A 57,101-nucleotide genomic window follows, 5' to 3' on the forward strand; every position below is an offset into this window, starting at 1 on the left:
CCCGAAGCCCGAAGCCCGAAGCCCGAAGCCCGAAGCCCGAAGCCCGAAGCCCGAAGCCCGAAGCCCGAAGCCCGAAGCCCGAAGCCCGAAGCCCGAAGCCCTAAGCCCTAAGCCCGAAGTCCTAAGCCCGAAGCCCTAAGCCTCAGCGCAGGCTCGCCGCCGATCGCTAATCGCGGCGGTGCACTACCGCCCGCGCGCCGCCTCACACCGTCTGGTTCCCCGCCGCGAACACGGGCCCTTGCACGAACCGCACGTCGTATTGCAGCAGCTGCTCGAACTGCGCGGCATCGGCGACGCGGTTGAAAATGAGCGGAATACGCAGCCGCGCCGCGTAGCTCACGAGCGGCTTGACCACCGAATCGCGCAGCGCCGCGGTTGCGTCCATCTTCACGAAATCGAGCCGCGCCATATCGGAGATCGACAGGATCTGTCCGGCGTTCGGCAGGTTACCCGCCACCTTGAACCCATAGCGCTGATAGCTTTTCGTCAGGTAGCCGACGAAGGTCCGGTGCGCGACCGCCGCAGCCGGCAACTCGATCACGATGCGCCCGGGGTTGAGCCCGAACGACACCAGCACGTTCGAAAAGTGGTGTCCGTGGTCGTATTTCACGCTCTTCAACAACCGTTCGTGGACGCGCAGGAACAACAGCCCGTGCTGCTGCGCGCCGAGGAAGTTGATCGCGTGCAGCGCGCGCACCATGCGGTCGAGCGCGACGAGCTCCTGGTCGTCGCGCGAGTCCTCGAACGGATTGAACGGCACCGTGCCGCCGTTCTGCTCGCGCAGCGTCACCGCCTGGAAGCCCAGTTCGTCGCCGAAGCGCGATGCGTTGGCGAGATCGGCCGTCAGCGATTGCACGCCGCTATGGACGGAAATGTCGTAGATCGGCTCGTAGGCCGAGAGCAGTTCGATGCCGTGGCATGTCGCGATGGCCTGGGCCGCGTGCGGGCCTGTTCCCATCGCGAGATGGTCGGCAAGAAACGGGTATTCGGTCGCGAGGGCGACAAGCTCGGAAATGGTCGGAGCAATCATGGTGGCGTCAATGGCGGCGCTGGCCCCCAGGCGCAGGAGCGGGGCCGCATGACTGGATGTTAGCAAGTCGGCGCGCTCGCGGCTTCTACTTCCTCGGCATATCGATATGGTTGCCGCGTGCGGGCGCGGTCTTTGGAGGGCGGTTCAGAGCCGCACAAGGCCGGAGCGACGGCACGACCGTTCGGCCTTTGGGAGAGTTTCGCTGCGGAGCAGGTATCCTGCGGCGCTTTTCAAGGCTCGGCGGGATGCGGTGCCGGATAATCGCGCGCCACGTCAATGGGTGCCGTATGCGGCGAATTCCACCACACCTGGTGCAGTTCGCGTACGCGCTGCGCCATCTTCGGATCGCGCATCACGACTTCGAGGTTTCGCGAGTTGTCGAGATAACCGCCGCTCCAGTTGCTCGTCCCCACCCAGGCGATTTCGTCGTCGATCGACATGATCTTGCTGTGGACCACGCGCGCATACGGAATGAAACCGCTCGCCGCTGGCGGTACGGTCACGACCCGCATCTCGACATTCGGCACAAGCGCGAGACTCTGCAGATAACTGACGTCGGGCTTTTTCAGATTCCAGTTTGCAACCAGGAGTTGTACGCGGACGCCGCGTGTGGCTGCGGCTCGCAACGCGGTGTCGATCACGGGGTAGTACACGCGCTTGTGCGTCTCGCTGAATTCAAGCGGCGCATAGGTCATCACCTGCACCTGGATCGAGCGCTTTGCCGAGCCGATGAGTTGCGGCAGGACCTTCCCGGAATCCGCCACGCACGCAGGGTTGTAGGCAGCCGGACTCGCCGCGAGGAACGATGCGCGGCTCTCGCACGCACCGCTGCGGGCGGCTGTCGGGCGCGGCGGAACACGTCCTGCAGCGAGCGCCTCCTGTGCCTTCCAGTCCTGCTCGAAGATCGCCGATATCTGGCGCACCGTCACGGGATCGCCGATTCGCAAGCCCGTTTCGTCGATGTGTTCCAGCGCACGCCAATCGAAGTTCTGGCTGCCGAGGAACGCCGTACGCCGGTCAACCACGAAATACTTCGCGTGGATGATCCCGCCGCTCAGCCTGCCGAAGTCCATGGTGCGGAATGCCAGGTTCGGAATGCTCCGGATCCGCGCGAGCGTCGGCGCATCGGATAACTTCAAGCCCTTCTGGTCCATCAGGAAGCGAATCTTCACACCGCGCCTGCCGGCGGCTTCGAGACTGTCGAGCACCTTGTCCAGCTGGCTGCCCGGCTGGCCCGCCACGTAGAACTGCCCGACGTCGATTGTCTTGCCGGCCTCGTCGAACATCCGGGTCCACACGGTGACGGGGTCGCGCAAATCCGGACTGTCCGCGTTGCTGTTCGTTGGCGCGTTGTGGACCAGTTCGAAACCGGGGATCGTGAACGGATCGAGCTGTGCGCAGTGGGCCGCAGCGCTGCATAGCAGCAGGGCGAGGCAGGACAGGTGTTTGCGCATGCGGCGTTTTCTCCAAGGCTTTCCATGGCATCGCATTCTGCATTCGTTTCTATTTCATTAAGCAATGAAACGATGACGAATTCGTTCAATTCTGAAATCTTCGTGCTCGCCTTCGAAACGCGCGCCAGTAAGTGCCGGGCGCATAGGAATCGTCCCGTCGCTGCTGCTTGCCTTTCACGATCCTTTCATTTGTGCTTCATGGATATTTCGTTTAGCTAACGAATAATGCGGACTGCATCTAATCCGGAGCAGTCATGATCCACTTCGAAGAGCCTCAACAGCGTCACGCCCGCATAGAAATTATCCCGATGATCGACGTGATGATGTTCCTGCTGGTGTTTTTTGTACTGCTTAGCATCAACGTGATTTCCGCGCGCGGCGTGCAGACCAACCTGCCGCAGTCGTCGACATCTACCTCCATCGATCCCGGGAAGCCCCTGGTCGTCACGGTGACCCGCGAAGGTCCGCTGCAGGTCAACGGCGCCGACACGACACTCGCCGCGCTCGCCGAGGCTGTGCGTGGCGAAGCCCGGGACAACCCTGTGCCGACCGTGACGCTCAGGACGGACGAGGCTGCCACGATGCAGCGCGTCATTGACGTGATGGACGTGCTCAAGCGCGCGTCCATCACCAAGGTCGCGATTGCCACGCGCAGCAAGCCGGAGTAATGCGCGATGTCGACGCACCGTCTCATGTACGCGCGGCGCGAATCAGTCGCGGCCGGGCTGACCGTCATTCTCGCGCTGCTGTTTCAGGCCGGACTGTCCAGCTGGACGCCGAAGCCGCTCGAAGCCGGACAAAAGGCGGAGGAGAGGCTCGAGCTTTCGCTTGTCGAACTGCCGGAGCCGGAGCCGGAGCCAACGCCGAAGCCGCCCGCGCCTGAAGTTCCGTTACGCGTCACTCGCCCGCCCGAGCCGGTCGAGCCGCCCCCACCGAAACCGCAGATTCAGAAGCCGCAACCGCAACCGCAACCGCAGACGCAGACGCAGACGCAGACGCAGACGCAGACGCAGACGCAGACGCAGACGCCAATAAGGACACCGGCGCCAGCGCCTGTGCCGACGGCAACGGAGGCGAGCACGCTTGAGCCCGCCACGGCGCCTGCCGCACCTTCAACCGACGCGGCGCAACAGGAGGTGGCGCGCGCTCAGCCGAGTGTCGCTGCGCTCCAGGCGCCCAAAAATCCCCATGCCGATCAGGACTACGAAACGCGTGTACGTGCGCTGATCGAATCGAAAAAGCGCTACCCGACGAGCCGCCAGGCGTCGATCGAGAAGCCCGCCGGCACTGTTGGCGCTTGCCTGACGCTCGGTCGGGACGGCGCCGTCAAGGAATCGAGCATCACCACCAGCTCCGGCTCGGTGTTGCTCGACTCAGCAGCGAAACGCCTGATTGAAGGCGTGTCGTATCCGCCGTTCGACGAGGCTCATTTCAAGGGACAACCGTCCCGTGTTTTTTGCATGAGCATCGATTACCAACTCCCATCAAGCTAGACATACCAAAGTGACCCACGCTACTTCTCGCTCCATACGGAGCGTGCACGCGCTGCGCGTGACCGTCGTTGCTGTAAGCCTGCTTTTTGAAGTCGCCGCCGCTCATGCACAGGAGGCCAAGACCGCCGAATCGACCGCCGCGTCGTCTTCGAATATCGGCACCGTCACGATCACCGGCGAAGGCGACAAGCTCGGTAATGGCCTGCTCATCCGCGACGACGAGCCGAAGACCCGCAGCAACATTACGCGCGCGGAACTTGAAAAGGAACGTTCGACTGGCAATCCGTTTCAGTCCATGAACATGTTGCCGGGCGTTGTCACCTACAGTCACGACGGCAGCGGTCTGTTCGGCGGCGGCCTGTCCGTGCGCGGCTTTAACAGCGATCAACTGGGTTTCACGGTCAACGGCGCGCCGGTCAACGATTCGGGTAGCTACGCGGTTTACCCGCAGCAGCTCGTCGATACGCAAAACACCTGCTCGCAGTCGGTCACGCAAGGCGCGACCGATCTCGACGCGCCACACGTCGGCGCGACCGGCGGCAATATCAGCATCGTGACGTGCGAACCGGAAGACACGCATCGTCTGCGCCTGTCGCAAACCGTCGGTGGCCTGAACCTGCTGAGTTCGTTTGTGCGGGTCGATTCCGGCCGTTTCGCAAACGACATGGCCAAGGTGTTCATGTCCTACTCGCACAGCAATGTCGAAAAGTGGAAGGGGCCCGGCAAGGCCGACCGCGACCACATGGACTTCGGTTTCCGCTTCGACGTGGACAAAGCGAACTACGTTTCCGGTACGGTGAACTACAACCGTGCCGTGAACAACAACTTCCTGGCGGTGCCGCTTGGCACCCTGAATCAGTACGGTTACTACCTCGACACCTCGCCGACCTTCATCGGGCACCTGCCGCCGGAAAATGGGACGGAGCAGAACGAAGGCGTGTTGCCGCCGGGCCAGCAGACGTACTACAAGCTCTCGACCAATCCCTTTGAAAACATGCTGGCGTCGGTCACCGGCGTGTTTCGTCTGACGCCGACCACGCAGCTCAAGCTGCAGCCGTACTACTGGTATGGCAACGGCACGGGTGGCAGGCAGCAACAAAGGTTGTGGGAACAAGGTTTCCTGCCGGTCAATCCGGACGCCCGAAAGCTCGGTGGCGCGATGGACCTCAACGGTGACGGCGATACGCTCGATACGCGAATTGTCGCCAGCAGCGGCGTGACGCACACCGATCGTCCCGGCATGACGGTCTCCGTGACCCAACAGCTTGCCAATCACCAGATTCAGGCCGGCGTGTGGTTCGAGCGCGCAGTGCACCGCCAGACCAGTCCGGCAGTGCACGTCAACGCGGACGGCACGTCGAGCAACGTGTGGCTCGACAGCGGCTGGATTACTGGTCCGAGTGGCAAGCCGTTCCAGTCGCGTGACTGGAAGACGGTCAGCACGGCGTGGGAGTTCTTCGTCCAGGATTCCGTTTCGATGCTGGCTGACAAGCTGAACGTGCAGGGCGGCTTCCGCATCCCGACGGTTCGCCGCGATTTCACCAACAATGCAAACGAAGGTGGCTTCGCCACAGCGACGTTTCAGCCGAATTCGCTCAACTGGCGCACGTATAACATCAACAAAAACTACACGGCCTTTTTGCCGCAGCTTGGCGTTCGCTACTCGATCAACGACGCGTTGCAGATCTACGCAAGTGGCGCCCGCAACTTTCGTGCGCCGCCCAACTTCGCGTTTTCGCCGACTAACGGTAACGTTTCGATCGTCGGCGGCAACGCGGTCATGACGGGTAACGTCAAGGCCGAAACCTCGAACATCTTCGATATCGGTGCGCGCTACCAGACGGACTGGGGGATGCTGTCGGGCTCGGTGTTTTACGTCGACTACCAGAATCGCCAGGCCACAGCGTACGATCCCAACATCAATAAATCGACCTACACGAATGCGGGGGCGATCCGCAACTTCGGCTTCCAGCTTGAAGCCGGAACGGCGCCGATCCACGGGTTCTCGCTCTACGGCTCGCTGACGAATAACCACAGCCGGATCAAGGACGACGTGCGCGTGTCGAAAACCGTCACGGCGCCGACAGCGGGCAAGAAGTACCCGCTGGATCCGGACTGGCTGCTGGCGCTGTCCGCGCAGTACGCCCGCGGGCAGTGGTACGCGCGTGCGCAGACGAAGTTTACGGGACGCCAGTTCGCGACGCTGACCAACGATGAAGCCGTTCCGTCGTACACCACGGTTGACCTCGATGCCGGTTACCGCTTCAACGGCAACACGTTCCTGAAGAATCCCACGCTTCGCATGAACGTCAGCAACCTGCTCGACAAGCGGTACCGCAACCCGCAAAGCCTGCAAACAGGTAACGGCAACGGCACGGTGAATTACTACCTTGGCGCACCGCGTCTGATTTCGGCGACGCTGACCGCCGACTTCTGAACGCCGAATTTTGAACGCACAACGGTACAGACGGATTTCTCTGGATTCAGAACATGACCTCGCAACTACTGCACGATTCGACCTTTTACCTGATGTACGGCTGCCTCGCGCTGTCTGTATTTATCAGCGTGGAACGGATCATCTTCTATCGCTACACCGGCCGCCATGCGCGCGAACTGAACCAGATGCTGTCCGGCGACACAGCATCGCTCGACGACCTGGCCATGCATCTCGAGAGCAATGACAGCGTGCCCGCAGCGGCGCTGAAGTCGCTCGCGCGGGCGCGCCGCAAGGCGCGCACGGCGGAAGAGATGGAAAACCTGTCCCAGGCGCTTTATCTCGCGATGAAGACCCGCCTCAAGCATCGTCTGTGGATCCTCGATACGATCGTGACCGCAGCGCCGTTGCTGGGTCTGCTGGGTACGATTCTGGGCATCATCGAGACGTTCACCTCGCTCGCTGCGTCTGGCATCTCCGATACGAAGGGCGTGTCGGCGGGCATCGGCACCGCACTGTACGCCACGGCCCTCGGTATCTCGACCGCGCTCTTCGTGCTGCTGTTCCTCAATCACTTCAACGACCGTATCGAGCGCATCGGCGATCACCTCAAGATCCTGCTGCTGCGTGCGAATGTCGGATATCGGACGCTTGAGAGCGGCAGTGGGCACGACAAGTCGGCCGGTTCGCATCGCGCCGTACACAGCGCGGTCGCGACGGAATTCGCCGACTAAACACGCTGGCTGCCGTTTCTGCTGCCCCGGGTGGCGGCATGCATTGACCCGCCCCCGACGCCTTCGCTTGCGAGGGCGTCGGGGCGCAGCGATAGCGCGCACGCTCGGGCAAACCTCGTAACCTGTCGCAACGACGGACCGCCAGGCATCATCGAAATCTGTATCGGATGAAGCATGGGACTTCGCCGCGCCGCGTAGGAGCCAATCGACGATCGGCGCATACTCTCTCTTGACCGGCCGTATCGGAAGGACAACATGAGCGAGAAGCCAGCGATGAATGCATCCCAGCGGCACCATAACGAAGCTGTCGACACCGGGCGCGGCGACACGAACGACACCAACATCGGCCGCACGCGCGGCGACTTACGCAGCTACATGAGCGGCTTCGCCAACGAATTCGCAACCGAAGCGCTGCCCGGCGCACTGCCCGAGGGCCGGAATTCGCCGCAGCGCGTCGCCTACGGCCTCTACGCCGAGCAGCTTTCGGGTACCGCCTTTACCGCGCCGCGCTCGCACAATCGCCGCTCCTGGCTCTATCGCATCCGCCCAGGCGCCGTGCATCGGCCATTCACTCCGGCTGTTGCACCGGCCGTCTCGCCATCGCCGCGCCTCGTTGCCAACTTCAGCGCCGTGCCGCCGACGCCGCCCAACCAGTTCCGCTGGGATCCGCTGCCGATGCCGAAGGCGCCCACGGACTTCATCGACGGCTGGGTGACGATGGCGGGCAACGGCTCGGCTGCGTCGATGAGCGGCTGCGCGATTCACCTCTACGCGGCGAACCGCCCGATGCTCGACCGCTTCTTCTACAACGCGGACGGCGAATTGCTGATCGTCCCGCAGCATGGCCGCCTCGCGATTGCCACGGAGATGGGCCGGCTCGATGTCGAACCGTTCGAGATCGCCGTGATTCCGCGCGGCGTGCGCTTTACCGTGGCGCTGCCCGACGGCGAAGCGCGCGGCTATATCTGCGAGAACTTCGGCGCGCTGCTGCGTCTGCCGGATCTGGGCGTGATCGGTGCGAATGGTCTCGCGAATCCGCGCGACTTCCTCACGCCGTGTGCAGCCTATGAGGATCGGGAAGGGCAATTCGAACTCGTCGCGAAGATGAACGGCGAACTCTGGCGCGCGGACATCGGCCATTCGCCGCTCGACGTCGTGGCCTGGCACGGCAACTACGCACCGTACAAGTACGATCTGCGCCGCTTCAACACGATCGGCTCGATCAGCTACGACCATCCGGATCCGTCGCTCTTCCTCGTGCTGCATTCGCCAACCGACACACCGGGCGTCGATTCGATCGACTTCGTAATCTTTCCGCCGCGCTGGCTCGCAGCCGAGAACACGTTCCGTCCGCCCTGGTTTCACCGCAACGTCGCGAGCGAGTTCATGGGTCTCGTGCACGGCGTCTACGACGCGAAGGCCGAAGGCTTCGTGCCGGGCGGCGCGAGCCTGCACAACTGCATGTCGGGACACGGACCGGATGCGCAGACGTTCGAGCGCGCGTCGCAGGCCGATACTTCGAAGCCGCACAAGGTCGCCGATACGATGGCGTTCATGTTCGAAACGCGCACGCTGATCCGCCCGACCCGCTACGCGCTCGAATCGCCGCAGCTTCAGGCCGACTACTACGAATGCTGGCAGGGTCTCGCGAAGTATTTCGATCCGCACAAGCGCTGACTTGCCTGATTGATTGACCCGATTGATTTCCCGCTCGACTTGTCCGCTTGACTTGGCCGATATCGGGCGAACTTCAGCCGAAGCCCAGGCGTCTTTTGAGTGCTACTTGTTCGCAGGCATCCACTCGTATCGATGCGTATTTGCTCGCATCGGCGGACTGCCGGGCGAGCGATCCTCCACGATTTCTTCAGCTTGCGTCCATGGTGCAGGCAAACGGCGCGTCGCACGATCCTCCTACGATCCAGTCCGTGCACGCAGGGTGCGGGACGCCTCGATCGTCCGCTGCGCGCATGGCGGACGGGATCATGCGCAACCCTTCCGGAGCGATGAGATGAACAAGTCAAGTACAACACGTATCGCGCTGGCCTGCGCGGCTGCCAGCTTCGCAGGATTTGTCTTTGCCGCCGATTCACAGTCCGACCCGTCGCAGGCCACGAGCCCGCCGGCGGCACAGGACGTGGGCGGTGCGCCGATGTCGACTGGCGCCGCTGGCGGCCCGATGGCCATTACCCATGCACAGGTCTATCAGGAACTTATCCGTTCCGAGCAGAATGGCGAACGCGATCGCCTCGACAGCTCCGTTTATCGCGGACAGTAAGTGTCGTGCCTGCGCAGCGACGCTTGTCTGCCGCCCGCCGCTGCGCTGGAATGCAGTATGTGGTCGCCACGGTTCAATACCGTGTGCACCATCAGCACAATGAGACACGATGAAATACTAAGCCTGCCCGGTGCCGATGTGCTTTTCGATCATGCGCATACGGCCGGTGGGCCGGTAGGGCTGGAACCACGGATTCGAGCGTAGCTCGCACAGGCGCGAACTGCGCTCCGCGAGCGCCGCTTCGAGCCAGTGGAACATTTCATGCGGTTGCGCGAGCCGCGCATAGGCCTCGGCAATCACGAGCGGCGACGTGTAGCGGCTGCGCCGCCGCACGAGCAGGTCGTCCAGATACCAGCGCAACACCGCGTCGTAGCCGCCCGCTTCCCATTGCGCGCGAATGGCCGTTGCCCGCGTCTGCTGTCCGCAACTCACGAGCGCTTCGACGGTTGCATCGACGGCCTCGGCAAAAAGCTTCTTCACTTCGAACGCAGTCGCAAGCAACTGATAGACGAGCGGCGGATGTTCCAGATGTCCAGGTGACAGATATTCGCTAACGACCTGGGCATGCTTGCCCGATAGCACCATGCCGAACGCACGCGCGCCCTGGAACGCGAGCGGATCGATGCGTTCGGCGCGCTCCATGGCGGCATCGCCCTCGGCGCGGCGGCCCATTGCGGCGAGCAGGCGCGCATAGAGGCGATGCGAGTCCGCGTAGGTCGGATTGCGCCGCAACGCTTCCTTGAAACCCGCTTCGGCCTTGCTCCAGTCCCATTCGAAAAAGTAGTGGACTGCAGCGAGCGCGTGGTGCGCTTCGGGCAGATCCGGATCGAGTTCCAGCGCGTTTTCGGCCAGCTCGCGTGCGAGCGGCCAGCCTTCGATCGGCGCAATGAGGCCGTGGACGACCGTCGATCCGTAGTAGTTCGAAAGGCCCGTGTAACCGAGTGCGTAATTGGGATCGCGTTCGACAGCGGTTTCGAAATACGCGCGGCTGCGGAAGAAATCTTCGCCGTCGACGGCGTGATGCGCGCTGAAGCCCGCGTCGAAGTGCACGCGGCGGTACCAGTAGAAGCGCCCGCGCAAGTAGGCGTCGTGCGCGGCCGGATCGACCGGCAGGCGGCGCGTGAGCGTGATGCGGCGCTGCTCGCACAGCGTCGGCGCGAGGTCCAGTGCAAGCGCGGCGGCCACTTCCTTGGGAATGTCGAGCGCGCCCAGTGCGACGGGTTCGTGCGCGCAACTCCAGATCTGCACCTCGTCGACACAGCGGATCAGGCGCGTGAGGACACGCATCCGGCTCGCTTCCTTCGTGAGCGAGCCTTCGAGCACGTAATCGAGTTTCAGCTCGTGTGCGATTTCGCTGATGCTTTTTCGCGCGTCGCGATAGCGTGCGGCCGTGGTGCGCGCAAGCAGCAGGAGCCGTTCGGGGTGGAGTGCGCCGAGCGTCGCCGAAATTTCGTCGGCGAGCGCGTTGCACAGGCTTTCCTGCGCCGCGTCGCCGGTGAGGTTTGCAAACGGCAGCACGAGCGCGCGTGCCGCTGCGGGCAGGGGCGTGGCGGGATCGGCCACGGCGGGTTCGGGCGCGGCGCGATGCGCGCCATCGAGCCGGTAGCCCTTGCCCTTCACGGTGATGAGATGGCGCGGCTGCGCCGGGTCTTCTTCGAGTGCGATGCGGATCTTGCGGATCGCCGTATTAATGCCGTTTTCGGTGTCGCGAAACAGGCTGCCGCCCCACAGACGGTCGACGATATCCGTGCGCGCGACGAGTTCGCCATGGCGCGACGCCAGCATGATCAGCAGATCCATCGGCAGGCGTTCGAGCCGGATCTGCTGGCCCGCGCGTCGCAATTGATAGCGTTCGACGTCGAGTTCGTAATCGGCGAACCGGATAAGTCGATCGGTCGGCATGGACTCCCCCGTGATGCCGATTCAAGAGCGCGCGATAGTGCGGTTCATTAGAGGAATGCCGCCGTATCGTGCGGTATTGCGCTCGATGCGCAAGAGCGGAGCGGCGCAGCGTGGGCGACGTCATCCTCGTTTCAATCTAGTGGGTCGCGCGGGCGCCTTCAACCCGAATCAGCTATCGAATGCGCTGCCGTGACGACCTTTACCCAATGCGAATAATTCGGCGCCCGCGAGTCCTTCGTCGAGCACCGCGCGATAACCTGCCGCGCCTTCGCGGCGCAATGCGTCGGCCATGTCGTCAAGCGGACTGTAATCGAGCGCCGAGCGGCGATCGGCGAGCAGCGCCGCCTGCGGAAATGCCGCGATTTGCGCGGCCAGTTGTTCGGCTTGCGCGCGGGCCTCGCCGTGCGCGACGACCCGGTTCGCAAGACCGAACGCGAGTGCTTCATGCGCGTCGACGGGACGGCCCGTGAGGATCAGATCGAGCGCACGCGAGAGGCCGATCAACCGCGGCAGCCGCACGGTGCCGCCGTCGATCAGCGGCACGCCCACGCGGCGGCAAAACACGCCGAGCACCGCGTCTTCCTCCACGACGCGAAGATCGCACCACAAGGCGAGTTCAAGTCCGCCTGCGACGGCGTATCCTGTGATTGCGGCGATCACCGGCTTGCTGAGCGTCATGCGTGTCGGGCCGAGCGGGCCGGGCCCGCTGCCATCGGCATGGATTTCGTTGCGGCGGTTCTCGTCGCCAAGCGCAGTCAGGTCCGCGCCCGCGCAGAACGTTCCGCCGGCGCCGAACAACACTGCGGCGCGCCATTGCGGATTCGTTTCGAAACGCGTGAAGGCGCTGGCGAGTGCGTTCGCCGTTGGCCTGTCGATGGCGTTGCGCCGCGCGGGACGGTCGAGCACGATGGTCGCGACGGGGCCGTTCGCTTCGATACGCACTTCAGTGCCGGAATCGGCGCCGAACCTTTCGATTTGCATGGCGGGTTTCCTTGATTGCGTGCAACCGCTTCAGGTCACATTCAGGTCACACGAAAGTCATGATTCACCCGTAGCGTAGGCCACTTTTAGCTCGGGAAGCCGTTCCCTCTTTTGCATGCAGTCGCTGCCCATGTTCGCGCCCGCTTCCACTCTCTCGCCGCCGTCTGTTTCCGCATCGCTGTGGGTCGTGCCGCTGCCTGCTCATCATGCTTACGATCATGTCTGCCTCCAGCGCGTCTTCACGGCGGACGGCCCGCGCCACGAGGTGGTGATCGTCGATCTCCACAGGCTGCTCCAGTGCGCCGACCGCGACGACACCGACTACGTGCTGCGGCCCGTGGGCGACTGGCATGCGGGCAAGGTGCGCGGAATCCGCGAATTTCTCGACCCGCACAACGAGCGTGTGCCGCAGATGCCGTATGTGACGGTCTCGATGCGCCGCGCAACCGGCCTCGCGGGCTGGCTGCGGCTCGCGCACGTGGGGGTCGTGGCGTTTCACAACGGACAGCACCGGGCGCGCTATCTGGCGTGGGCGGGCGCGGAATGTCTGCCGGTCGAGGTGGACGAGCGCGAAGCGCCGCTGCTGCGCGCGCTGTGTGGCGTGAGTGACGCTGCCGAAGCCGTCACCGTGCAGTATGCGGGCGGCGTGTAGGCACCGGTCGTGCAGTTGATGAGGCGTGCATGTCGCGCTTCACGCCGTACATCGAGATCCCCGAACACAACGCGAACTCCACGCGAACTCGACGATGACGAGCTCGATGTCATCATCCTGATCGACGACGTGTACGGCACGTTCGCCGACAACTTCGTCTCGCCTTCGTCTCGCGCTCGGCGCTCGCGCCGAAGAATGCGATTCGCGTGGACTCCTACTCGAAATATTTCGGCGCGAATAGCGGGCCTATTCGGCCGTTGGCGCGGTTGCGCTGGCAGCCGGCGCTGCGCGCAGGCTGCGCCGGTGCAGCGACACGGAGAGCGCGACGGCGGCTGCCGCCGCGAAGGCCGCGAACAGGAACACCGAACCGAAGCCGAAGCGGTTCGCCACATAACCCGCGAGCGGGCCGGTGATGCCGAGCGACAGATCGAGGAACACCGAATAGGCCGAGAGGGCGGCGCCGCGGCTCGCGGCGGGCACGAGTCCCACGGCCTCGACGCCCAGCGCGGGGAACACGAGCGCAAAGCCGAAGCCCGTGAGCGCTGCGCCCGCGAGCGCGATGCCCGGCACGGGTGCGAGCCATAGCAGCAGCAGACCGGCGCACTCGCACGAGAACGAGACGATGGCGACGCGAAAGCCGCCGAATCGCTTGATCGTGTGGGCGAAGAGGAGGCGGGCGCCGATGAACATGAGGCCGAACACGGTCAGCGTGAATGCGGCGTTGGGCCAGTGCTGCGCGGCGTAGTAGAGCGTGATGAACGTGGCGATCGAGCCGAAGCCCGCGGAGCCGAGTGCAAGGCCCAGGCCGTGCGGGAGCACACGCGTGAACACGCTGCGATACGACATGCGTTCGCCGTGGACGACGGGCACGGCCGGGACGGGCTTCGCGAGCCAGTAGCCGAGCGCGGCGAGCGCGATGACGGCGACGCCGAGCGTCCAGTAGCCGACGTAATGCGCGAACGCGACGCCGAGCGGTGCGCCGAGTGCGAGCGCGCCGTAGGTGGCGATGCCGTTCCAGGAGATCACGCGGGCGTTGTGCGTCGCGCCGACGCGGCCGATGCCCCAGAGGATCGCGCCCGTGCCGCACAGGCTTTCGCCGCAGCCGAGCACGAGACGGCTCACGACGAGCAGCCCGAGCGAGAGCGCGGGCCAGTGGGCGACGAGCGTCGCGAGCAGGAGCAGCACGCCGCTTGCGCCGCAGCCGATCAGGCCGAGGGCGACGGTGCGTTTCGGGCCGATCGTGTCGGCCGAGCGTCCCGCGAGCGCGCGCGAGGCGAGCGTCGCGAAATATTGCACGCTGATGGCGCCGCCCGCCACGATGGTGCTGAATCCGAGGTCGGTGTGCACGAAGCCCGGCAGCACCGCGAGCGGAATGCCGATGGTGAGGTAGCAGAGGAAGGTGAAAAAGACGACCGGAATGATCTGCAGGGTCGCGGCGAATGTGCTGCGCTCAGGCGCCGTGTCAGCGGACATGGGGAAAAATGCGGGTGGAAGACGGCGAATATCGCGTGAGTACCGCGTCAGTAGCGCGTGAAAGAAGGCGAGGCGTGATTCTCCCACGGAACCGGTTTTTGTGCAGATGCACATCAACCGGTTCGTGCAGCAGGACGGCCCCGAGCGCTGCGCCGCGCCGTGCCGGTCCTCAGGACATCAGGCTGCGTCGGCGTTCACGAGTCCCGACGGCAGCGCGCTGATGCGCTCGACCTCGCGCGACTCGAGCCAGCTTGGCGAGCGCGCGCAGTAGAGCACCATCGGCAGGGCGTCTTCGCCCCAGAACAGTTGCTTGTTCATCAAGAAAGTCGGCACGCCGAACACGCCGAGCGCAATGGCGTCGTTGGTGTTGCGGCGCAACTGGACCCGCACGGCTTCCTGCTCGATCAGCGCTTCGCCGTGCGCGATCCCCACGTGCGCGCACAACTGCTCGAAGCCTTCGTCGGTCGACGGGTCTCGGCCATCGCGCCAGATGAAACGGAAGATCTCGCGCACGAACGTGATGTCCGCGCCCCCCGCGATGGCGAGCAGCAGCGGCTTGACCGGATCGAACGGATGCGCGGGCGGCATCTTGAACGGAATGCCGAGCTGTTCCGCGCGAAAGAGCGCATGACGGTACGTGAAGACGCGCTTCGCGCCAATGCGATAGCCGAGCGGCTGGCCCCAGTGGCGGTACAGGTCGGATAGCAGCACCGGACGCGGTTCGAAGTCGATCCCCGGCCACCTGTCGTACTGCTCGAGCAGCAGGTACGAGAAGGGCGACACGAAGTCGTAGAACCACGTCGGCTGGTTGGCGTCGATGCCGCTGATCATGCTGTTCCTCCCGATCTGTTTTTCATGCGGGCCGCCTGGTGAGCGGCCCGTCGTTTCGATTGTGTTGTTGCCTGCATGCGGGTGCGGGGCGGGTGCGTGGTCAACTGCACAGCCGGGTGCCGATGCCCGATCTTGCGCGAGCCTCGCGGCGTGCGCCATCGGTGTCACTCCGGGCTGCCCGCGCCGGCGTGCCCGCTGGCGGACTGCGCCGCCTCGCCGCCGTGTTCGCCGGGTTCCCCGTCTGCCGCAGCTTCATCGCGCTCGCTTCTGCGCGTGCGCGCGTGCGCCAACCGTGCGCGCACGAAGCCGATGTGCTCGCGCAGCACGTAGAACTGGTCCGCGTAGGAGAGCGGCATCTTCATGGCGTTCACCGAATCTTCGATCGCGTCGACCTGGCGCACGAGCGCGTGGCGCTCGGCGGACGTCGGGTCGTTCATCGAGGCCCGCTCCAGCGCGATGAGCGAGCCGTACCAGCGGTAGATCCGCGATTTGACCCGCCACGCATAGAGCGACGGCACGAGCCGCAAGCCCGGAATCAGCACGACGATGATCGGCACGAGCAGCACGATCAGGCGGTCGGCGAGGCTCGCGAGCCAGAACGGCATCATGCGGTAGAGGAAGCTCTTGCCCGACTTGTAGTAGCGCGCGGCGTCGTCGCTGATCGGGAAGTCGTGCGAGCGCGGCGCGGGGAATTCGCCCGCTTTCTGCAGGAGCGTCGTGCCGCCGTGCACTTCCTTTGCCGCCTCGATCAGCAGGTCGGACAGCGCCGGATGCAGGGAGTCGCGGGCGATCAGTTCGACAGTCGGAGCGATGATGCGGATCGGCGCGGGCGGCAGGTTGTGGCCGAAATCGAACGCGCCCATCGGGATCGTGAGCGCCGTGAGATAGGCGAAGCGCCGTGCGTAGGCATCGGCCTGGGTGAAGTCGAAGAAATGCACGCCGGGCATGTGCACGAGGCGCGCCATCACCGGCGGCTGCGCCGAGTCGCCCGTGAGGAACGCCGCGTCGATCTCGCCTTTGACCAGCGCGCGGGCCGCGTCGTCGCCCGAAAGCGGCAGCAGCGTGGTCGCGCCGCCCGGCTCGATGCCGTTGGCCTTCAGGAGCGCGAGCGCCAGTTCGCGCGTGCCGCTGCCTTCCTGGCCGATGGCAAGACGCTGGCCTTCGAACTTCGAGAGGCGCGTCACGACCGGCCCGTGATAGAACACGGCGAGCGGCACATACGACACGCTGCCAAGCGATACGAGCCCCGCGGGCGCCTTGCCCGTCTTGGTCGCGAGGCCGTCCTGCACGAACGCGACGTCGACCGTCGATTTCGGATCGGCGAGACGCTGAAGGTTCTGCACCGAGCCTTGCGATTCGAGTACGTCCAGCGTGATGCCGTTGCGCGCGAGGATCGTCTTGTACTGCTGTGCGGCGTTCCAGAAGGTGCTGCCCTGCGGTCCCGCGCTGATCGTGAGCGTTCGGGGCGGCGCGGGCTGGATGAGCCGCACGGCGACCCAGATGGCGGCGATGCTCACGAGCAGGATCGGACCGAACGATACCGCCAGGTCGCGCCACGAAATCGCTACGAATCGCGCGACGAGACGGCGAGGAGGTTTGCGGCCGGTGCGTTGCTTCATCGGGGAAAGGCGTGCCTCTGAGTTCGGTGGTGGGTGGGCGGCGCGAGCGCCGGGTCCGACTGTGCGTCCGACTGCGAGTCTGACAGCCGATGGTACATGAGATTGGCCGTGGCGGCGCTCGGGCTCGGGCCGCTGCGCGCGTCGTGGGGCCGCGGCCGGGCCGCCGTGGGCTGTCTCGTTAAATTCTTTGCGCTTGGTGTCCGGCCAGGCTAAATTGATTTTCGCCGCCGCGGTAAACGTACAGGTACGTACCAGCACGTACAGGCACATAAAAGCGCGCCGCGCCGTCACGCTGACTGCGGGACTGGCTCACCTTGCCAGCCCGCGCTCGCCAGGACCGGCGACAGGCGCAATCCAGACTCAGACGCAGGCACGCCGCAGCGGGCGGATCGTGGCGCCTTTAAGGGGCGCGGCCTTGCGCGCGTCTCTCATCCTTGTCTCTCGCACGTCGTGTCCAGACCACGGCAGTCCGCCCGCGCCGCGCGCGTGCCGGACGCGCTGGCGGAAGTCGTAACGAAGCCGCCACACCGCGACCGACCGGCGACCCTTGTGTCGTCCGGCGGCATCGGCAGGCGGTCCTATCCAGAGCAACGAGGAGGGAACATGAAATCGGTCGATTTGCTGAAGGTGCTGGGGATGGCGGTGTGCGTGTCGGTGGCATGCAGCGCGTATGCGCAGGACAACTCGGCGCAGAGCGCTTCGCCCGCCGCCGCGGCGACGGCGCCGGCCAAGCCGGCCAGGGCGGCGAGGCGGGTGGATCGCAAGCTGGGTTTCCAGGTGCGCCACGCGCTCGCGCGCGCCCAGGGCCTCAATGTCTCGAATATCGCCGTGCGCGCGCGTGGCGGCGCTGTCACGCTGACCGGTTCGGTGCCGAGTCAGGGGCAGGTCGATCAGGCGGGGCAGGTCGCGCAGGGCGTGGCAGGCGTGACCTCGGTGACGAACAAGCTCACCGTGGTTCAGCAATAACGGTTGTCGCGCTCGCGGGATGGAGTGCGGCAGCAGGACGAACGGGCTGCGGCGCATGGCTGCAGCCCGTTTTTTTGTCTGCATCGCGCACCGCGCGTGCGGATTGACACACAGATTCCTGCGGAAACGGCGTATACCTTAAGGGTGCTGTGCAAGAACCCGAGGCCGCCTTCGGCCCCACTGCCGGACTACTGACATGGCCATCCGCACCTACACCGATCTGCCGCTCGACGACCGCGCCGCCTTCGAGCTTGCCTGCGCCCGGCACGGCTTCACGCCTATTCACTTCGACATCAGCGGCCAGGCCGATCCCGACGATCCCGCGCATAGCGAATTGCTGGTCGTGCGCCGCGGCGCGTGGGCCCAGGCTTACCGCGTCGACTCGCGCGGGCAATGGCTGCGCCAGTTCGAGGTCGATCTGAACGGCCGCTTTTTCCGTCTTGCGCCGCACGCGTGAGCGGATTGATAGGGATGTAAGCGGCGGATGTAAGCGGATCGCCGCAGCGCCGGGCCTCGGGCGACTGGCTCAGGCCATGACGAGGCGCACGCCGACGATCGAGAGCGTTGCCGCGAGCAGCATGCGCAGCAGCCGTTCGGGCGCGCGCGCGGAGAGCAGGCTGCCCGCCACGACGCCCGGCAGCGAGCCGCACAGGAGCGAAACCAGCATCGACCAGTCGATCGAACCGAGCAGCCAGTGGCCGGCGCCCGCGAGCAACGTGAGCGGCACGGCGTGCGCGACGTCCGAGCCGACGATGCGCACGGTCGGCAACGCAGGATAGAGCAGCAGCAGCACCGTCACGCCGATCGCACCAGCCCCGACAGAAGTGAGCGATACGAGCACGCCGAGCACGGCCCCCGTGAGCACGGTCAGCAACAGCGTGCGCGCCTCGCCCGGCGCGTGGCGGTGGCGCATCGCGAAGGCCGTGAGCTGCTTCCGGAAGATCAGTGCGGTGGCGGTGACCAGCAGCGCGATGCCGAGCACCAGCTGGATCAGATGACCGGCGCGCGGCGTGTCCATGCCATAGCGGTGCAGCAGGATCAGCGTGATCGTGGTGGCCGGCACGCTGCCGGTCGCGAGGCGCAGCGTGACGCCCCAGTCCACCGTTTTCTTGAACCCGTGCACGAGCGTGCCGACCGACTTGCTGGCGGCTGCGTAGAGCAGGTCCGTGCCGACGGCCGTCGCCGGGTGAACGCCGAACAGCAGCACGAGGATCGGCGTCATCAGCGAGCCGCCGCCCACGCCGGTCAGCCCGACCAGAAAGCCGACGAACAGGCCGGAAAGCGAATACAGCGGGTCGATATGAGGTAGAGACATCGCTTGCGCACCGGGCCGGGTCAGAGTTGCCGTCCGCCACGACGGATGCACAACGATCGCAACGATCGTATATGCGCCACTCGATGCACCTTCCGGTGGACAGCGGCAAAGTCGGGCGGCGAAAATCGGCTATTGTCGCAAAACCGGCAGATCGGTGCAGCGTTAAACGAATCCGGGTTCGTCGCGAATCGCGTTTCGAGGCGCGCTGCGATCCGCTTGCGCGCGCTGCCGCCGGCGCGTTTTTCCGCGCTTGAGCCGGGCAATTCAGGACGAAACCAGCAAAAAATCAGGGCAAAGCCAGCGGCCAAGCGGCTATGCATCGGCTGTGAAGCGGCTGTGAAGCGGCTGTGAAGCGACTACAAAGCGGCTGTGAAGCCGCGTGCCCCGTCACGGAAAATCATGAATCCCGGCATCCTCTACGCTTTTTTCGCCTTCGTCATCTGGGGCCTCTTTCCCGTCTACTTCAAGACGCTGCATCAGATTCCCGCACTCGAAATGCTTGCGCACCGCATGGCGTGGTCGCTGCTCTTCGTGCTCGCCGTGCTGCTCGTGCGCCATCACTGGCGCTGGCTCGGGCCGGTGCTGCACGACCGGCGCCTCGTCGGCCGTTTTGCGGCGAGCGCCGTGCTGCTCTCGGCAAACTGGGGCACCTATATCTGGGCCGTCAATGCCGGACACATCGTCGAAGCAAGCCTCGGCTACTTCATCAATCCGCTCATCAACGTGCTGTTCGGCTATGCGTTTCTCCACGAACGGCTGCGGCCGGTGCAGTGGACGGCCGTCGGCATCGCCACCGCCGGCGTCGCGTGGCTCACCTGGCAGAACGGCGCGCTGCCGTGGATCAGCTTCGCACTCGCCTTGAGCTTCGGCGGCTATGGGCTGCTGCGCAAGACCGCCCAACTGGGCGCGCTCGAAGGCCTCGTCCTCGAAACGCTATTGCTCTTTCCCGTCGCGCTGATCTATCTGACGATGCTCGGCGTAAGCGGCGCGAGCCACTTCATGCATGCCTCGCTGCCGCTGCAACTGCTGCTGGCCGCCGCCGGTCCGGTGACCGCCATTCCACTGCTTCTGTTCGGCGCGGCGGCGCGGCGCATCCCGCTCTCGACGCTCGGACTCATCCAGTACGTCACGCCCACGCTGCAACTGCTCACTGGCGTGCTCGTGTATCGCGAGCCGTTCGGCGCGGTGAGCGCGGTGGGTTATGGCGCGATCTGGGTTGCGCTCGCGCTCTATTCGCTCGAAGGGCTGCGCCGCTCCGTGGCCACGCGTCAGGTGCGCGGCGCGCCCTGATCTCCAGCTTGCGCGTAAGCGTCGCACCGACAGCAGCCCTGAGAGTGGCTCTCCCCGTTATGGCGCGGTAGCATGTTCGGACGACTGGCGACTGGCGACTGGCGACTGGCGACTGGCGACGGGCTTCGCGATGACGCGTAACCGCAGGCCGCGTCCTTTGGCGTGCGCGGCTGCGGCTGCGCGCCGTCGTGCCGATGTACCGTCGTACCAGCGCGCCAGCGTGCCGGTGACGACCGTCCCGGCCGGAACGATCCGTGGAGTGAGTCACGCATGAGCCATGAGGTTGCCCACCGCTTCGAGGTGGAGTTCGCCCCGCGTATCGCGGCGAAGCTTGCGAGCCAGTTCGGCCCGGCGGTGCGGGTGGAGGTCGTGCCGCGCGAAGGGCGCGGGCATCCCACGCGTGTGCGCCTTGTCGGCGCGACGCACGGGCCCCGGCATGTCTATCCGTATGCGCTGAACGTCTCGCTGACGTGGGATGTCGACGAAATCGAGCGTCTGATGGAGCCTGGCGGCGAAGCGCGTTTCGAGCACTACCTGGAGGCGACGGTGCGCAAGATGGCGTCGTGGGAGTCGGCCCGTTTCGTGGATTTCGCTTCGTGCACGCAAAACGAGCCGGAAGTGCTGATCGGCGGACTCGATTTCGAAGGGTAAGTTTGGCGCTGCAGCGCCTGGGTGCGCGCCCCGGACGTCCATCACGAATCCAGCAAGTGACGGTTTGAACCGCGCGCCGCCGATGACCCGGCGGCGCGTTTAACGTTTTGCGCGTGTCAGTCCGGCGCTAATCCCACGTTTGGCCCACGTTTGGCCGACGTTTGTGCCACGTTAATCCCGTCCAGCCCGCGTGAGCCACTCGCGGCCCTTGAGCACGCCGAACCAGTAGAAGCGCGGCAGCACGGCGGCCTTGAGGAACCACATGAGCCGGCTCGCGCGCGTCGGGTTCAGCGGGAACGTGGGCAGCAGCTTGCCGCCGTAGCCGAATTCGGCCAGCACGACCTTGCCGCGCTCGACCGTGAGCGGGCACGCGCCATAGCCGTCGTAGCGGTACGCGAGCGGCTTGCCGCCGCGCGCGGCGAGCAGGTTCTCGGCGACGATTACGGCCTGCTTGCGTGCCGCCGCGCCCGTCTTCGCGTTCGGCGCGGAGCACACGTCGCCGAGTGAGAACACATTCGAAAAGCGCGGATGCTGCAGCGTCGCGTGATCGACTTCGCACCAGCCGCCATCATCGGCGAGTTCGCTGTCGCGGATGAAATCGGGCGGCACCTGCGGCGGCACCACGTGGATCATGTCGAAACGCTTCTCGACGCGCGCGACCTTGCCGCTCGCGTCCTTCGTCTCGAACGTCGCCGTGCGCGACGGGCCGTCGATGGCCACCAGATTCGACGAGAACGCGAGCTTCGCGTTGTAGCGCTCCACGTATTTCATGAGCGGCGGCACGAAGACCGCGACGCCGAAGAGAACCGCGCCCGCGAGATTGAACTCGACGTTGACCTTCGACAGCACGCCGGTGCGCCGCCAGTAGTCGCACGCGAGGTACATCGCCTTTTGCGGCGCGCCCGCGCACTTGATCGGCATGACGGGCTGCGTGAAGAGCGCGGTGCCCGCCTTCATCTGCTCGACGAGCTGCCACGTATAGGGCGCGAGGTCGTAGCAGTAGTTCGATGTGACGCCATGCTTGCCGAGTGTTGCCTCGAGCCCCGGAATGCGCTCCCACGCGAGCCGCAGCCCCGGCGTGACGATGAGGTCGCGGTAGGCGACGGTCTCGCCGTTGTCGAGGCGCACGAGGTTGTTGTGCGGCTCGACGCGCGTCGCCGCCGCGCGGATCCATTTCACGCCCTCGGGAATCACGCTTGCCATCGGACGACGTGTCTTCTTCGCGTCGTAGACCCCGCCGCCAACGAGCGTCCAGGCCGGCTGATAGTCGTGATGGTCGGCCGGCTCGACGATCGCGATATTCAGGTAGGGCTGGCGGCGCAGCAGGCTCGCCGTGACGGCGATGCCCGCGAAGCCCCCGCCGATCACGACGATGTCGAATCCCGCGCCGTCCCAGTCGCATGCGGGCAGGACGGCCGGCGCACTCGGCGCCTGCGCGGCGGCTGGCGAGGCGGCGAGCTGATAAAGCGTCGTCGCACGGTTGCCGCTGCGGCAGTACGCGAGAATCGGGTCGGGCAAATCGTCGAGCAGTTGTGCGAAGCGTTCGGCGTCGCTCGCCGTGATCTGTCCCGGCTTCACCGGCAAATAGGCGAACTGCAGGCCGTGCTTCGCCGCGGCGGTGCGCAGATCCTGCGACGTGGGCTGATCCGCGCCGCTTTCGCCGTCCGGGCGGGTGCAGATGATCGAACGGTAGCCTGCGCCGGCAATGCGGGCGACGTCGTCGGGGGTGATCTGGTCGGCGCTGGCGAACCGGTCGCTGTGCGGGACGATTTGCATGATGGGGAAGACTCCTGATCAGGGTCGGTGACGACGGCGTTCGAGGACAGTGTAGAGCGCCATCCCGGCGAGCATGGCGGCCACGAAGAGCCACGCGCCGGGCTGGCCGCTGCCCACGTTGACGAGCGCGGGGCCCGGACAGAAGCCCGCGAGTCCCCAGCCGGCGCCGAACAGCAGACTGCCGCCGACGAGGCGGAAATCGACGCGCGTGGCCGTGGGCAGGTGCATCGGCGCGCCGAGCACGCTCGTGCGGCGCGTGCGCGCGAAACGATAGCCGAGCGCGCCGAGCGCGATCGCGCCCGCCATCACGAAGGCGAGCGACGGATCCCAGTGACCGGCCAGATCCAGAAAACCCAGCACCTTGGCCGGGTTCGCCATGCCGGAGAGGATCAGGCCGACGCCGAACACGAGGCCGCTGACGAATGCGTTGACGACCTTCATTTCAACCTCCAATCAGGTGGCGCACCACGAAGACCGTGACGAAACCGGCGGCCATGAAGCTGCCGGTCGCGACGAGCGAGCGCAGCGAGCCGCGCGAAAGACCGCACACGCCGTGGCCGCTCGTACAGCCCGAGCCGTAGCGCGTGCCGACGCCGACCAGGAGGCCTGCGGCGATGAGCGTGACGGGCGTCGATTCGATCACGGGCGCGGGCAGCGGGGCGGCGAGCCGCCAGAGCCAGGGCGCGGCGATGAGTCCGGCGATGAAGGCCGCCCGCCACGCGCGCTCGCCGCGCACGGCGTTCAGGAGTCCGCCGACGATGCCGCTGATGCCCGCCACGCGCCCGTTGCCGAGCACGAGCAGCACGGCGGCGGCGCCGATCAGCAAACCGCCCGTGAGCGAGGCGACTGGTGTGAAGTGTGCCAGATCGAGACTGAAATTCATGAATTCCCCTTGGGCGGACTGCAATAGAGGTCGGAGAGTGTTTGCATGATGCGGATGATGTCGGAGCCGGCGAGGCTGTAGTAGATGTATTTGCCTTCCCGGCGCGTCTGCACGAGGCCTTCTTCGCGCAGCACGCCGAGGTGCTGCGAGAGGCTCGGCTGATGCACGCCGACGAGCGCTTCCAGCTCGCCGACATTGCGCTCGCCTTCGATGAGCTGGCAGAGCAGGACCAGACGGTCTTCGTGTGCGAGCGCCTTCAGGAGCGCGCAGCATTTCCCGGCGGATTCGCGCAGGGCGCCGAGGGCGTCGGGTGTGAGCTGGGGGGGCTTTCGTTGCACGGATCGATCACAGAGTACTTTGTCGGCGAACATTATATATATTTCTAATATGTTGCTCAATTTGGCCCTGGCGGCGGCGCAGGTACAAATCCACATCGCTAGATCTGAAGTCCGCTCCGTTGCATGCAACGCGGCTGCGCGCGCTTTTGCCCCGCCGGCCCGGCACGCGAGGGCAGCCTGCCCGCACGGCTCGCTGCACTCCGTTTAGACTTCGTTGCAGATCGACGCTGCAGTTCGACGCACATGCGAGTGCGTCGCCGCGGCGTGCAATCCGCCCTCGAGGAGTCGTGCCATGAAAGCCATCCAGTTCAAGTCCTTCGGCCAGCCGGACGTGCTCGAATACGTCGATCTGCCCACGCCCGTCCCGGCCGCGGGCAATGCGCTCGTGCGCGTGCTCGCGGCATCGGTGAATCCGAGCGATGTGAAGAACGTGTCCGGCCATTTTGAACACACGGTCCTGCCGCGCGTGCCGGGGCGCGATTTCAGCGGCGTCGTCACGGCGGGCCCCGACGACTGGATGGGCGCCGAGGTCTGGGGCACGGGCGGCGACATCGGCTTCACGCGCGACGGCACGCACGCCGGGTTCATCGAGATTCCGGTGGCCGCGCTCGCGCGCAAGCCGGCGTCGTTGAGCCACGCGCAAGCGGCGTCCATCGGCGTGAACTTTGTCGTGGCGTGGCTGGGCGCTGTCGACTACGCGCGTGTCGCCCTGGGCGAGACGGTCGCGGTGATCGGCATTTCGGGCGGGGTGGGCGGCGCCGTTGCGCAGATCGCGCATGCTCGCGGCGCGCGCGTGATCGGCATCGGGCGCGAAGCGCCGCACCCCGATTCGCCCGCGGCGCGCATCATCGACGCGTTCGTGCCGCTCGATGACGGCGCCACGGCGCGCGTGCGGGAACTGACCGGCGGCGCGGGCGCGGAGGTGGTCTACGACGCGGTGGGCGGCGTCGCGTTCGAGCTTGCGCTGTCACTTGCGAAGCGGCGCGCGCGCGTGATCGAGATCAGCGCGACCGGCAAGCGCCGCGTGGAGTTCGACCTGATCGACTTCTATCACAACGAGACGCAGCTTTTCGGGGCGGACAGCGCGAAGCTCGGCGTCGCGGATTCTGCGCCGATGATGGCGGCCATCGCCGAAGCGTTCGACGCGGGTCACTTCGAAGCGCCGGTCGTCGCGCTGCGGTTCCCGCTCGAACGTGCGCGCAAGGCTTACGAGGCCGTGGCGGGCGGCACGCGCGGACGTGTCGTGATCGAGATGACCTGACGTGACGTGACGGTGTGAACGCACGATGGCCCGTGCGGCGGCATCGGTCGTGGATGCGCGCCGCCGCCGATCCTGCTGGCCGGTCTGCCGGTCTGCCGGTCTGCCGGTCTGCCGGTCTATCAGGTTTCTCAGGTTTCGCTGCGCACGAGCCGCTCGGGCAGGCGTGCGCGCAAGGCGCGCGCGTCGAGGTGTGCGAGATCCTTGTCGAGTTCGAGCGTCACGGTGTTCTGAGTCTGCGCATCGAGCGCCTTGCGCAGCACGCCGAGAAAGCCGGGCGGCGCCGCGATCACGAGCGTCCCGTAGCGCGCTTCAGTACGTGCCCGCGCGAGCGTCGCCGCGATCTGGGCGGCGAACAGGGCGGCTTCGCGCGCGTGCTGTGTCGTGTCGGGATCGCTCGATTGGCGGCCCGGGCCCGCGCGGTCGGTCGTGCGGCCCGGCTTGTCGCTCACGAGGCTCTGCTCGGGTACGCGGCTTTCGGGGTGCAGCAGCGTCTCGACCTCATCGATTGCGCCGAGCGGATTGTCCGCCGCGAAAATGCGCGCCGTCACGCGGTTGGCGACGACGATCCAGATCGTTTTCGACATGTTTCCCTCCCAGCCTCGGCTCGCTTGCGTGTTCCGTGAACACGCGCCGCTGCGCGAATTTAAAGGGTAGCGCGATCGGGTCTAGCGCGTTCAGGAAGGTGCGGACGCTCGCTGCGGGCCCTTCGGGCAGGCCTCCCGAAAACCAGGAGGATGATTCCCGGCTTTGACGGATTATCTTTCGCGGTGGGAGGGGCTACGCTGCAGATTCCAACCGGTCAGAACCGAAGGAGCACGCGATGACCTCCGCTGTCCGTCACTTTCCAGGCGATGCCGTCTTCACGACCAGCGTAAAGGCCATGCAGCAGCGTCTGGGCTCGCGCGAGATCTATGCGCACGTCGAGTCGGAGGGCGGCTGGCCCGCCGCCATTCCGCCCGTGCTGAAAACCTTCATCGAAGCGCAGACGAGCGTGTTTCTCGCCACCGCGAATGCCGGGGGCCAGCCGTATATCCAGCATCGCGGCGGCCCGGCTGGCTTCCTGCAGGTGCTCGATGAGCGCACGATCGCATTCGCCGATTTCAGGGGCAACCGCCAGTACATCACGCTCGGCAATCTCGCGGACAACCCGCGCGCGCATCTGTTCCTGATGGACTATGCGCGCCGCCGACGCGTGAAGATCTGGGGCACGGCGCGCGCCGTCGAGGATCGCGAACTGATTGGCAGGTTGATGCCGCAAGGCTACGCGGCGCTGCCGGAGCGCGCGATTCTTTTCACGGTCGAGGCGTGGGATCGGAACTGCTCGCAGCACATCCCGCAACGCATCGATGCGGCAGATGTGCAGGCGGCGCTTTCGGAGCGCGATGCGCGGATTCAGGCGCTTGAAACAGAAGTGGCGCAGCGCGCGCAACGCGTGCACGCGCTGGAGGAGGAAGTCGCGCAGTTGCGCGCGCGCAGCGCGAGCCAGATCGATACGAACCGGCTTGCATCAACTTGAATTGCTTTAAATCGATTTGAACCGGCTTGAATGCGCATCGCCGGGTGCGGAAGATGCCGCCGCCGGCGACGGCGGCCAACGGGCCGCGTTATTTCACTCGCATTACTTCACTTTCTCGGCCTCGTTCGTGATGGCCTGACCGCCTTTCGAGAGGTCCTGGCCTGCGCCGGCGATGGTATTGCAGGCAGCCAGCGCGACGGTGAAGAGTAGAAGCGCAAACCCAAGATAACGGCTCATGTCGGTTCTCCTGTTGTGCTTGTTCCCCAGTGACGATGCGAAGCGGCGTGCATCGCGCCAGCCCGTGAGGCAAAGCGCGCGCCAGCCGCTGCGCCGATTGTACCCGTGCTGTACCTGTGCTGTACCCGTGCCGCGCGAGGCGTGTCGCCGGGGTGCTTCAGCCGCGCCGATGCGACTTGCGCACGACGAGCCACTTCGGCGAGCGAAAGCGCACGATGCTCACGTAGAGCCAGACGTAGGTGATCGCGAACACCACCACGAAGCAGAACAGATGGAGCGTGTGGCGCCAGAAAAGCGTCGCGGGGATGACTGCGAGCAGGCACAGCAGCCACAGGTAGGGCGACGTGAGCGAGTTGCGGCGCGTGAGTTCGTGTGCGGTGCGTGCGCCCACGGCCCAGCGCATCAGCCGCTTGTAGACGAGCATGTGCAGGTGCACGCCATCGGGAATGCCCGGCGACATGCCGCGCACGAACTTCTTCCGGTAGATCGAGAAGCAGGTCTCGAAGATCGGGTACATGAAGAGCAGCACGGGATACCAGGCCGACACGTCGCGGTTGCGCATCACGAGCAGGATCGACAGCTCGGCGAGCATGAAGCCGATGAAGTACGCGCCGCCGTCGCCGAGGAAGATCAGCCCGGCGGGGAAGTTCCAGATGAAGAAGCCCATGACCGCGCCCATCATGATGAGCGACGCGGAGAGCACGACCGGATCGTGGACCTGGAAGGCCACGTAGGCGAGCGAGGCGAACATCATGAACGCGACCATCGAGGCGAGGCCGTTGAAGCCGTCGATGATATTGACCGCATTGGCGAGCGCGGCGACCGCGAGCACCGTGACCACGAACGAAACCGGCGCGTAGGAGAGCAGGAAATCGAGCGGCGGCACGCTGATGCGCGTGACCGCGATGCCGAGCAGGAACCAGGCGAGCGCGGCGGCAGCCATCGTGCAGATGAGGCGAGCAAGCGGCGAAACGCGCTTCGTGAGGTCTTCGGTCAGGCCCGACGCGAACGCGGGAATGCCGCAAGCGGTGATGCCGAGGATGCCGCCCGAAACGGCCGGATAGGCGCCATGCAACTGCACGGCGGCCACGATGAGTCCGGCGACGATGCCGGTGCCGCCAATGCGCGGCACGGGGCGCGCGTGGAATTTCTGCACGCCCGCGAGATCCGAATCCACGGAAAATTTTTCATGCAGGTGCGCGTACCGCACGATCAGCAGCGTGACCAGCAAAGAAACGAGGAAACCAAGCGCGAAGCTAAGCATGAAAGCGGGCAGGGCACGAAGAAGGGATGCGCGATTATACAAAGCCAGCGGGGCGTCTTTGCGGCGCGACGGGCTCATGCTGTCTGCAAGCGTTGTCCGAATCCGGTCATCCGGTCAATACGGTTAGTGCGGTTAGTGCGGTTAGTGCAGTTAAAGCAGTTAAAGCGGTGCGGGCGAGCCGAGCGGCTATCTTGTGCCGCCGCGCGAAACGGCACATTACAAAACGCCAACATCTGCGCCGGATTGCAGCGCGCCGGTACCGCTTCCGTGGAGCGTCGCCTAGATTATGGTTTGGCGCCCGCGCGTGCGGCGTTGTGCCATGATGGCGATGCGGCGCGCACGATGTTTCCGGCGCGCCGCACATCGTCTTGCCGGTTGTCCTGCCAGTTCAAGTCGGGAGTTTCCATGCCCCACAAAGAATGGATCCGCGACGCGATCCGCAAGATCGACGCCGACTTCAACCGCTCCGCCGATACTCACCTCATCGCGCTCGATCTGCCCGGCTTCCCGGGCATCCGCTTTTACCTCAAGGACGAATCGAGTCACCCGACCGGCAGCCTCAAGCATCGCCTCGCGCGCTCGCTCTTTCTCTACGCGCTGTGTAACGGCTGGCTCAACGAAAAGAGCACCGTGGTGGAAGCGTCGAGCGGTTCGACCGCCATTTCCGAGGCGTATTTCGCGCAACTGCTCGGCCTGCCGTTCGTCGCCGTGATTCCGGCCAGCACGTCGCGCATGAAGATCGAGGAAATCGAGTTCTACGGCGGCCACTGCCACCTCGTTGCGAATCCCGCCGAGATTTACGTGGAATCGCACCGCATCGCGCAGGAGTCGGGCGGGCACTTCATGGACCAGTTCACCTACGCCGAACGCGCGACCGACTGGCGTGCGAACAACAACATCGCCGAATCGATCTTCAAGCAGATGGCCGACGAAGAGTATCCGGTGCCGACGTGGCTCGTTTCGAGCGGCGGCACGGGCGGCACGATTGCGACGCTCGGCCGGTATGTCGCCTATCGGCGGCACAACACGCGCGTGATGTGCGCCGATCCCGAGCACTCCGTGTTTTTCGATTACTTCAAAAGCGTGCTCGCGGGACATCCCGATAGCGGCCTCACGCTCGACGTCGGCTCGCGCATCGAGGGGATCGGACGGCCGCGCGTCGAGCGCTCGTTTATCCCGACGTGTATCGACGCCATGGTGAAGGTCCCCGATCCGCTGTCGTTCGCGGCAATGCGCTATCTGGCGGCGCGGCTCGGCAAGCGCGTGGGCGGCTCGACGGGGACCAACTTCGTCGGCGTGCTGTTTCTCGCCGGGCGCATGAAGGCGCAGGGCGAATCGGGGGCGATCGTGAGTCTGCTGTGCGACAGCGGCGAGCGCTACAGGACGACTTACTATCACGAAGCCTGGTATGAGGCGCAGGGCATCCGGATTACCGAGGCCGATGCGCTGATCGCGCGCGCTGTGAGTGGCGAGCCGATTTTCGCGGGGCCGGAAGCGGGCGTGCTCGCGGCGCAACGGTGAGATGCGCCGCGGCGCTTTGCGTGCTGCGTTTCATATGCTGTGCTTCACGTGCTGCGTTTCACATGCTGCGCTTTGCGTGCTGCGTTTCACATGCTGTGTTTCGTATCCTGCGCTTCACGTACGGTGCTTCACCCGTGCGGTTTCACTGCCGCCGCGCGCGGTGCGACGTATCCCGGATCGGATCTTGCACGCTTGCGGGCATGGCCTGCGCTGCGCGGCGCTTCGCATCGTCGAACATCTCCCGCAGTTGTTGCCGTTCGCCGTCGGTGAGAAACGCGGCTGCGTCCGGGATCGTCAGCACCAGTTGCAGCGTCAGGGTGCCGCGCGTGCCGTGACGATCCGCGAGCCCAAGGCCGGGCAGCCTGATGGCGGTTCCCGGTTGCGCGTTCGGCGGAATCGTCACCTGCAGCGTGCGGCCGAGCATGTTGGCTTCGATGGTGCCGCCGAGTGTGGCCGTCATGAAATCCACTTCGAACTCACGGGCGAGATCCAGTCCGTTGCGGCTGAACGCCGAACCGCAGACGATCGCAACCGAGAAAATCGCGTCGCCCGCCGGGCCGCCATTGACTCCGGGATGACCGCCGCCTTCGACGACGAGCCGCTGGCCGTCCCACGCGCCCCCCGGAATCGGAACGATTTCGGATTTGCGCCAGGTCCGCATGCCGGTGCCGAGACACTGCGCACACTGCAGGTTCCCTTTCGTTTTCTCGCACGGATGACACGGTCCCTTTACGGGGAAGCTCGCGTCGACTTCGCCGCCATCGATCGCAACTTCGAGCGGTACGAAGAGTTCGACCAGACAGTTCGCGCCGCGCATCGGCGGCGCGCTGCGGCGCTCGCGCGGCGCGGCGTCTTTGCCGTGACTTCCGTTCTGTGCCGCTGCTGAACCTGACGCAGCCGGACCCGATGCGGACGGCGTGCGCTTGCCGGTCAGAACCTCGAACGCCTCCTGAATGCGCTTGAACACCGGCTCGACCGCCTCTTCGCGCCCCTTGTTGCGATCCGGGTGGTACTTCGCCCTCAGTCGCCGGTATGCGCGCTTGACCTCAGTCAGCGACGCCGTGTTCGGCAGTTTTAGCTGGCGGTAGTGTTCGTCGAAGCTCAAGCGTTTTCCCGTTCGTGATTTTTCGGCCCGAATTTCTGCTGTGACGCTGCTGAGACGCTGCTGTGATGTGTTAATCGCCGCGCGTCGCGAATCGTTTGCCTCGTGCGCGGCCATTGTGTCATCGTGGCGACGCGCTGCGTCGACCTGAGGCGAACCGAAAGCGCCAATTACGCTCCAGATCCGATTAAGTCGGGCGTCAGCTTACGCAATCGCGTTCTGAAGCGCCATGATTTCCTGCGTTAACCTGGGCGTTTTTATTCTGTTTGCTTCAGGCACGCACGGTGTTGCGATCCGATGGCGGTTTTGTCTCGAGCGTTAAAGCTTTTGCGCAAACGGTGTTGCGCAAAAGTTGAATGCGCGGCTGCGTATACCGTGTTTTGCGTTACGCGTTGCGCGTCGACCGAAGTCACGCCGGCATCAAGACCAGAATCCAGCCATCGCGCCCACGAAGCCCGCGATGCATACCAGCGCAGCGGTTACGCACAGCAACTTGAGATAGGTGCCGGTTGGACGCCGCCCGGGCGGGAGCGCCTTGACGCTGATAACGATCAGCAGCCCGATGACAAGCGGCAGCATGACGGCGTTCACGACCTGGGCTGCCACGTTCAGCCACACGAGATCCGGAACGAATTCGACCACGAGTGCACTGAATGCAACGGCGAGCGCATAGACGCCATAAAACCAGGGCGATCTCGACCGGCGTCCATCGAGCGACCGGCTGCGGCCTGTCACTTCGCACAGTCCCCACGCCAACGCGAGGGAACAGATAATGGCCGCCACGAGCGAAGCGCCGAGCACCCCGGCGCCGAAGATCATTTGCCCCGCGCGCTGGCCCAATTCACTGGTAAGCGCGTTGCTGATTTCGCCCACGCTTTGCAGGCTCTGCTGCCCATGCGGTCCCGACAATCTGGCTGCGGCCGCAACGAGTACGGCGGCGGTCAAAAGCTGTGTCAATACCGCGCCGGCTGCCGTTTCGATTCGCGCTGCCCGGTAGTCGCGTGTGGTCAGCTTTTTATCGGCCACCGCGGCCTGCTGATAAAACAGCATCCACGGATTGAAAGTCGCGCCGATGAGCGCCGCCGCGAGCCACCCGAACTGCGGCGTGCTGAACGGCATGTCGCGCAACTGGTAGCTCATGGCGCGCAGATCGGGCCGGGCATGCCAGGCGACAACGAAAAAAGCGAGTTCGAACGCGCCGATAAACATCGCGACGCGGTCCACCCGCTTGTGCGAGCCCGTGAGAATCACGAACATCAACAGGCCGACGGCTGCGGAAAGCGTCATGCCGCGCGGCACGCCATACATCTCGCCCACGCCCGCCACACCCGTGAATTCGGTGACGAGCGAGCCCAGCACGGCAATCACGAGGCCGGCTGTCGCGACCCACGCCCAAACGGGGCCAATGCGCGCACGGATCAGTTCGCCGTGTCCTTCACCCGTAAAAATGCCGAGCCGGACGGTCAGCTCCTGCGTCATGTAGAGCAAAGGAATCAGCGCGATGAGCAGCGGCAGGAACCGGATTCCCCACTGCGCACCGCTTTGCGCCGCGGTTACGACATTGCCGGAGTCGCAGTCCGCGAGCATGACGAGCAACCCCGGCCCGATTGCGGCGGTGCGGCCCAGAACCCCGAGCGTCTTCTGCCTGAACGATATCGAATGACGCATAAACCGCAAATCGGATGCCATCTGGAAAACAAGCTCCCATTATCGCCTGAGGTCGTGCCGTGCTTTCCAGTCATCGACTCGTTTTAAATGCCCGGTTGCGAACCGGGCCCGCGCATTAGCGATACTCGCTCGCGCGCGATGCTTTTTCTCGTGCGTCGACATCCGTGACGTTTGCGTTCGCCAGTGCGTGCGGCGCTGCGCCCGAAGGCGTTTCGGCAGCAGGTATTTCGCCTTCGCGCATGCCGTCCTTGAATCCCTTCACTGCGCCACCGAGGTCGCTGCCGATATTGCGCAGCTTCTTCGTGCCGAACACCAGTGCCACGATCAGCAAAACGATCAGCCAGTGCCAGATACTCAACTCACCCATGACATTTCCCAGACTTCGCTGTTGCCTTGAGACCCGGTGAAAAAAAACGATCTCTCGACTCGGCAAAAAATTAAAACGCGCGAAAACCGTTCGCGCGACGGTTACCCCACGCGAAATGCGCAGGTGGATGTTACGGAAAACTATCTATTCACGTTCTACGTACTCCTTCGCCGAACGTCAATGCGATCACGCGTCGCGGCGGCTGATCCGCCACACCACGAAAACACCCGCCACGGCGAGACAGGCTGCGAGCGTCGCAACCGAGCGTGCCGGTGCGATCGCGTATTGCATCGTCAGCGCGCCGCGCATTAAATCGACGCCGTACGCGGCGGGATCGAATGAGGCGGCGAGTCGAATCCAGCCCGGCGCGAGATCGAGCGGATAAAGACCGCCCGACAAGAAAAACATCGGCAGTAGCAGCGTGTTCGACACGACCGGAAATACGATCACCGAGCGGAACGGCAACGCGAGTGCGAGTCCAAGCGCCGAGAACACGAGCGCGGCGAACGCCATCGCAACGACGACGAGCACGAGATTCATCGCGCTCAGTCCGATTCCGATTGTCGGCGCGAACGGCAACAACAACAGACTCTGTATCCAGGCGACGACAGCGCCCGCGCCGATCTTGCCCGCCGCGATTTCGACGCGGCCCACGGGCGAGACGAGCAATGCTTTCAGAAAACCTGTTTGCCGGTCGTGCACGATGCCGACCGCAGCAGAAATGGCGGTAAACATGAGCGACAGGCCGACGACACCAGGAAAGATGTATGCCTGATATCCGCTGACCTCGGCGTAAGTGCCGCTCCTGAGCGCCGCGCCGAGCACGAACAGATACAGGAGCGGCTGCGTGAGACCGAACAGGATGCGCAGCGGCGACGCCCAGAACCGTTTCAGGTCGAACCAGACGATGGTCAGCGCGTTGCTCATGCGGCCGCCTTTCCAGTCGCCTTCGCAGTCGCCTTCGCAGTCACCTTCGCAGTCGCATTCGCAGCCGCATTCGCAGCCGCATTCGCAGCGAGATGCGCGGCGTCGCCCGATTGCGCGGCAATCCAGTGGCCGACCACGTCCATGAGGTCGGGCGCTGCAATGTCGGCGCCGAGCACGCGGCACGGAATGCGTTGCAGCAGCGCCGGCAATACGGCCTGCGGATCCGTGCCCGAGACGATGATGCTGTTGTCGTCGCTGATTTCGACCGGATAGCCCTGCGCGGCGAGCCAGCGCTGTGCTTCGGCGATATCGGGCACGCGCAGCCGGATCGTGCCGGGCACGGGCGCGTGCATCGCGGGCCACGGGCCGCCCGCGAGCAGGCGGCCTTGATGCAGCACGACGACGCGGTCGGCGTCGCGCGCCTCTTCGGTATGGTGCGTCGAGCACAGGACCGTGTGGCCGTCGTCGACGAGCGTTCGGATTTCCGCCCAGAACGCGCGGCGCGCGGCGATATCGAGGCCGAGCGTCGCTTCGTCGAGCAGCAGCACTGGCGGACGCGCGATCAGTGCGCGCGCGAGTTCGAGCCTTCGGCACTGGCCGCCCGAAAGCCATTGAACCGGCGTTTCGGCTTGCGCCTCGAGGCCGAACGTCGTCAACAGTTCGTTGACCCGCTGCTGCACGGCGCGCCCCTTCAGTCCCTGGCAACGCGCGATGAACCACAGGTTGTCGCGCGCGCTCAGGCGCGGTTCCAGCGCCGACGTTTGAAACACGACGCCGATTCGTGTACGCGCAACGGCCGGATGGGCAACCACGTCGACGCCGTCGATGAAGATGTGCCCGCTTTCCGGCACCGCGAGCGTGGCCAGCAGCGAGAGCAGGGTGGTCTTGCCTGCGCCGTTGAGCCCGACCATCGCGACGAGTTCGCCGCGTCCGATCGACAGGCTGATGTCGTGCAGGATCGTGCGGCCGCCGCGCTGAAAGCTCACGTTGCACAGATCGATGCTGGATTTCTCCGACATGGCGGTCGCCTCAGTTCGCTTATTGGTTGCCAATCAGGTTGCCAGGCAGGTCGCTTATTGGAGAAGCGCGGGTTGCACGGACGGATCCGTGAAGTGTACGCGCGCCGCCATCGGCGCGGACACCCACACTTTGCCGTTGCTATCGACCATCAGCAGCGACTCGACGCCGGCCTTGTGCGCCATCGCGAGTGCCTGCGCAGGACCGGCGACGAACGGCGGCTTGCTCGCGCCATCGGACAGCGCGCCCGCGTGCGGCCCGGGTTTCACGAGCACGGTGACCGACTCGCTGACTTCGACGGGAAACCCGGTGCGCGGATCAATAATGTGGCAATACCGCACGCCCTTGGACTGATAGAAGCGTTGGTAGTCGCCGCTCGTGCCGATGGCTTCGCCGTCGTGCAGTTCGAGCGTTGCGAGCGCACCGGGTTTGCGCGGGTCCTGGATGCCGACCTGCCAGGGCATGCCGCCCTTGCTGCCGATCGCGAGCAGGTTGCCGCCGACGTCGATCAGCGCGTTTTCGACACCGCGCTGCTTCAGGATGGCCGCCGCTTCGTCGAGCGACCAGCCCTTCGCATAGCCGCCGAGATCGAGCGAAACCGCGCGGTTCGTGCTCGTGACGACGCCCGATGGCGAGATCGCGAGGTCCGCAATACGCGGGCGCAGCGCCGCTTCGCGCAGCACCGCATCGCGCGGCGGCGGCTTCACGTCGAACTGGTCGGCCTGAAAGCCCCACAGCCGGATGAGTCTGCCGATGCCGGGCTCGAAGAGGCCCTCGCTTTCGATCGACAACTGCTGCGCCGCGCGCAGGATCTGTGCAAGCTCGGGCGACGCCTGGAACGGCTCGCCGGACGCGATGCTCTGATTCAGGCGCGTGACTTCGGACGGCTGCCACGCGTGCAGCTCGCGGTGCATCGACTGGAAATGGGAAAACACGGCGTCTGCGTCCTGCTGCGCATCCTTGAGCGGCACACCGTAAAGCACCAGTTGCACGCGGGTGCCGAACACGTAAGTGCCCTGAACGTACACCTCGGGGGACCTGAGCGTAAGCCACAGCCCGACTGCAATGGCGGCGGCGAGCACCAGCACGATTCCCGCGGCCTTTCTGAAATTAGACAATTTTCTGGTACTCAATCAGCTTCAAATCAAAGTGGCCTGCCGATCAGGTGCACACCGGTCAATGAAGAAACATACATAAAAAAATCATGTTTTGAGGTTATCTGTATATCTGATATCGATCAACGAGGCGGGGAGCCGCAGTGCGACATTTAGGCTGCGTCAGACCGCCGCATTCGGACATCGGGTTTTGTTGCGACATTTTGCCCAAATGCCTGAATCAATGACTTATCGGGTGGAAGCGTATTGCTGCGGCAATTTGCCGGGAGTTGTCACACGAAATAAAGCGTAAAACGCATCTGCAACAACGTGCTTTGCCTGGCTTTATCTGGCGGGCCGTTGTCGTAAGTGGTTGTAAACAGTTGGCAAGGCGCAGATCAACGTCATCCCGTTCACCAGTTTGTGCAAAAAGGCCCCTATGTTATGCTTTTTTATGCGGAATAAGGCTGGCTGACGGGTAGACCAACCAACTACGCGGACTGAAACTTTCAGTTCAATTACAAAGAAGGACGAGGATAAAACTTCATACACGTGACGAAGGGTTGTTATCCGGAATCATTTTCGGGGTCTGCAGCCGTGGTTTTAACGCGCGACATAGTGCCGCATTGCGGTAACGGTCCCGGAGCGTATTGCGTTATTCCCCTCCAGCGCGAGAAACCCATTGGTTGCCTGGCGTTGAAACGAATCGATGAGTGAGATTGTCATGACGAATGCAAAAGGAAAAACTGAAGAAACCGTAGTCCCGGGCCGTCGCCGCTTCCTGGCGTCGTCCGCTGTGGCGGGTCTCGCGGGTGCGAGCCTGTCGCTGGGTCTGGCGGGTTGCAACAAGGGCAGCAGCGATGCAGCCCCCGCAGCAGGCGCCGCGAGCGCTGCAAGCGGCGCTGATCCGCAGGCGAGCATCAACTGGGAGAAGTATGAAGTGCATCCCGGCAAGCTCGACACGTACTACGGTTTCTCGAGCGGTGGTCACTCGGGCGACCTGCGCATTCACGGCCTCCCGTCCGGCCGTGAAATCCGTCGCGTTCCGATCTTCAACGTCGACTGCATGTCGGGTTGGGGCATCACGAACGAATCGCGCGCGATCATCGGCACGAAGCCGAATGGTCAACTGAACTACACCACCGGCGATACTCACCACGTCCACCTGTCGTACACGGACGGCGTCTACGACGGCAAGCACCTTTTCGTCAACGACAAGCTCAATGGCCGTATTGCGCGCGTGAAGCTCGACACGATGGAGTGCGACGCGATCACGCAACTGCCGAACGTGCAGGGCTTCCACGGCATTTTCCCGGACAAGCGCGACCCGGTTGACGACAAGATCAACTACACGACGCGTGTGTTCTGCGGTAACGAATTCCATATTCCGCAGCCGAACGACGGCCGCGACATCAACGATCCGTCGAAGTACTTCTGCCTGTTCACCTGCGTCGACGCGGTCACGATGCAACCGCGCTGGCAGGTCAAGATCGACGGCAACATGGACCTCGTCGCGACCTCGTACGACGGCAAGATTGCGTGCTCGAACCAGTACAACACCGAGAACGGCGTTCACTACGAAGAGATGATGGCCGCCGAGCGCGACTCGTGCATCTTCTTCAACGTTGCGCGTATCGAAGAAGCAGTCAAGGCCGGCAAGTTCACCCACATCAGCAATTCGAAGGTGCCGGTCGTCGACGGCACGAAGGCCGGCAACACCGACCCGAAGACGGCGCTCGTCCTGTACGTGCCGGTTCCGAAGAACCCGCACGGCGTGAACATCTCGCCGGACGGCAAGTACTACGCGTGCTCGGGCAAGCTGTCGCCGACCGCCACCCTGATCCAGCACGATCTGGTTCTGAAGTGGTTCGACGGTGGTCTTAAGGATCCGCGCGACACGGTCGTCGCCGAGCCGGAAATCGGCCTCGGGCCGCTCCACACGGGCTTCGACGGCAAGGGCTTCATCTACACGACGCTGTTCCTCGACAGCCAGATCGTCAAGTGGGACCTCGAAGCCGCGAAGAAGGCGTACCAGGGCGACAAGAACGCGAAGGTCGTGGTCGACCGCATCGACGTTCACTATCAGCCGGGTCACGGCTTCACGTCGATGGGCGAAACGGCTCAGCCGGACGGCCAGTACTTCATCTCGGACAACAAGTTCTCGAAGGACCGCTACCTGCCCGTCGGCCCGCTGCACCCGGACAGCTCGCAGCTGATCGACATCAGCGGCGAGAAGATGCTGCTGATCGGCGATCACCCGCTCTATCCGGAGCCGCACGACTCGATCATCGTTCGCCGCGACATCATCAAGACGCGTCAGATCTATGACCTGGATGAATTCCCGCTCGCAGTGAAGAGCGTGAAGGACAACCGCGTCGAGCGTAACGGCAAGAAGGTCACGATCCACCTGACGTCGCAAGCGCCGGCGTACGGTCTGCGTGAGTGGACAGTGAAGAAGGGCGACGAAGTCACGATCATTCTCACGAACCTGGATAAGGTCGAAGATCTGACGCACGGCTTCGGTATCCCGAATTACAATATCAGCTTTGTCGTACACCCGCAGCAGACTCAGTCTGTCACGTTCATCGCTGACAAGCCGGGTGTGTTCTGGTGTTACTGCTTGAACTTCTGCCACGCACTGCACCTTGAGATGCGTTCGCGGATGCTCGTCGAAGCGTAAGCGCGCCTGAGTACGCACCGCGCGGGGCGGCAGGTTTTTTCCACCCCGCGCGGATCATGCTGCCTGCGATCCGTATAAACCCTGAAGTCAGAAGTCGAGCATGTTGAAGTTCCCACTCGCTGCGGTGCCGATCACAGCGTTGCTGTTGATGCGTGCCGTCGCTGCCGCTACGCTCACGGTTCACCCTGGAGAGCGCATCGGGGCAGCCGTCGACGCGGCGAAGCCCGGGGATACGGTCGTCATTTACGGCGGCCACTATGCCGAAAATCTCCGCATCACCAAGCGCCTCACGTTGCGCGGAGTCGGTCGACCGGTGGTCGACGGCAACTACGTGGGTGACGTTATCCGCGTCACCGCGCCCGATGTGACGATCGACGGTCTCGACGTCGTCAACAGCGGCGCCGATCTCACCGCGCAGAACGCGGGGATCTATGTGCAACCCGGCGCGAACCGCGCTGCTATCAGCCATTGCCAGCTCGCCTACAACCTGTTCGGGATGTGGCTCGAGGGTTCGGCTGACCTGCGAATTTTCAATAACGTGATCGTCGGCAAGCGCGACCTGCTGTCGGCGAATCGCGGCAACGGCATCCAGCTGTACAACACGACGGGCGCGCAGATCGTCGGCAACACGATCAGCTACTCCCGCGACGGCATTTACGTCGACGTGTCGCACCATGCCCTCTTCAAGGGCAACACGATTCATAACGTGCGCTACGGTACGCACTATATGAACTCGTATTTCAACACGTGGGATGGCAACAACGTTTTCCACAACCGCGGCGGCCTCGCGATCATGGAGGCGCGCAACCAGACCGTGAGGAACAACCGGGTCTGGGGCAATAGCGGTCACGGGATCATGCTGCGCACGGTCCAGGATTCAGTGGTCGAGAACAACGTCGTGGCGGGCAACCAGAACGGTTTCTTCATCTACGACGCCGAGTACAACAAGATCCACGGCAATCTCGTTGTGGGCAACGAGGTTGGCGTGCATCTGTGGGGCGGTTCGGTCAGGAACGACGTGACCGGAAACGATTTCATCCGGAACCGCCAGCAAATCCGCTACGTCGCCGCATACGACGTGGCATGGCCAGGTAACTACTGGAGCAATTATTACGGTTGGGACAAGCGCGGCCGGGGCATCGGCGATATCCCATACAAGTCGAACGACCTCGTCGACCGGCTCACGTGGCGTATCCCGGCGGTTAAGGTGCTGATGAACAGTCCCGCCGTGCAGTCGCTGAAGTTGATCGCACAACAATTTCCGCTGATGACGGTGCCGAGCGTCGTGGACGACGCTCCGCGGATGCAGCCGGTGCATACCGGCTGGTCGCAGTGGATGGGGAAGTAGCATGATTGAACTTAAAGCCGTCGCGAAATCGTTTGGCTCGCTGCGCGCAGTCGACGGCGTGGACCTGCACGTCCGCAAGGGCGAACTGTTCGGCCTCATCGGCCGCAACGGCGCGGGCAAGAGCACGCTGTTCCAGCTCATGCTCGGCCTTCTCGTGGCCGACGCAGGGCACGTGCACGTCGACGGCGGGCCCGTTGGCGGTGCGCGCTTTCGCGCCGTCAAGCGCATGCTCGGCTATCTGCCCGAGAACGTGGTGCTGTACGACAACCTCTCCGGGCTCGAGACGCTGCGTTTTTTCGCGCGCCTCAAGGGCGTTGGCATGGCGCAGTGCGAGCCGCTCCTCGAGCAGGTCGGGTTGAGCCACGCCTCCGGGCGCAAGGTGCGCGAGTACTCGAAAGGGATGAAGCAGCGTCTTGGCTTCGCGCAGGCGCTGCTGGGCGATCCGCAGCTCCTCTTTCTCGATGAGCCGACCAACGGCCTCGACCCGGAAGGCATTCGCGAGTTTTATCAAATCCTGAAGACGCGCCAGCAGGCCGGCACGACGATCGTCATCACGTCGCACATCCTTGCCGAAATCCAGCAGCGCGTCGATCGCCTCGCGATCCTGCGCAGCGGCCGGATTCAGGCGGTGGGCAGCGTGCAGGCGCTGCGCGCCGAAACGAATCTGCCGCTGTCTTTCGAAGTCGTTGCGAAGAGCGACGACACGCAGACAATCGAAGCGGCGCTGCGTCGCGCGCCGTTCGGCGAGCTGACGGTCAGCGCTCGCAGCATTGCGTTCTCTTGCCCGCGCGACGCGAAGATGAGCGCGATTGGCGCGCTGGCGCCGCTGTCCGACCGGATCGCCGATCTGCAAATTCATGAACCGTCGCTTGAAGACGTGTTTCTCGGCTACACCGGGGTGAACGCATGAGCCTCTCCAATTTCCCGCACTGGGCGCAAATCCGCGTGATCGCCGGCAAGGAGTTCCACGACCGCATCCGCAACCGCTGGGTGCTCGCCGTGTCGATCGTCTTCGCGGCGTTCACGCTCGCCCTTTCGTACTTCGGCGCAGCCGCGCAAGGCGCGGTCGGCTTTCAGGGCATCGAGCCGCTGATTGCAAGCCTCGTCAGTCTCACGATTTATCTGCTGCCGCTGATCGCGCTGATTCTCGGCTTCGATGCGCTCGTGGGCGAGCGCGAGCGCGGCACGCTGAATCTGCTGCTGTCGTATCCGATCAACCGCGTCGAGCTGCTGCTCGGCAAGTACGTGGGCCTTGCCGCCGCGCTGACCTGCGCGACGCTCGCAGGCTTCGGCGTCGCGGGCGTGGCGATCGTGGTGCGCGCACCCAACGCCGACTGGTATCAGTACGTGGGTTTCGTCGTTAGCGCCGTGCTGCTCGGCTGGGTGTTCCTGAGCCTTGCGGTGTCCGCCTCGGTATTCTGCGCGAGCCGTACGTCGGCAAGCGGTGTTGCGATTGCGTTGTGGTTCTTCTTCGTGCTGGTCTACGACCTGCTGCTGCTGGGTGCGCTCGTGCTCACCGGCGGCGCGGCGCTCGGCCCGATGTTCCCGTTGTTGCTGATGCTCAATCCGGCCGATATTTTCCGGATTCTGAACATCTTCGGACCGGGCGACCTGCACACGATGTTCGGCTTGATCAGCGTCTTTCCCGCTACGCTCGCGGAGCCGTTCTTTCTCGGCCCGGTGATGCTCCTGTGGATCGTGGCGCCGCTCGGCCTTGCAGCATGGAGATTCAATCGATGAACCGCACTCTCACCACCCTTCTCCGCACGACGATTGCCGCGTTTGCGCTCGTGCTCGTCGCCGCATGCCAGAACAGTTCGAGCGTGCCGCCGGCGCCGCACGAAGTCACCGATTCGACCATTAGCGTGCTCGACGGCATGAGCCTGAAGGACTATCCGGGTCCGAAGGCACAGATTATTTACGCGGACGGCCACACCGACTTCTTCTGCGACACGCTGGGACTTTTCTCGGTGTATCTGCGCCCGGAAACCGACCGCAAGGTGGGCGCGATGTATGTGCAGGATATGGCGGTTGCCGACTGGCAGCATCCGGCCGGGCACTGGATCGACGCGAAGCAGGCGTTCTACGTGGTCGGCTCCAAAAAGCTTGGCGCGATGGGCCAGACGTTCGCGTCGTTCGCGAAGGAAGGCGACGCCGCACAATTCGTCAAGGAACAGGGCGGCAAGCTGTATCACTTCGACCAGATCACGATCGACATGGCATCGTTCGATGGCGGTGTGTCTAAAGACGAAAGCATGTAAGGGAGCTGAGATGTCTGATTTTTTCCATAATGTGCCTTCCGAGGCCGCAGTGCAGATGGACGCGTTTAGCCGTCTGATTTACGATTTGCGCGAAGATCGCAAGCTCCTGCTTAAACAATACGACGCAGCCGATGAAGCGGAACTGCTCGCGAAGATCACGTCGGGTGAAGTCGCAGAACACCCCGCCTACGATCACTACCTCGGCGCAAAGATGCTTGCAGATACGCGCGAAACCATTCGGGAACAGCTGCGCGAGCTGCTGGCAACGGGACTCTGATCATGCTGCATATCGAATTGAAGGAACAGATCGAAGCGACCTTCGACAACACGCAGGTCGTGTCGGTCACGCTGTGCCGTGACGCGCTCGAACTGAAGCTGGCAAACGGCGTCGAGATGGTGCTGCGTGTCTTGAGCCCGACCGAATACGCCATGAACTGGCGCTGGGGCGACGCGGCGCAGATGAGCATCGACACCGCGCCGGTGCACAAGTCGCTGAAGACTTTTCCGAACCATTTCCACACGGTCGACGGCAAGGTCGTCGACGATCCGGTCACCGAGATCGGCGCCGAACCGTGGCGCAACGTTCGCACGCTGATCGAACGGTTGCTCGCGCAACCGATGCTGGGCTAGACGCCTGCGTTTGCGCGTGGGCCCAGAGGCCGCGCAAACGGACGCATCTTGAAGATTTTTAACGAGGAAGGACCCATGAAGACCCGTAACTTGATGCTTGTTGGACTTGGATTCGCACTGACGCTCGGCCTCTCGGCCTGCGGCAAGAGTGACGATGCTTCGCAATCGGCCAGCGCCGCTTCGGCAGCGGTTGCACCTGTCGCGTCCGTCGCGGTCGAGGCGTCCGCGCCGGCCGCAGCGCCCGCAGCAGCAGCCGCCAGCGACGCAGCACCCGCTGCAGCCGTGGCGACCGCCGCAGCCGGTGGCGATAACTCGGCGGTTGGCGAGAAGACGTTCAAGGGCACCTGCTTTATGTGCCACCAGACCGGCGCTGCCGGCGCACCGCTCTTCGGCAACAAGGCCGACTGGGCGCCGCGTATCGCGAAGGGCAAGGACACGCTGTACAAGCACGCGCTGGAAGGCTTCACCGGCAACAACGGCACGATGCCCGCACACGGCGGCAACCCGAGCCTGAAGGACGACGAAGTCAAGGCAGCCGTCGACTACATGGTTGCGAAGGCACAGTAACACCGGCCACAACACCGCGCTTCCTGCCCACGGGCCGGCGCGCGGTGTTGCGCTCGTAAATGGAGGTGTTCCGACACCGGCCGTCTCTAAGTGGCAAAAATGAAAGTATTGCTCCGGATCATGCTGTTAGTACTGCTCCTCGTAGCGGCCCGCCCGGGTTTCGCTTCGATTTACGAGCAGGAATTGCCAGACCAGTTGTTCAGTCAGCCCGAGATGTGCAAATGGACCGACTGCGCCGGCGTATTGCCGGGTGCGAACGAGTTCTCGGCACGCAAGGGTAACCCGCCGTATGTGGAGGGTTGGGCGAACGATGGCCATACGCGTGTGCTCAAGGGCTACGTGTTCCTGTCGACCGACATCGTCGACATCATGGGCTACTCGGGCAAGCCGATCGTGACGCTGATCGGCATGGACACCAAAGGCGTGATCGCGGGCGTACGTGTGCTCAAGCACAGCGAGCCGATTCTGCTCGTCGGGATTCCCGAGGGCAAGCTGCTCGATTTTCTGCATCAATATGTCGGCAAGTTCGCCGGCGGCCGTTTCGAGATCGGGCGCGGCGAAGGCGGCGCTCCGGGCCTTGACGCCATCTCGGGCGCAACCGTGACGGCCATTGCCGAAAACCAGCTGATCTCGCGCGCCGCAGTCGCGATCGCAAGCCAGGTCGGCATCGTGAAGGAAACGGTCCTTCCGCAAGCGAAGCTGGTGCAGTCGGATACGAACTATAGCTGGAACGATCTCGTCGACATGGGCGCGGTCCAGCATCTGGAAGTGCACGCGAAAGACGTCGGCGAGGCCGACATCGGCCGCCCGTACCTCGATCTGTACTTCGGCTATCTGAATTCGCCGTCGATCGGCAAGAGCGTGCTCGGCGCGTATGACTACGCGCAGGTCATGAGCCGGCTCAAGCCCGGCGAGCATGCCATTTTCGTCGTCGCTAACGGCACCGAATCGTTCAAGGGTTCGGGCTTCGTGCGCGGCGGCATCTTCGACCGCATCCAGGTCCGCCAGGGCATCAACGCATTCACGTTCAAGGACTCCGACTTCCTGAACCTCTACTCGCTCGAAGCGAAGGGTGCGCCGTCGTTCAATGAAACCGGCATCTTCATCCTGCGCAGCCCGAGCTTCAGCGCGGCCTATCCGTGGAAATTCGTGTTCCTCGGCCACAAGGTCGACAAGGAAACGGGCGCGAAGTCGTTCTCGGCGTTCAACACGCCGTACTGGCTCCCGGCCCGCTTCCTCGAAGGCGGCCGTCCGCACGTCGAAGAGGAAAAACCGGCCTGGTACAACGCATGGCACGGCAAGACGGTCGAGATCGGCTTCTTTGCGGCCTGGGCGCTGGCCGTCATCGGCTTCTTCATCACGCGCGACCGCTGGGTGCGCAAGGCGAAGCGCGTCGACAAGCGCTGGGTTTCGTGGCCGAAGTACGCGAGCTGGCTGATCGCCATCGTCTTTGCGGGCTGGCATGAAATGGCGCAGCCGTCGATCACGCAGGTGCTCACGTTCGTCCATTCGCTGTTCGGCGGCTGGAATATCGGGCTCTTCCTGTCCGATCCGTTCATCTTCATGTTCTGGATCGTGATCGCCGTTACCGTGCTGGTGTGGGGGCGCGGTCTTTTCTGCGGCTGGATGTGTCCGTTCGGCTCGCTGTCCGAGTTGCTCTTCAAGATTGCGGCCGCAACGGGTCTGAAAAAGCTGCAACGCAAGCTGCCGATGAAATGGCACAATCGCCTGCGCAAGCTGAAGTACGTCGTGTTCGCCGTGCTGCTCGTCGTGTCGGTCTTCTCGATGCCGTGGGCAGAAAAGCTCGCCGAAGTCGAGCCGTTCAAGACGACGTTCCTCGTCGGCGTGCTCAACCGCTCGTGGCCGTTCGTGCTGTTCTGGACGGTCGTGATCGGTGCGTCGATCTTCGTCGAGCGGCCGTTCTGCAAGTATCTGTGCCCGCTCGGTTCGAGCCTCGCGCTGCCGGGTTTCCTCCGGTTCCTGCAGCTGCGCCGCAAGCCCGAGTGCACGTCGTGCCACGCATGCGCGGTTGGCTGCGGTTCGCAGGCGATCGACGAGAAAGGCAAGATCGACCAGATGGAGTGCATGCTCTGTCTCGACTGTATGGTGTTGTATTACGACGAGCATGTTTGCCCGCCGCTGTCGAAAGAAAGAAAACGCCGTGAGCGCGAAGGCCTTCCGCTCACGCCGGTGGCAGGCAACGGGCATTACATTCCGATCAAGAAGATCTGATCGACTTGCATGATCGATGATCGAGGCGGCGCACGAAGGTACGTCGCCTCGCTTGCTGTCTGGACCATGGATTCACGTTTTTCGTAAGCTCCGGGCAAGGCATGATGCGGCCCGATTGGCAAGTGCGATTGCGTGCATTTATTTGTAATTCACTTTTCGCGCGCAGCCTTCGCGAACAGCTTGCTATCGGTCAACCGTTCTACCTCAAGGTTTTTTTAAAATACGCATTGCATTGGTGTCTTTTATAGGGACAGCACGAGCGCTTCTGTGGCAGTACGGTCGTCGTCGTGTTTTGCAATACCTCTAACTCCCACAGAATGAAACGGGGCGAGCGAATGAATCGGATGTGCAAGATCTGGATGATGTTTCAAGTGATGGCAGGCCTTTCGGGCGGTGCAGTTCTCGCACACGCGGCAGACGTGGCCAAACCCGACGCGAACCGTGGGCAGCAAGTCGTATCGACGGTTTGCGTAGCGTGCCACGGCGCGGACGGCAACAGCGCGAGCGAGTTGTATCCGAAGCTCGCAGGTCAGCACGCCGAGTACATCGCGAAGCAACTCAAGGATTTCAAGCCGCAAGCCAGCGGGCAAGCCGCCCGCGTCAATCCGATCATGGCGGGCATGGCGGGCGGACTGACCGATCAGCAGATCGCCGACATTGCCGCGTACCTCTCGTCCCAGACGATGAAGCCGGGCGCCGCGCATAACGCGGATACGGTCGCGCTTGGACAGAAGATCTACCGCGGCGGCATTGCGGAGAAGGGCGTGCCGGCGTGTGCAGGCTGCCACGGACCGGCAGGTCAGGGCATTCCCGCGCAGTATCCGCGCCTGTCGGGTCAGTGGGCCGCGTATACCGCGAATCAGCTGAGCGCGTTCACCCAGGGTGCGGGCGCGCGCAACAACAGCGAGCCGATGCATGCGATCGCATCGCGTCTCTCGGACAACGAGATCAAGGCGGTGGCCGACTACATCTCGGGACTGCACTAAGGATCTCCGGCTAGCTCAGACAAACCATCGATACGGCGCGACGGCCGCGACGAAGGGGCGACACGCCCCGGCGTCGTGCCGGTTCGCGTGACGCACGATGCCGGCATTGCGGCATTACGTGCGCGGCCAGCACGAAAACTGGTAGCGCTTCGAAGGTTTGTCGCGCGGTGTCGCGTTGAGCACGCGAACGCGCATTCGGCAAAAGCGGCTGAAGGAAACATTCAATTTTGAAGTGGGGGTTGTAATGAAAAACAAGGAAGATGATCACGTCGATGGCAGCCGCCGTACATGGCTGGTTGCGGCGACCGTGGTGGGCGGCGTTGGCGGGGTGGCAACCGTTGTGCCCTTCGTCAGCTCGTTCGCGCCTTCGGAGAGAGCCAAGGCGGCAGGCGCTCCGGTGGAAGTCGATATCAGCAACTTGAAGCCCGGTGAAATGATGACCGTGGCATGGCGCGGCAAGCCGGTGTGGATTTTCAACCGCACCGACGAGCAGCTCGCCGATGTCAAGAAGGCCAACAACGACGTGGCCGATCCGAACACCGCGAAGCCTTTCTCGATGCCGGATCCGGACTACTGCAAGAACGAATTCCGGTCGCGTCCCGAGCGCAAGAACATTCTCGTCGCCGTTGGCGTGTGCACGCATCTGGGCTGTACGCCGACGCCGCGCTTTCAGGAGGGTGCACAGCCCAACCTGCCGGACGACTGGCCCGGCGGCTTCCTGTGCCCGTGCCACGGCTCGACTTACGACCTGGCAGGCCGCGTGTTCAAGAACAAACCCGCGCCGCAGAATCTGGATATTCCGCGCCATATGTTCGCGTCCGAGCACCGGCTCGTGATCGGCAAGGACGAAAAGGGAGAAGCGTAAATGGCGACCGAAAAGACTGTGGAGACGACAGGCCTTGTCGGCTGGATCGACAGGCGGTTTCCGCTCACCTCGATGTGGCGCGACCATCTCTCCGAATACTACGCGCCGAAGAACTTCAACGTCTGGTACTTCTTCGGCTCGCTCGCGATGCTGGTGCTGGTGAACCAGATCGTCACGGGCATCTTCCTCACGATGAACTACAAGCCCGATGCAACGCTCGCGTTCGCCTCGGTCGAGTACATCATGCGCGAAGTGCCGTGGGGCTGGCTGATCCGCTACATGCACTCGACGGGTGCATCGATGTTCTTCGTGGTGGTGTATCTGCACATGTTCCGCGGGCTGCTGTACGGCTCGTATCGCAAGCCGCGCGAACTCGTGTGGATCTTCGGCTGCGCGATTTTCCTGTGCCTGATGGCAGAAGCGTTCTTCGGCTACCTGCTTCCCTGGGGGCAGATGTCGTACTGGGGCGCGCAGGTGATCGTGAACCTGTTCTCGGCGATTCCGTTTGTCGGCCCGGACCTCTCGCTGTGGATTCGCGGCGACTACGTGGTCTCCGACGTCACGCTGAACCGCTTCTTCGCTTTCCACGTGATCGCGATTCCGCTCGTGCTGGTGGGTCTCGTGGTTGCGCACATCATCGCGCTGCACGAAGTGGGCTCGAACAACCCGGACGGTATCGAGATCAAGGCGAAGAAGAACGAGAAGGGCATTCCGCTCGACGGCATTCCGTTCCATCCGTACTACTCGGTGCATGACTTCCTCGGCGTTTGCATTTTCCTGATGGTCTTTGCAGCGATCGTGTTCTTCCTGCCGGAGATGGGCGGTTACTTCCTCGAAGCGAACAACTTCATCCCCGCGAACCCGCTGCAGACGCCGCCTGAAATCGCGCCGGTCTGGTACTTCACCGCGTTCTACGCGATGCTGCGCGCCACGACCGATCCGTTCAAGCTCGTGCTGATGATCGTGATCGCGCTGCTCGGCGTGCTCGCACTCGTGCGCGCACGCGGCAAGTGGAAGCTGGCCCTGCCGGGTCTCGCCATCCTCGTGGTCCTCGCGATGTACTTCACGCAGTCGAAGTTCTGGGGCGTCGTGGTGATGGGTTCGGCCGTGGTGTCGCTGTTCTTCCTGCCGTGGCTCGATCAAAGCCCGGTGAAGTCGATTCGCTATCGTCCGTTCTTCCACAAGGTCTTCTACGCGATTTTCGTGGTGGTGTTCCTGACGCTCGGGTACCTCGGCACGCGTCCGCCGGCGCCTGTCGCGACGCTGATCGCCCAGGTTTGCGCGCTGATCTACTTCGCCTTTTTCCTTGGCATGCCGTACTGGACGCGGCGTGGCACGTTCAAGCAGCCGCCTGAGCGTGTGAACTTCAAGGCCCATTAATCGAGCGAGGAGTACGTAAAGATGAAAAAACTGCTTACGAGACTGGCGCGCGCGGGCGCGGCGTCGGTCGCCCTCGCATTCGCGCTTGGTAGCGCACCGGTCCACGCGGAAGAAGGCTTTCCGCTCGACCGTGCGCCCGAGGCCGCCAATCTGGCTTCGTTGCAGCATGGCGCGCAATTGTTCGTCAACTACTGCCTGAACTGCCACAGTGCGAGCCTGATGCGTTATAGCCGCCTGCAGGCTATCGGCATTCCGAACAAGACGATCGAAGACAATCTGCTGTTCACGACCGACAAGGTCGGCAACACGATGACTGTCGCGATTCGCCCCGACGATGCGAAGGCATGGTTCGGCGCACAACCGCCCGATTTGTCGGTGGAAGTGCGTGCGCGCGGCCGCGACTGGCTGTACACGTATCTGCGCAGCTTCTATCGCGACGAGACGCGTCCGACCGGCTGGAACAACATGGTCTACCCGAACGTGGGCATGCCGCACGTGCTGTGGCAGCTGCAGGGCCAGCGCACGGCGAAGTTCGAGGACGTGGTCGACGCGAAGACGGGTGAGAAGAGCCACAACTTCGTGGGCTTCGAGCAAGTGACGGCCGGCACGCTGTCGCCGGCTCAGTACGATGCGTCGGTGGGCGATATCGTGGCCTACCTGTCGTGGATGTCCGAGCCGGAGCAGCAAACGCGCAAGCGTGTCGGCGTCTGGGTACTGTTGTTCCTCGCCGGCTTGACGCTCGTCGCCTGGCGCCTGAACGCAGCCTACTGGAAAGACGTGAAGTAACTCTGCAGTAAGCGGTGTGGAGCCGGTACGCGTACCGGCTCCGCCTTCTACCGGGTGCCGTGGCCTTCGCCACTCATCGCCACCCACCGCCACCCATCGCTACGCATCACCATCAATAGCACCCGTCATCGTGCGACGACGCGCCTTGCGTCGCGAATCGGCCGGACAGCGCCGCCACGGCTGACGATCGAATCGATACAGCGCTGAATCCGCACAGAATCCCCGCAGATTCGAAGCGTCGGCCAACCGCTTTTCGCAGTCCTTTGCACACCGGAATCGGCCGGTCGTTTCAATTCTGTTTCCGCCTCGCATCCGGCTTTTATGCTGGTTCGCCGACGTGCCGCATCATCTTTCCCAGTGCATTTGTGTTGCGGTGTTTTTCGAACGTTCGTTTCGCGTAGTGGATCCAGGCAATCCTCAATGATCGAATTATGCGGATTCACACTGCGCAGGCGGTGCGGCCGTGTTGCGCCATGGGTAAGTTGCCGTGCTGACCTCAAGTTTCAAGCCTTACGACCGTTAAACAAATGGGGCGTCATTCGGGCGACCATGTTGTGTGCGTGTACAACCGGCCGTTGAGCGTGATGACATGACGGGGTTGCGCCCGAACGTGCGCAACAACCGTGCTACCCCCCGGTAATAATTCGCATTTCGAGGCGATGCAATGCGAATTCGAGAACAAACGTTTGCAGTCGGTCGCCTCGGAGCAGGAGCCCTGCATCGGTGCGGGTAGCGTTCCCTGCGTTTCCGATGCCTTTTCGCGAGGACTCACAAAGACCTCGATTGATTGAGATTTGGGTTGCGGGCCGATACAGCCAGATGCAGCCAGATGCAGCCGATGGATGGGTGCGACGACGATAAGTCGGGCCACAGAGCCAGTCGCACCGAGGGTGTGGTCCTCAAGGAGAACCGTACCGGGCATCCGGACGTAAGTTTATTTATTAAAAAGTCTCATGGGGGGTAAGTAAATGGGCTTTAGCTTGAACAGCGTGCGCATTGGTGCACGGCTAGGCGCCGGTTTCGGAATACTGCTGGTGTTGTTGTGCGCAGTCGGCGGTTTTGCGGCGTTCGAGGCGTCGCGCATCAACGCGAGCACGGTCGATATTGCCGACAACTGGCTGGTGGGCGTGCGGAGTCTCGCTCAGGCACGTATGGCCGGGAATGCCGTGCGGCATTCGACCCTGGGTTCCGTACTCGAAAGTCAGGCCGACAAAAAAGCGGCGCAGCGCACGGCACACGACGAGGCGCTGAAGCAGTTCGACGCCGCAATGAACGCGTATGAAAAGACCGTTAGCGGAGGGGAAGAGGGACAACTGACGCAGCAGATCAAGTCGGCCTGGAACGACTATCTGGCACTCGACAAGCAGGTGCTCGACCAGTCGGAGGCGAATAACGATGCGGCCGCGCGAAGTCTGGCCGTCGGTGCATCGGAAAACGCGTTTCAGGCCGTGACGGACGCTTTCAAAGCGGATATCGCGTTTCAGAAGAAAGGTTCCGACGCTGCACGTGACGACGCCGCTTCCACCTATCGCATTTCGCTCGAAGCGACTGTCGCGTTAATCGCCATTGCCGTGGTGTTCGGCATTTTCATGGCCGTTCTGATCACGCGCTCGATTACGAATCCACTTCAAACTGCTGTCACGATTGCGCAAACGGTTGCCAATGGGGACCTGACCTCGCGCATCGAAATCAGCGGACGCGACGAGACATCGCTGTTGCTTCGTGCCCTGCGCACGATGAATACCAATCTCGCCAATCTGATCGCCTCGGTGCGCAACAGCAGTGAAAGCATCGCGACCGGAGCGGCGGAAATCGCCACGGGAAATACCGATCTTTCCTCGCGCACGGAGGAACAGGCTGCGTCGCTCGAAGAAACGGCGTCGAGCATGGAGGAATTGACGGCGACCGTTCGTCAGAACACCGAAAGTGCGAAGCAGGGCAATATGCTGGCCGCGAACGCGTCCGAAGTCGCGGTGCGCGGCGGCGACATCGTGGGGCGCGTGGTCGAGACGATGCACGAAATTTCTGATAGCTCGGCAAGGGTGGCTGAAATCATCGGCACGATCGAAGGCATTGCTTTCCAGACCAATATCCTCGCACTCAATGCGGCCGTTGAAGCTGCGCGAGCGGGCGAGCAGGGCCGCGGTTTTGCGGTGGTGGCGGGCGAAGTCCGTACGCTTGCGCAACGCTCCGCCGTTGCGGCGAAAGAGATCAAGGAACTGATTCACGCGTCGGTCGAGCGGGTCGATGCGGGAACGGCTCAGGTGGACGAGGCGGGACGCACCATCACGGATGTCGTGTCGGCCGTGCGCCGCGTCACGGATCTGATGGGCGAGATTTCAGCCGCTTCTCACGAGCAGCATACGGGCATCGAGCAGGTCAGCCAGGCCGTCGTGCAGATGGATCAGGTGACGCAGCAGAACGCCGCGCTGGTGGAGCAGGCTTCGGCAGCGGCGCAGTCGCTGGCCGAGCAGGCCGGGGGGTTGCGCGACGCGGTTTCCGCTTTCAAGGTCGCGGATTCGCAGATTGCAGGCCGTAACGTTGCTGGCACAACATCTCATCGCACAGGCGGCTCATCGCCTAAAGCGACGATCAGCGCGGCACCGCGTGCTGCTTCGAAACCGGCCGCGAAGCATGCTGCCGGGAAGGGCGTGGCGGAGCAGTCCGTAGAAGAGCGTCCGGTCGCGCAGATCTCCCGGCCCGCCAGTACGCCCGACAACAAACCCGATACCAAACCGGATACCAGCCAGACGGACGATTGGGAGACGTTCTGACGACGGTCCCATTGAGTCTGAGCAGGCAGTAAAAGCTCGATTTGCCGCCCATCCGTTGGGCGGCCATTCACTCGAAAGCACGAACCATGAAGACGCTACTCGCCCGGATCGGGCTACCTGCAAAATTCGGCATTCTCGCGGCGCTGGCGCTCAGCATGGTCGCAATTCCAACCGCGCTCTTCATTTACAGCGCGGACATCGGCGGCACCAATGCGGCTATCGACCTCAAGCATCGCGAGGCGGGCGGCATACCTGTCGAGCGTGCCCTGCTGCACGCCGTGCAACTGACTCAGAAGCATCGAGGCCTGTCGAGTATCGCGCTTGCCGGCACGGATGCAGGCGTGGCGGAACAATTGCGTGCGAATACCAGCGAGGCCGATGCCGCCTACAGCGAAGTGACCAGCCGTCTGCAAGGGCTCAATGCAAGCGGTCCCGCGCTTGCGCAATGGAACAGCGTGATGCAGGCCTGGCAATCCTTGCGCGACAAGGTCGGCAACCATCAGATCGATCCTGAGGGGAGCGTGGTCGGTCATGGGAATTTGATTGCGCAGCTTTTGAAAGTCAACGGTTTGCTTCTCGATGAATCGGGTCTCGCCATCGATCACGATATCGACAGCTACCGGATGATCCTGAGCGCACTCGTGGACGTACCGGCGCTGACCGAGGAACTGGGGAAGACGCGCGCGAAGGGGGCGAAGATTCTGGCGCAGGGCACGGCCTCGCCTGCCGATATCGTCGAGATGACGAATCTCGTGAATCGCTCCAATGAGCGTTCGGATGCGGTCAAGTACGATCTGGATACGATGGCGCGGGAGAATCCGAAGCTCGGTGCATCGCTGAGTGCGCCGCTTGCGCAGGCACAACAGCTTTCGGAGACGGCGCTGGAGGCGGCGCAGCAGCGCATTATCCATGCGTCGACATTGGACCTGCCCGCGAAGGAGTATTACGGCGCGTTCACCCGTGCAATCGACGAAGACTTCAAGGTCGATGGCGCCCAGATCGGCACACTGGAAGACCTGCTGAACACGCAGGCGTCGAACATGCGCTTCTCGCAGGAAGCACAGGAAGCCGCGCTGGGCGTCCTCGTGATTCTGATTGCCGTCGCAACGTTTCTCGCGATTGCGATTGTCCGGTCGGTGGCCGATCCGATTGCGAGCGCAGTGACATTCGCAAAAAATGTGGCGCAGGGCGACCTGACCGGACACATTGCGGTGGTCGGCACCAACGAGAGCGCGCAACTACTGCTTTCGCTGAACGATATGTCCGGCAACCTGCGCCGCCTCGTCGGGCATGTGCGGTCGAGCGCCGATTCGATTGCAGCGGCTGCCCGGCAGATTGCCGCGGGAAACAGCGATCTGTCGCAGCGCACGACGCAACAGGCCGCATCGCTCGAAGAAACGGCGGCGAGCATGGAACAACTGGCCACGACCGTCAATCAGAACGCGCAGCGCGCGAGCGACGCGAGCCAGTCGGCGCAGGGCGCTTCGGACGTGTCGCGCGAAGGCGGCATGGCGGTCGATTCGATGATCGACATGATGGAGAAGATCATCGCCAGCACCCAGAAGATCAGCGAGATCATCGGTGTGATCGACGGCATCGCTTTCCAGACCAATATCCTCGCGCTCAACGCCGCGGTTGAGGCTGCGAGAGCCGGCGAGCAGGGCCGCGGATTCGCCGTGGTCGCGAGTGAAGTGCGTGCGCTCGCTCAACGCAGCGCCGTGGCGGCCAAGGAAATCAAGACGCTGATCGAAAACACGGTCCAGACAATCCGCACCAGCTCCGACACGGTGAATACCGCAGGCGAAGCCGTCAAGCGCGCGGTGGGCACCATCGGGAATGTGTCGACCATTGTCGGCGAGATCGCCGTGGCATCTGTCGAGCAGGGTAAGGGCATCGATCAGGTGAATATCGCCGTGTCGCAGATGGACAAGGTCACGCATCAGAATGCCGCGCTGGTCGAAGAGGCGATGGCTGCGTCCACCTTGCTCGCCGATCGGGCCGGAGAACTCCAGACGGCGGTATCGGTATTCGTCGTCAGCGGCGGCAAATCCGCGTTCGCAGCAGCCTGATCGTCATCGGCTTGCCTCGACCCGCGAGGGTCGACCTGCGGCGGGTCAGGTTCGTCTTTCGGGAAGAAAACGAACGCCCGCCGTGTTTAGACCGAGAAGAAACGCGCCGCCACCCGGATTGGCCTGGATCGTGACGGTTCGCCCCCTTTTGTGAAATTTATCTGTTTAATCAGATCTTTTTGCGCTCCAGATAATGCTGCGCTATTTTGTCCCGGTTCTCGGTAAACGCTGAAAATACTTCTCCTGAATTTACTCGTTCTCGCAAACGTTGACGTAAAAGCTAAATTGATTTTCGTCAGTTTGATTAAAAGAGGATGCTGTAGACTCAAGATCGAGAATGCTTGTGTTCGCTTTTGATGGCCATGGCGCGCGAATGCGCCAGACAAGCCCGGGCGCAAGGCTGGCGGGGCTGCTTCTGCACCGAAGCGGAGAATCCAGAACATCGATAAAGAATAAACCCATGCGTATTAATCAGCCGGTCACAAATCACGAGTATGTGTTGCCGCAGGACGATATCATCATTACTCGTACGGACCTGAAGGGCAGAATCGAATACGCGAATGATGCATTTCTTCGCGCCTGTGGGTTCTCTCGCGAAGAGGTGATAGGCAAAGCACAGAATATCGTCCGGCATCCCGATATGCCGCCGTGCGCGTTTGAAGATCTGTGGGCGACGATCAAGCGCGGCCGTCCGTGGACCGGCGTCGTCAAGAACTGGCGCAAGGACGGCGGATTCTATTGGGTACGCGCCAATATCACGCCCTCGGTGCGCAATGGCCAGGTCACCGGATACATCTCCGTGCGCACGCGTCCGACCGAAGCGGAGATTGCGTTATCCGAGCACCTGTACGAAGACCTCAAGCGTGAGCACGGGGGCAAGTGGCGGCTGAAAGGCGGGCGCGCCATCCGCAAGGGCATTCGCGGCATTCCGCAGCGCGTGCTCAATCTTCCGGCCAGTGGACGCCTCACCGCACTGATGGCGATTCAGGTGTTGATGATTCTGCTGGTGCCGATCAGCACGGCGTCCGGGCTTCTCGTGCATACGGCGGGCGTACAGCTTGGATGGTCGATTGCCATCGCGGCCGCATTGTTGTGCGGGGTGATGGCCGTCTACTTGTCCCGCAATATTTTCGCGCCGCTCGCCGAGATGAACGCAAGCGCGCTCAAGGTCCTCGCAGGCGATCTGCATCATCGTTTTCTGGAGCGCGGCGACACGAACACGCAGCGTCTCGGGCGCGTGCTGAACCAGATGAACGGCAAGTACATCGGTGTGTTGATGGACACGCGCGGATCGATCGACAGAGTGCGCGACGCCTCTTCGGGACTCGCCAACGGGAATGCCAATCTGTCCGCGCGTACGGAGCAGCAGGCAAGCGCAATCGAACAGACCACCGCAACGCTGAGTCAGATCACCGATACGGCGAAGCACAACGCCGAATCGGCGAAACAGGCCAGCTCCGAAGGGGAGCGCACGGCTGAGGCAGCCTCGGCCGCCGCGGAGGCCGTCCGCCGCTCGGCACGGCTCACGGACGAACTGGCAGGTCACTCGCGGCGGATTTCGGAAATCACATCCACCATTGACGGCATCGCGTTTCAGACGAACCTGCTGGCCTTGAATGCAGCAGTCGAAGCTGCGCGGGCCGGGCAGAACGGACGTGGATTTGCCGTGGTCGCGAACGAAGTGCGTACGCTCGCGAAGCAGTCGGAGGCCGCGGCGCGTGAAATCAAATCGCTGATCGACAACTCGCTCGAACTGATGACGGCAAGTGCCCAGGCCGCGGCGAGCGCCGGGGGCGACATGGGCAAGGTCGAGCAATCCATTGCGGGCCTCACGCGCACCATTTCAGACATTGCGCGCGCAAGCAGTGGACAAAGCGTCGAGATCGGCGAGTCGCAGATTGCCGTGGAGCAGCTTGCGCAGATCACCCAGATGAACGCGGCGCTCGTCGAAGAGTCGACTGCTGCGTCGGCCGCGCTCAACCAGCAGGCCCAGGCGCTTGAAGACGCCGTGAATGTGCTGATGGCGTGACGAGGTAAGTTGCGTCGTCTTTTTTCGACCGCCGTGCCAATAGCCGTTACCTAAGTAGATAAAACGCATCAAGAAACCCATTGGCGTGGGGCTGCCGATACGCCTCGTCTAACGGCCACCGGGAGGTGAACCGGGAGCGTCCGGTGCATGCGCGATATCGGGTAGGCTTGAGACTCGGGCTGAATGCCAGGTCGTCTGATTCGGCTTGTCTACTTGGTGTGGCACGTTATGAAACAAGCTAAGTACCCTGATAACAGCGGCGACTCCGTTGCCAAACGGGTCCACGGTATCGCCGTTCTCGCCGCCAGCGTTGCATTCGCCGCCGCATGGTTCGCCGGCATCGCACCTGCCAATGCGCAGGTCATGATGTTCGCGCCGCCTGCACCGGTTCACGAAATCGTGCCGCCGCAGCGCCTGGGCAAC

At 63.6% G+C, this 57,101-nt stretch carries 52 protein-coding genes (1 of these 52 running past the window's edge); 31 read left to right on the forward strand and 21 right to left on the reverse strand.

Going from position 1 to position 57,101, the window contains the following annotated elements; translation table 11 throughout:
• Positions 1-202: 202 nt before the first annotated feature.
• Positions 203-1,030 carry an EAL domain-containing protein gene (locus tag Q0L30_RS13765; protein ID WP_296657113.1) on the reverse strand — a complete coding sequence of 276 codons (828 nt, stop codon included), beginning with the start codon at positions 1,028-1,030 and terminating at the stop codon, positions 203-205.
• Between the two features lie 230 nt (positions 1,031-1,260).
• Entirely contained in the window at positions 1,261-2,484 is a 1,224-nt protein-coding gene (locus Q0L30_RS13770) for a phospholipase D-like domain-containing protein (RefSeq protein WP_296657119.1), read from the reverse strand.
• A 254-nt stretch (positions 2,485-2,738) separates the two neighbouring features.
• Here Q0L30_RS13770 and Q0L30_RS13775 point away from each other — a divergent pair, with 254 nt between their 5' ends.
• The 6 genes from Q0L30_RS13775 to Q0L30_RS13800 all read left to right on the forward strand — a co-directional run bounded on the left by Q0L30_RS13775 (position 2,739) and on the right by Q0L30_RS13800 (position 9,420).
• Positions 2,739-3,152: a biopolymer transporter ExbD gene (locus Q0L30_RS13775; protein ID WP_296657122.1), complete on the forward strand. Its 414-nt coding sequence runs from the start codon at positions 2,739-2,741 to the stop codon at positions 3,150-3,152.
• 6 nt (positions 3,153-3,158) lie between these two features.
• Positions 3,159-3,977, forward strand: a complete 819-nt coding sequence (locus Q0L30_RS13780) for an energy transducer TonB (protein WP_296657125.1) — start codon at positions 3,159-3,161, stop codon at positions 3,975-3,977.
• Positions 3,978-4,035: 58 nt separating this feature from the next.
• Entirely contained in the window at positions 4,036-6,414 is a 2,379-nt protein-coding gene (locus Q0L30_RS13785; RefSeq protein ID WP_296657128.1) for a TonB-dependent receptor, read from the forward strand.
• Between the two features lie 53 nt (positions 6,415-6,467).
• Complete coding sequence (locus Q0L30_RS13790) at positions 6,468-7,145, forward strand: MotA/TolQ/ExbB proton channel family protein (RefSeq protein ID WP_296657131.1); 678 nt, start codon at positions 6,468-6,470, stop codon at positions 7,143-7,145.
• A 375-nt stretch (positions 7,146-7,520) separates the two neighbouring features.
• Entirely contained in the window at positions 7,521-8,822 is a 1,302-nt protein-coding gene (gene hmgA, locus Q0L30_RS13795) for a homogentisate 1,2-dioxygenase (RefSeq protein WP_296657262.1), read from the forward strand.
• Positions 8,823-9,153: 331 nt separating this feature from the next.
• A complete protein-coding gene (locus Q0L30_RS13800; protein ID WP_296657134.1) occupies positions 9,154-9,420 on the forward strand; it encodes a hypothetical protein in 267 nt (88 codons plus the stop codon).
• Between the two features lie 117 nt (positions 9,421-9,537).
• On the opposite strand, the gene Q0L30_RS13805 is transcribed toward Q0L30_RS13800, so the two are convergent.
• Positions 9,538-11,322, reverse strand: coding sequence for a winged helix-turn-helix domain-containing protein (locus tag Q0L30_RS13805; RefSeq protein ID WP_296657136.1), 1,785 nt, complete (start codon positions 11,320-11,322; stop codon positions 9,538-9,540).
• A 168-nt stretch (positions 11,323-11,490) separates the two neighbouring features.
• Complete coding sequence (locus tag Q0L30_RS13810) at positions 11,491-12,303, reverse strand: crotonase/enoyl-CoA hydratase family protein (RefSeq protein WP_296657139.1); 813 nt, start codon at positions 12,301-12,303, stop codon at positions 11,491-11,493.
• A 130-nt stretch (positions 12,304-12,433) separates the two neighbouring features.
• Here Q0L30_RS13810 and Q0L30_RS13815 point away from each other — a divergent pair, with 130 nt between their 5' ends.
• Entirely contained in the window at positions 12,434-12,955 is a 522-nt protein-coding gene (locus tag Q0L30_RS13815; RefSeq protein WP_296657144.1) for a hypothetical protein, read from the forward strand.
• Positions 12,956-13,201: 246 nt separating this feature from the next.
• Here the strand turns inward: Q0L30_RS13815 and Q0L30_RS13820 are convergent, their stop codons facing one another.
• The 3 genes from Q0L30_RS13820 to Q0L30_RS13830 all read right to left on the reverse strand — a co-directional run bounded on the left by Q0L30_RS13820 (position 13,202) and on the right by Q0L30_RS13830 (position 16,878).
• A complete protein-coding gene (locus Q0L30_RS13820) occupies positions 13,202-14,428 on the reverse strand; it encodes an MFS transporter (protein ID WP_296657146.1) in 1,227 nt (408 codons plus the stop codon).
• Positions 14,429-14,605: 177 nt separating this feature from the next.
• Positions 14,606-15,259 (reverse strand): 2-hydroxychromene-2-carboxylate isomerase, encoded by a 654-nt coding sequence (locus tag Q0L30_RS13825; RefSeq protein WP_296657149.1) that lies wholly within the window; start codon positions 15,257-15,259, stop codon positions 14,606-14,608.
• 164 nt (positions 15,260-15,423) lie between these two features.
• A complete protein-coding gene (locus Q0L30_RS13830) occupies positions 15,424-16,878 on the reverse strand; it encodes a TAXI family TRAP transporter solute-binding subunit (protein WP_296657153.1) in 1,455 nt (484 codons plus the stop codon).
• 603 nt (positions 16,879-17,481) lie between these two features.
• Here Q0L30_RS13830 and Q0L30_RS13835 point away from each other — a divergent pair.
• On the forward strand, positions 17,482-17,844 hold the full coding sequence (locus Q0L30_RS13835; protein ID WP_296657154.1) for a BON domain-containing protein: 363 nt from the start codon (positions 17,482-17,484) through the stop codon (positions 17,842-17,844).
• Between the two features lie 196 nt (positions 17,845-18,040).
• Positions 18,041-18,301, forward strand: a complete 261-nt coding sequence (locus Q0L30_RS13840) for a hypothetical protein (RefSeq protein WP_296657157.1) — start codon at positions 18,041-18,043, stop codon at positions 18,299-18,301.
• 69 nt (positions 18,302-18,370) lie between these two features.
• Here Q0L30_RS13840 and Q0L30_RS13845 read toward each other — a convergent pair whose 3' ends face one another.
• Positions 18,371-19,159: a sulfite exporter TauE/SafE family protein gene (locus tag Q0L30_RS13845; RefSeq protein ID WP_296657159.1), complete on the reverse strand. Its 789-nt coding sequence runs from the start codon at positions 19,157-19,159 to the stop codon at positions 18,371-18,373.
• Between the two features lie 399 nt (positions 19,160-19,558).
• Between Q0L30_RS13845 and rarD the strand changes: the two genes are divergently transcribed.
• Positions 19,559-20,449: an EamA family transporter RarD gene (gene rarD / locus Q0L30_RS13850; protein ID WP_296657162.1), complete on the forward strand. Its 891-nt coding sequence runs from the start codon at positions 19,559-19,561 to the stop codon at positions 20,447-20,449.
• A 270-nt stretch (positions 20,450-20,719) separates the two neighbouring features.
• On the forward strand, positions 20,720-21,100 hold the full coding sequence (locus Q0L30_RS13855) for a DUF5594 family protein (protein WP_296657163.1): 381 nt from the start codon (positions 20,720-20,722) through the stop codon (positions 21,098-21,100).
• A 171-nt stretch (positions 21,101-21,271) separates the two neighbouring features.
• Here Q0L30_RS13855 and Q0L30_RS13860 read toward each other — a convergent pair whose 3' ends face one another.
• Genes Q0L30_RS13860 through Q0L30_RS13875 form a run of 4 tightly spaced genes read right to left on the reverse strand, consistent with a single transcriptional unit; the run spans position 21,272 to position 24,097 of the window.
• Entirely contained in the window at positions 21,272-22,876 is a 1,605-nt protein-coding gene (locus tag Q0L30_RS13860) for a bifunctional protein tyrosine phosphatase family protein/NAD(P)/FAD-dependent oxidoreductase (RefSeq protein ID WP_296657165.1), read from the reverse strand.
• An 18-nt stretch (positions 22,877-22,894) separates the two neighbouring features.
• Positions 22,895-23,317, reverse strand: a complete 423-nt coding sequence (locus Q0L30_RS13865) for a YeeE/YedE family protein (protein ID WP_296657169.1) — start codon at positions 23,315-23,317, stop codon at positions 22,895-22,897.
• 1 nt (position 23,318) lies between these two features.
• Positions 23,319-23,759 (reverse strand): YeeE/YedE family protein, encoded by a 441-nt coding sequence (locus tag Q0L30_RS13870; protein ID WP_296657170.1) that lies wholly within the window; start codon positions 23,757-23,759, stop codon positions 23,319-23,321.
• Positions 23,756-24,097, reverse strand: coding sequence for a metalloregulator ArsR/SmtB family transcription factor (locus tag Q0L30_RS13875; protein ID WP_296657173.1), 342 nt, complete (start codon positions 24,095-24,097; stop codon positions 23,756-23,758). The genes Q0L30_RS13870 and Q0L30_RS13875 overlap by 4 nt, the downstream gene beginning before the upstream one ends.
• Before the next feature lie 292 nt (positions 24,098-24,389).
• Here Q0L30_RS13875 and Q0L30_RS13880 point away from each other — a divergent pair, with 292 nt between their 5' ends.
• Complete coding sequence (locus tag Q0L30_RS13880; RefSeq protein WP_296657175.1) at positions 24,390-25,358, forward strand: zinc-binding alcohol dehydrogenase family protein; 969 nt, start codon at positions 24,390-24,392, stop codon at positions 25,356-25,358.
• Positions 25,359-25,486: 128 nt separating this feature from the next.
• Here Q0L30_RS13880 and Q0L30_RS13885 read toward each other — a convergent pair whose 3' ends face one another.
• Positions 25,487-25,942 (reverse strand): host attachment protein, encoded by a 456-nt coding sequence (locus Q0L30_RS13885; protein ID WP_296657178.1) that lies wholly within the window; start codon positions 25,940-25,942, stop codon positions 25,487-25,489.
• 236 nt (positions 25,943-26,178) lie between these two features.
• Here Q0L30_RS13885 and Q0L30_RS13890 point away from each other — a divergent pair, with 236 nt between their 5' ends.
• The gene (locus Q0L30_RS13890; RefSeq protein ID WP_296657181.1) at positions 26,179-26,874 is read left to right on the forward strand and encodes a pyridoxamine 5'-phosphate oxidase family protein; all 696 of its coding nucleotides are present in this window, start codon (positions 26,179-26,181) and stop codon (positions 26,872-26,874) included.
• Between the two features lie 102 nt (positions 26,875-26,976).
• Here Q0L30_RS13890 and Q0L30_RS13895 read toward each other — a convergent pair whose 3' ends face one another.
• Complete coding sequence (locus tag Q0L30_RS13895; RefSeq protein ID WP_296657183.1) at positions 26,977-27,111, reverse strand: entericidin A/B family lipoprotein; 135 nt, start codon at positions 27,109-27,111, stop codon at positions 26,977-26,979.
• Positions 27,112-27,268: 157 nt separating this feature from the next.
• Positions 27,269-28,375, reverse strand: coding sequence for a glycosyltransferase (locus tag Q0L30_RS13900; protein ID WP_296657185.1), 1,107 nt, complete (start codon positions 28,373-28,375; stop codon positions 27,269-27,271).
• A gap of 405 nt (positions 28,376-28,780) precedes the next feature.
• Here Q0L30_RS13900 and Q0L30_RS13905 point away from each other — a divergent pair, with 405 nt between their 5' ends.
• Positions 28,781-29,896: a PLP-dependent cysteine synthase family protein gene (locus Q0L30_RS13905; RefSeq protein WP_296657187.1), complete on the forward strand. Its 1,116-nt coding sequence runs from the start codon at positions 28,781-28,783 to the stop codon at positions 29,894-29,896.
• Positions 29,897-30,038: 142 nt separating this feature from the next.
• Here Q0L30_RS13905 and Q0L30_RS13910 read toward each other — a convergent pair whose 3' ends face one another.
• The 6 genes from Q0L30_RS13910 to Q0L30_RS13935 all read right to left on the reverse strand — a co-directional run bounded on the left by Q0L30_RS13910 (position 30,039) and on the right by Q0L30_RS13935 (position 36,068).
• Positions 30,039-31,001, reverse strand: coding sequence for a DnaJ C-terminal domain-containing protein (locus Q0L30_RS13910; protein ID WP_296657191.1), 963 nt, complete (start codon positions 30,999-31,001; stop codon positions 30,039-30,041).
• A gap of 417 nt (positions 31,002-31,418) precedes the next feature.
• Positions 31,419-32,666 carry an NRAMP family divalent metal transporter gene (locus Q0L30_RS13915; RefSeq protein ID WP_296657193.1) on the reverse strand — a complete coding sequence of 416 codons (1,248 nt, stop codon included), beginning with the start codon at positions 32,664-32,666 and terminating at the stop codon, positions 31,419-31,421.
• A 115-nt stretch (positions 32,667-32,781) separates the two neighbouring features.
• Positions 32,782-33,033, reverse strand: a complete 252-nt coding sequence (gene tatA, locus Q0L30_RS13920) for a Sec-independent protein translocase subunit TatA (protein WP_296657196.1) — start codon at positions 33,031-33,033, stop codon at positions 32,782-32,784.
• A 186-nt stretch (positions 33,034-33,219) separates the two neighbouring features.
• Complete coding sequence (locus tag Q0L30_RS13925) at positions 33,220-33,960, reverse strand: ABC transporter permease (RefSeq protein ID WP_296657199.1); 741 nt, start codon at positions 33,958-33,960, stop codon at positions 33,220-33,222.
• Entirely contained in the window at positions 33,957-34,979 is a 1,023-nt protein-coding gene (locus tag Q0L30_RS13930) for an ATP-binding cassette domain-containing protein (RefSeq protein ID WP_296657202.1), read from the reverse strand. Before Q0L30_RS13930 ends, Q0L30_RS13925 begins: the two co-directional genes overlap by 4 nt.
• A gap of 54 nt (positions 34,980-35,033) precedes the next feature.
• On the reverse strand, positions 35,034-36,068 hold the full coding sequence (locus tag Q0L30_RS13935) for an FAD:protein FMN transferase (protein ID WP_367277822.1): 1,035 nt from the start codon (positions 36,066-36,068) through the stop codon (positions 35,034-35,036).
• Positions 36,069-36,780: 712 nt separating this feature from the next.
• Here Q0L30_RS13935 and nosZ point away from each other — a divergent pair.
• From nosZ to Q0L30_RS14020, 17 genes are all read left to right on the forward strand, one after another.
• On the forward strand, positions 36,781-38,751 hold the full coding sequence (gene nosZ, locus Q0L30_RS13940; RefSeq protein WP_296657207.1) for a TAT-dependent nitrous-oxide reductase: 1,971 nt from the start codon (positions 36,781-36,783) through the stop codon (positions 38,749-38,751).
• A 100-nt stretch (positions 38,752-38,851) separates the two neighbouring features.
• On the forward strand, positions 38,852-40,099 hold the full coding sequence (locus Q0L30_RS13945; RefSeq protein WP_296657210.1) for a nitrous oxide reductase family maturation protein NosD: 1,248 nt from the start codon (positions 38,852-38,854) through the stop codon (positions 40,097-40,099).
• A 1-nt stretch (position 40,100) separates the two neighbouring features.
• Positions 40,101-41,009 (forward strand): ABC transporter ATP-binding protein, encoded by a 909-nt coding sequence (locus Q0L30_RS13950; RefSeq protein WP_296657213.1) that lies wholly within the window; start codon positions 40,101-40,103, stop codon positions 41,007-41,009.
• Complete coding sequence (locus tag Q0L30_RS13955) at positions 41,006-41,839, forward strand: ABC transporter permease subunit (RefSeq protein WP_296657217.1); 834 nt, start codon at positions 41,006-41,008, stop codon at positions 41,837-41,839. Before Q0L30_RS13950 ends, Q0L30_RS13955 begins: the two co-directional genes overlap by 4 nt.
• Positions 41,836-42,360, forward strand: a complete 525-nt coding sequence (locus Q0L30_RS13960; protein ID WP_296657218.1) for a nitrous oxide reductase accessory protein NosL — start codon at positions 41,836-41,838, stop codon at positions 42,358-42,360. Before Q0L30_RS13955 ends, Q0L30_RS13960 begins: the two co-directional genes overlap by 4 nt.
• Positions 42,361-42,370: 10 nt before the next feature.
• A complete protein-coding gene (locus tag Q0L30_RS13965) occupies positions 42,371-42,637 on the forward strand; it encodes a hypothetical protein (RefSeq protein ID WP_296657221.1) in 267 nt (88 codons plus the stop codon).
• Positions 42,638-42,639: 2 nt separating this feature from the next.
• Entirely contained in the window at positions 42,640-42,990 is a 351-nt protein-coding gene (locus Q0L30_RS13970) for a DUF6516 family protein (protein ID WP_296657223.1), read from the forward strand.
• A 75-nt stretch (positions 42,991-43,065) separates the two neighbouring features.
• Positions 43,066-43,557, forward strand: coding sequence for a c-type cytochrome (locus tag Q0L30_RS13975; RefSeq protein ID WP_296657225.1), 492 nt, complete (start codon positions 43,066-43,068; stop codon positions 43,555-43,557).
• A gap of 99 nt (positions 43,558-43,656) precedes the next feature.
• Positions 43,657-45,789: a 4Fe-4S binding protein gene (locus Q0L30_RS13980; protein WP_296657227.1), complete on the forward strand. Its 2,133-nt coding sequence runs from the start codon at positions 43,657-43,659 to the stop codon at positions 45,787-45,789.
• A 335-nt stretch (positions 45,790-46,124) separates the two neighbouring features.
• Positions 46,125-46,775 (forward strand): c-type cytochrome, encoded by a 651-nt coding sequence (locus Q0L30_RS13985; protein WP_296657230.1) that lies wholly within the window; start codon positions 46,125-46,127, stop codon positions 46,773-46,775.
• A gap of 244 nt (positions 46,776-47,019) precedes the next feature.
• Positions 47,020-47,640 (forward strand): ubiquinol-cytochrome c reductase iron-sulfur subunit, encoded by a 621-nt coding sequence (gene petA / locus Q0L30_RS13990; RefSeq protein WP_296657233.1) that lies wholly within the window; start codon positions 47,020-47,022, stop codon positions 47,638-47,640.
• On the forward strand, positions 47,641-49,020 hold the full coding sequence (locus Q0L30_RS13995; protein WP_296657235.1) for a cytochrome bc complex cytochrome b subunit: 1,380 nt from the start codon (positions 47,641-47,643) through the stop codon (positions 49,018-49,020). It begins immediately after the preceding gene.
• Between the two features lie 21 nt (positions 49,021-49,041).
• On the forward strand, positions 49,042-49,806 hold the full coding sequence (locus Q0L30_RS14000; RefSeq protein WP_296657238.1) for a cytochrome c1: 765 nt from the start codon (positions 49,042-49,044) through the stop codon (positions 49,804-49,806).
• Between the two features lie 968 nt (positions 49,807-50,774).
• Positions 50,775-52,580 (forward strand): methyl-accepting chemotaxis protein, encoded by a 1,806-nt coding sequence (locus Q0L30_RS14005; RefSeq protein WP_296657240.1) that lies wholly within the window; start codon positions 50,775-50,777, stop codon positions 52,578-52,580.
• A gap of 86 nt (positions 52,581-52,666) precedes the next feature.
• Complete coding sequence (locus Q0L30_RS14010) at positions 52,667-54,649, forward strand: methyl-accepting chemotaxis protein (RefSeq protein ID WP_296657244.1); 1,983 nt, start codon at positions 52,667-52,669, stop codon at positions 54,647-54,649.
• A 460-nt stretch (positions 54,650-55,109) separates the two neighbouring features.
• Positions 55,110-56,678, forward strand: a complete 1,569-nt coding sequence (locus tag Q0L30_RS14015) for a PAS domain-containing methyl-accepting chemotaxis protein (protein WP_296657246.1) — start codon at positions 55,110-55,112, stop codon at positions 56,676-56,678.
• 183 nt (positions 56,679-56,861) lie between these two features.
• Positions 56,862-57,101 carry the 5' end (the start) of an OmpA family protein gene (locus tag Q0L30_RS14020; RefSeq protein WP_296657249.1) on the forward strand. Its footprint extends 543 nt past the window's final position, so 240 of the gene's 783 nt are visible here — the first part of the coding sequence; it begins with the start codon at positions 56,862-56,864; the stop codon falls past the right edge of the window.

The organism is Paraburkholderia sp. (genome assembly GCF_024281035.1).
GTDB lineage: Bacteria > Pseudomonadota > Gammaproteobacteria > Burkholderiales > Burkholderiaceae > Paraburkholderia.

Excerpts from the sequence above, each read along its gene's own strand:
- Q0L30_RS13765 (WP_296657113.1), bottom strand. The coding sequence starts at position 1,030 with ATGATTGCTCCGACCATTTCCGAGCTTGTCGCCCTCGCGACCGAATAC.
- Q0L30_RS13770 (WP_296657119.1), bottom strand. The coding sequence starts at position 2,484 with ATGCGCAAACACCTGTCCTGCCTCGCCCTGCTGCTATGCAGCGCTGCG.
- Q0L30_RS13775 (WP_296657122.1), top strand. The coding sequence starts at position 2,739 with ATGATCCACTTCGAAGAGCCTCAACAGCGTCACGCCCGCATAGAAATT.
- Q0L30_RS13780 (WP_296657125.1), top strand. The coding sequence starts at position 3,159 with ATGTCGACGCACCGTCTCATGTACGCGCGGCGCGAATCAGTCGCGGCC.
- Q0L30_RS13790 (WP_296657131.1), top strand. The coding sequence starts at position 6,468 with ATGACCTCGCAACTACTGCACGATTCGACCTTTTACCTGATGTACGGC.
- hmgA (WP_296657262.1), top strand. The coding sequence starts at position 7,521 with ATGAGCGGCTTCGCCAACGAATTCGCAACCGAAGCGCTGCCCGGCGCA.
- Q0L30_RS13800 (WP_296657134.1), top strand. The coding sequence starts at position 9,154 with ATGAACAAGTCAAGTACAACACGTATCGCGCTGGCCTGCGCGGCTGCC.
- Q0L30_RS13805 (WP_296657136.1), bottom strand. The coding sequence starts at position 11,322 with ATGCCGACCGATCGACTTATCCGGTTCGCCGATTACGAACTCGACGTC.
- Q0L30_RS13810 (WP_296657139.1), bottom strand. The coding sequence starts at position 12,303 with ATGCAAATCGAAAGGTTCGGCGCCGATTCCGGCACTGAAGTGCGTATC.
- Q0L30_RS13815 (WP_296657144.1), top strand. The coding sequence starts at position 12,434 with ATGTTCGCGCCCGCTTCCACTCTCTCGCCGCCGTCTGTTTCCGCATCG.
- Q0L30_RS13820 (WP_296657146.1), bottom strand. The coding sequence starts at position 14,428 with ATGTCCGCTGACACGGCGCCTGAGCGCAGCACATTCGCCGCGACCCTG.
- Q0L30_RS13825 (WP_296657149.1), bottom strand. The coding sequence starts at position 15,259 with ATGATCAGCGGCATCGACGCCAACCAGCCGACGTGGTTCTACGACTTC.
- Q0L30_RS13830 (WP_296657153.1), bottom strand. The coding sequence starts at position 16,878 with ATGAAGCAACGCACCGGCCGCAAACCTCCTCGCCGTCTCGTCGCGCGA.
- Q0L30_RS13835 (WP_296657154.1), top strand. The coding sequence starts at position 17,482 with ATGAAATCGGTCGATTTGCTGAAGGTGCTGGGGATGGCGGTGTGCGTG.
- Q0L30_RS13840 (WP_296657157.1), top strand. The coding sequence starts at position 18,041 with ATGGCCATCCGCACCTACACCGATCTGCCGCTCGACGACCGCGCCGCC.
- Q0L30_RS13845 (WP_296657159.1), bottom strand. The coding sequence starts at position 19,159 with ATGTCTCTACCTCATATCGACCCGCTGTATTCGCTTTCCGGCCTGTTC.
- rarD (WP_296657162.1), top strand. The coding sequence starts at position 19,559 with ATGAATCCCGGCATCCTCTACGCTTTTTTCGCCTTCGTCATCTGGGGC.
- Q0L30_RS13855 (WP_296657163.1), top strand. The coding sequence starts at position 20,720 with ATGAGCCATGAGGTTGCCCACCGCTTCGAGGTGGAGTTCGCCCCGCGT.
- Q0L30_RS13860 (WP_296657165.1), bottom strand. The coding sequence starts at position 22,876 with ATGCAAATCGTCCCGCACAGCGACCGGTTCGCCAGCGCCGACCAGATC.
- Q0L30_RS13865 (WP_296657169.1), bottom strand. The coding sequence starts at position 23,317 with ATGAAGGTCGTCAACGCATTCGTCAGCGGCCTCGTGTTCGGCGTCGGC.
- Q0L30_RS13870 (WP_296657170.1), bottom strand. The coding sequence starts at position 23,759 with ATGAATTTCAGTCTCGATCTGGCACACTTCACACCAGTCGCCTCGCTC.
- Q0L30_RS13880 (WP_296657175.1), top strand. The coding sequence starts at position 24,390 with ATGAAAGCCATCCAGTTCAAGTCCTTCGGCCAGCCGGACGTGCTCGAA.
- Q0L30_RS13885 (WP_296657178.1), bottom strand. The coding sequence starts at position 25,942 with ATGTCGAAAACGATCTGGATCGTCGTCGCCAACCGCGTGACGGCGCGC.
- Q0L30_RS13890 (WP_296657181.1), top strand. The coding sequence starts at position 26,179 with ATGACCTCCGCTGTCCGTCACTTTCCAGGCGATGCCGTCTTCACGACC.
- Q0L30_RS13895 (WP_296657183.1), bottom strand. The coding sequence starts at position 27,111 with ATGAGCCGTTATCTTGGGTTTGCGCTTCTACTCTTCACCGTCGCGCTG.
- Q0L30_RS13900 (WP_296657185.1), bottom strand. The coding sequence starts at position 28,375 with ATGCTTAGCTTCGCGCTTGGTTTCCTCGTTTCTTTGCTGGTCACGCTG.
- Q0L30_RS13905 (WP_296657187.1), top strand. The coding sequence starts at position 28,781 with ATGCCCCACAAAGAATGGATCCGCGACGCGATCCGCAAGATCGACGCC.
- Q0L30_RS13915 (WP_296657193.1), bottom strand. The coding sequence starts at position 32,666 with ATGCGTCATTCGATATCGTTCAGGCAGAAGACGCTCGGGGTTCTGGGC.
- tatA (WP_296657196.1), bottom strand. The coding sequence starts at position 33,033 with ATGGGTGAGTTGAGTATCTGGCACTGGCTGATCGTTTTGCTGATCGTG.
- Q0L30_RS13925 (WP_296657199.1), bottom strand. The coding sequence starts at position 33,960 with ATGAGCAACGCGCTGACCATCGTCTGGTTCGACCTGAAACGGTTCTGG.
- Q0L30_RS13930 (WP_296657202.1), bottom strand. The coding sequence starts at position 34,979 with ATGTCGGAGAAATCCAGCATCGATCTGTGCAACGTGAGCTTTCAGCGC.
- nosZ (WP_296657207.1), top strand. The coding sequence starts at position 36,781 with ATGAGTGAGATTGTCATGACGAATGCAAAAGGAAAAACTGAAGAAACC.
- Q0L30_RS13945 (WP_296657210.1), top strand. The coding sequence starts at position 38,852 with ATGTTGAAGTTCCCACTCGCTGCGGTGCCGATCACAGCGTTGCTGTTG.
- Q0L30_RS13950 (WP_296657213.1), top strand. The coding sequence starts at position 40,101 with ATGATTGAACTTAAAGCCGTCGCGAAATCGTTTGGCTCGCTGCGCGCA.
- Q0L30_RS13955 (WP_296657217.1), top strand. The coding sequence starts at position 41,006 with ATGAGCCTCTCCAATTTCCCGCACTGGGCGCAAATCCGCGTGATCGCC.
- Q0L30_RS13960 (WP_296657218.1), top strand. The coding sequence starts at position 41,836 with ATGAACCGCACTCTCACCACCCTTCTCCGCACGACGATTGCCGCGTTT.
- Q0L30_RS13965 (WP_296657221.1), top strand. The coding sequence starts at position 42,371 with ATGTCTGATTTTTTCCATAATGTGCCTTCCGAGGCCGCAGTGCAGATG.
- Q0L30_RS13970 (WP_296657223.1), top strand. The coding sequence starts at position 42,640 with ATGCTGCATATCGAATTGAAGGAACAGATCGAAGCGACCTTCGACAAC.
- Q0L30_RS13975 (WP_296657225.1), top strand. The coding sequence starts at position 43,066 with ATGAAGACCCGTAACTTGATGCTTGTTGGACTTGGATTCGCACTGACG.
- Q0L30_RS13980 (WP_296657227.1), top strand. The coding sequence starts at position 43,657 with ATGAAAGTATTGCTCCGGATCATGCTGTTAGTACTGCTCCTCGTAGCG.
- Q0L30_RS13985 (WP_296657230.1), top strand. The coding sequence starts at position 46,125 with ATGAATCGGATGTGCAAGATCTGGATGATGTTTCAAGTGATGGCAGGC.
- petA (WP_296657233.1), top strand. The coding sequence starts at position 47,020 with ATGAAAAACAAGGAAGATGATCACGTCGATGGCAGCCGCCGTACATGG.
- Q0L30_RS13995 (WP_296657235.1), top strand. The coding sequence starts at position 47,641 with ATGGCGACCGAAAAGACTGTGGAGACGACAGGCCTTGTCGGCTGGATC.
- Q0L30_RS14000 (WP_296657238.1), top strand. The coding sequence starts at position 49,042 with ATGAAAAAACTGCTTACGAGACTGGCGCGCGCGGGCGCGGCGTCGGTC.
- Q0L30_RS14005 (WP_296657240.1), top strand. The coding sequence starts at position 50,775 with ATGGGCTTTAGCTTGAACAGCGTGCGCATTGGTGCACGGCTAGGCGCC.
- Q0L30_RS14010 (WP_296657244.1), top strand. The coding sequence starts at position 52,667 with ATGAAGACGCTACTCGCCCGGATCGGGCTACCTGCAAAATTCGGCATT.
- Q0L30_RS14015 (WP_296657246.1), top strand. The coding sequence starts at position 55,110 with ATGCGTATTAATCAGCCGGTCACAAATCACGAGTATGTGTTGCCGCAG.